The organism is Bradyrhizobium liaoningense (assembly GCF_018130825.1).
GTDB classification, from domain to species: Bacteria; Pseudomonadota; Alphaproteobacteria; order Rhizobiales; family Xanthobacteraceae; genus Bradyrhizobium; species Bradyrhizobium liaoningense_B.
On sequence record NZ_JAFCJS010000005.1, the window covers coordinates 561,999 to 618,691 of the forward strand.

Consider the following 56,693-nt stretch of genomic DNA (forward strand, 5'->3'; position numbering starts at 1 on the left):
GCGCAACCTCGTGGATGGTCCGGGCGTCCAGCGTGCCGCCGCGGCCGTCCGGCAGGTCGCGCGTGGCGCAGGAATCGGCGTCGATCGTCGTGCGAAAGCCGAGGTCGAGCGCGGCTCGGGCGGTGGAGCTGACGCACATATGCGTCATGAAGCCGGCCAGCACGATGTTCTTCCTGTCGGTTGCGGCAAGGCGCGCCCGCAGATCAGTGCCGGCAAACGCATTCGGCAGCTCCTTCTCGATCACCAGCTCGCCGGCACGGGGGCTCAGCTCGGCGACGATGGCGCCGCGGTCTGCGCCGCGATCGAACAGGCTGCCGGCCTTGCCGCGATGGGCAATATGGATGATCGCAGCTCCGCTCTCGCGTGCCCGTGCCAGCAGCGCGGTCGCGCGCGCGATCGCGGGTCTTGCGTCGGGCAAGGCGAGAGGGCCTGCGAGATATTCGTTCTGGATGTCGATCAGCAACAGCGCGGCGTCGGCAAGACGCGGCGGGTTGAGATCGGCGCCGGCGAGCTGCAGCAGGGTCTTTGCGGTCGTCATGGTCTTGGAAATCTCCGGGGCAAGAGGCAGGACAAACATAGTCCCGGGAAGGCCTGCCGATATGCAGGGATATTGCAGCCAGTGGCTGCGATATTGCAGGTGGCTCCCGGCCGGTATAGCCTCGCGCCATGAACTGGGACGATCTGCGGATCATCGCTGCCGTCAGGGACGAGGGCACCTACGCGGGCGCCAGCGCGCGGCTGCGCATCGACGAGACCACGGTCGGGCGCAGGCTGTCGCGCATCGAGCGCGCGCTCGGTTTGCGTCTGTTCGAGGCCGCCGACGGTGTCCGCAGGCCGACGCGGAGTTGCGAGGCGGTGCTGGCGCATGTCGAGGCGATGGCCGCGCACGCCGCCGAGATCGGTCGCCTCAGTGAGAGCCTGGAAGGTCCGGTGGGACGCCTGCGCATCGCCTCCACCAACACGGCCGCCGAGGAGGTGCTGTCGCCGCGCGCGAGCGACTTCCTGCGCACCAATCCCGGCCTGACGCTGCAATTCCTCACCTCGAGCGAGAACGTCAAGTTCTCGCGCTGGGAGGCCGATCTCGCCATCCGCCTGCGCAAACCCGACAAGGGCGACTTCGCGATCTCAAAGCTCGGTGACATCAAGCTCTATTATTTCGAGCCTGTTACGACCGAGGGCGAGCCGATGCTGTGCGCCTATCCGGACGAGCTCGGGGCCATTCCCGAGATGCAATTCCTGCGCACGAAGAAGGCCCGCGCGCGCTGCGTCACCGACAACGTTCGCGTCATCCGCAATCTGATCCGCGCGCATCAGGCCACCGGCGTGTTGCCGGAGTATGTCTGCGCGGACTTGCTCGGCGATCGCCGTCTGCGCGCCACCCTGCTGCCGAAGCGGCGCGACGTCTGGCTGCTGGTGCAAAACCATCTCAAGCGCGACGCTGCAGCGCGCGTGACCATCGACTGGGTGAGGGGGTGTTTCCAGGAGATGTCGCGTAGTTGAGGCGACGTCTCGGTGTGACGATCGCGTCACAGCGCGCACGCTGCGACGAAAAATCTTGCATCGCCCCCTTGCAACCCGAGCGTGCCTGGTCTACTAGCGCCGTCCTTCGCTAGGCCATGGGTTCGGGCTCTCTGAGATCCCGACTGGCGCGTGCCGGTCTCCGGCTTCGTGTTCCGCCGAATGAAGGAAAAAGCAGGATGTAGCTCATGGAGAGCGTCGGGCTGAACACCCGAAGGCATCGGTTCGATTCCGGTCTCTTGTCCCACAAAGGATAGCTCAGTTGGGTAGAGCAGGTGACGTTAATCATCGGGTCGCGGGTTCGAATCCCGCTCCAGCGCTCCGTTTCAGCCTGAAAAGCTGATTCCTCTGACGAGGACCGGACGCGCGCTTCAGTCGCAGTCCGGCCGTTTTGCCGCAAGGCTTTCCGTCCGAACCTAGACACTGTGAGACCGGCTTTGCGCCGCGGGTAGATACCGCTTGCGCTGATGCCGGGTGGCTCCGCATGACCGCGCGACACACGTCGCGCGATCGCGCGCGTGCGCCCGCCATCACGCAAGCTCAAGCCCCGGTCCGCCGATTTTTCAGGAAGCGTCGTCCGCGTCCTCACGTCCTTTGCAGATGCAACCCGCTATCCGGCCGCGTTCGGCCGGAGGCAACATGATGGAGGCGTGCCATGAGCTGGCATTTGCTGACGCTGAACGTGACGGTGAAGGATGGCGAGCGTGCGTTGCTGACGCGCAACGGGCAGCTCGTGCGCGTGCTCGCGCCCGGCAAGCACCGGCTGTTCGATCCCCTGCACGAGCTGAAGGCCGAGGTGCTCGACGTGGTCCGCAGCGAGTTCTCCGCGGAGCGCTACGCGGTGCTGAAGGCCGCGCGGCCCGATCTTGCCGCCGAGCTGTTCGAGGCGGTCGAGACCCGGGCGGATGAGATCGCCATCGTCAGCCTCGATGGCCGGCCCGTGCATCTGATGACGCCCTGGCAGGCGCGCGTCTACTGGAAGGTCGCAACGCGCATCGATGTCGAGCGCATCGATGTGTCCGCTGACCCCAAGGTCAGCGCGCGGCATCTGGCCATGATCGAGCGCAACCGTTCGGCCGTCACGAGCGAGACGGTGGTCGAGAACCACGAGGCGGGTCTTCTCTACGTCGAGGGCCGGCTCGTCGAGCGGCTCGCGTCCGGCCGGCACGCCTTCTGGACCGTCGGCCGCAAGATCGAGGTGAAGCGCCTCGACCTGCGGCCCCAGGCGGTCGAGATCACCGCGCAGGAGATGCTGACCAAGGATCGCATCGCGCTGCGGGTGACGCTGACGGCGTTCCGTAAGGTGGTCGATCCCGAGCGGACGGTTGCGACCGTGCCCGACGTGGATGCGTGGCTGTACCGGCTGGTGCAGTTCGCGATCCGCGAGGCGGTCGCGGGCCGGACGCTGGACGAGGTGCTGTCTGCGAAGGCGGCGCTGGATGCGGAGTTGCGCGACTATGTGCGCGCACGCGTCGCGGAGTCCGGTGTCGAGGTGACCGAGCTCGGCGTCAAGGACGTGATCCTGCCCGGCGAGATCCGGGAGCTGGTGAACAAGGTGGTGGAGGCGGAGCGGGTCGCGAAGGCGAACCTGATCCGCCGGCAGGAGGAGACCGCGGCGACGCGTTCGCTCCTGAACACCGCCCGCCTGATGGAGGAGAACCCCCTGCTGCTGCGGCTCAAGGAGCTGGAGTCGCTGGAGCGGCTGGTCGAGAAGGTCGGCCGCATCGACCTCCATGCCGGCGACGGCCAGGGCCTCGATGCCCTCTTGACCCGGCTCGTGCGCCTGAAGGCGCCCGAGAGCGCGTGAAGTCGAAGGGCCGCCCACGGGCGGCCCTTCATTGAATGAGCTGATAGATCAGGAGGCCATCATGACAGAAATCTATTGGAGAGCGAACAACATTGCCACGATCGCCGGCTTTCTTTCGGCAGCCGAATGCGAGGACTACATCCGCCTGGGTGAAGCGACCGGCTTCGAGGAAGCTCCCATCACCACGTCTAGGGGCATGATCATGATGAAGGACGTGCGCAACAACGATCGAGTCATGATCGACGATCCGGAGCGAGCCCTTGAGCTCTATCATAGGCTCTCCAGCGGACTTGCACCGGAGTTTCAGCGGGTGTGGACCCCGATCGGGCTCAACGAGCGGCTCCGTCTCTACCGTTACGATGTCGGGCAGCAGTTCGACTGGCATCGCGATGGCTATTTTCAGCGGCCGAACGGAGAACGCAGCTTCTTCACGTTCATGGTCTATCTGAACGACGACTACGAGGGCGGTGCGACGTCGTTCAGCGGCGATGCAGGCCGGCCCGCAATTCGCATTACGCCGGCGAAAGGGATGGGACTTCTGTTCCATCATCCGATCGTGCATCGCGGCGATCCGGTCGTGACGGGACGCAAATACGTGCTGCGGACGGATGTGATGTACCGCCGTGTCGCGACTCCATGACGAGGTGAAGGGCCGCTCTCGGGCGGCCCTTCACATCTCAATTGTGCGCGCTTGGCGTGAACGCGATCTACGCGCGGCGCGACCAAGTTTAAGGGATTGCGCGCGCGCAAACGCTGCGTATTCTCGCGGCGACACAGTCTTGATCGGGCAGGCGCATGACCACTCTTGAGCAAACGATCCGCCCCGCGGCGCGATCCAGCGAATGGAAGGCGATCGTCGTCCTGATCCTGCTGATCCCGGTGCTGTGGTCGCCGCCGTTCCTGGTTCGCTTCTTCCTGTATCAGCCGTTCAACATCCCGTCCGGTTCGATGACGCCGACGCTGGTCGTCGGCGACTACGTCTTCGCCGCCAAATATGCCTACGGCTATGGCCGCTATTCCTTCCCCTTCGCGCCGTCCTGGATCTCGGGCCGCATCCTCGCCGCCGCCCCCGAATACGGCGACATCGTCGTGTTTCGCACGCCGAAGGACACCTCGGTCGACTACGTCAAGCGCGTGGTCGGCCTGCCCGGCGACCGCGTCCAGATGCGGGGAGGGCAGCTCATCCTCAACGACCGCGCGGTGACGCGCGTGGCGCTGAAGGAGGTGTTCGCCGGTGCGGCCTGCGGCGGCGATGACGAGGCGAAGGCCAAACGCTGGCGTGAGACGCTGCCGAGCGGCGCGAGCTATGTGACCTACGACTGCGTCGACAATGGCTTCCTCGACAACACCAGCGTCTACACGGTGCCGCCAGGACATTTCTTCGTGCTCGGCGACAACCGCGACAACTCCACCGACAGCCGCATGATGTCGGCGTTCGGTTTCGTGCCGATGGACAATCTGGTCGGCAAGGTGACACGGATCTTCTGGTCGCTCGACGAAAACGGCGATCCGCACATGGAGCGGCTGGGGAAGGTGCAGTGAGGCGCGACGGCGCACCTCACGAGACGGGGATCTTCCGCCTCTGCGCTTCCTCGATGTGTCGGCGCTGATCGAGGAAGGCCTGGCTCGACCGCGTCTTGAACAATTCGAGGCTCTCGGTTTGATCGGTCGAAGCCGTCAGCGCCTTGTCGGTATAGGCGAGCCGATGCGGATCGCGCTTGACCTTGCGCGCAAGGCGCTCGAGACGGATTGCGAGCGTCGCCCAGCGAGCTGCCTTGGTCGCCGTTTCCGCAACGAAGCGAGGATAGAACAGCCACGCCGGCTCCGTCGGCAGATGTGGACGGCGCTCACGCCGGCTTTTCAGACGGAGCACACCGCCCTCGAGCGGGTGGACATGCTCGATCGGATGGTAGCCCCTGAAATAGAGAACGAAGGTCTTGATCCTGTTGACGCTGTTGCCGGTTGCCGCGGCCCGCCGCATGATCGTTTCGACATGCGCCCAGCTGTAGTAGGTGGCCCAGGCCGTCGCGTAGGCGTGTTCCCATTCGGCCTGCGACATCGTCGTGTGCGCGACCGTGACATGGTCCAGATCGTACTTGTTGAGGTCCGGATCCATCGTGACGCCCTTGGTGTATAGCGTCTTGTGATCCTCCGATCCGGGCAGCGGCGTCAGGAAGAAGAACTCCAGCATGTCGATCGGCAGCTCGTCCTGGATGATCTTGATGTCACGGATGATCGACGCCGGCGTGTCGTTCGGGAAACCGAGGATATAGCCGCCGACGGTGACGATTTTGGCCTGCTTCCAGGCTAGCATCATCTCGCGGTAATCCGTGATCTTGTTCTGGCGCTTCTTGGCGCCGAGCAGACTGTCCGGATTGATGTTTTCCAGGCCGATGAAGCACCTGCGTACGCCTGCTTTTGCGCATTTCTCGACGAAGTTCGGCAGCTTGTGGCAGAGGGTGTCGACCTGGATCGTGAAGCTCAGCTGCCATCCTTCGCTCTCGCGAAGCGCGATGATGCGGTCGAGCAACACCTCCCAGTCCTTGTTGCGGGCGAAATTGTCATCGGTGATGAAGAAGGCATGAATGCCCTGCGCGACATTGGCGCGGATCAGGGCCTCGATGTCGTCGGCAGTCCGGCGCCGAGACTTGCGGCCTTGCACGTTGATGATCGTGCAGAACGAGCACTGGAAGGGGCAGCCACGGCCGGCGTCGAAACTCGTGGTGCGACCCATTACCCGCTTGATCTGCTCTTGGGGAATGATTGGTAACGACTGACCTTCGAGATGCGGAAGGTCATCGAGGAAATTGTACTGTGGCTGAAGCCGCCCGGCGACGGCATCCTGCAGGACGTGCTCAAGACGTCCTTCAGCCTCCCCGGCAAACACCGACACACCCAGATCCATGATCTTGCGAACGTCAGGGTCGCAATCCGGCAACATGGCCAGCGTCCCCGAGACATGGAAGCCCCCGACCGCGACCTGGATACCCCGGCTTCGAAATTGTCGTGCGATATCAATCGCTCGTGGAAACTGGTTGGACTGTACGCCGACCAGCATCACCATACCGGCATTGGCCGTCTTGATCGAGCGCGCCAGCGCTTCAACCCGCACTCTCCGGTTGGTCTCGTCGATCGCTTCAAGGTCGATGTCGAAATCTGCGCCGAGAACCTGACGCTCGCGGCAATCGAGCGCGATGCCATGAAGGCACGCCAAGGAATTGGAAGGCAGGCCCCCCCGCCACCAACGGATTACGTAGCCATCACTGTCGTAATGCGACGGCTTGATGAGAACAAGCCGGAATGTCTTGTTCGTCGGCATGCGCGGAGGGTATCCCGCGAACGCTCGATCGCCAACCCGTTTTGATTGCATCTTGCGACGACCGAGCCGCGGTCTACGTCGTTCCGGAGGCGCTTCGCGTTGCCCCGGGACGAAAGGGGATGCGACCTAAGCGTGTAGAGTCAAAAAACCCCGGCATCGCTGCCGGGGTTTCGCATTTCGTATCGTGCCTGAGAGGCCGGACTTAGAAGTCCATGCCGCCCATGCCGCCGCCCGGGGGCATCGCGGGACCTGCGCCGCCCTTCTTGGGCAGCTCGGCGACCATGGCTTCCGTGGTGATCAGCAGGGCCGCAACCGAAGCTGCGTTCTGGATCGCGGTACGGACCACCTTGGTCGGGTCGATGATGCCCTTCTTGACGAGGTCGGCATATTCGCCGGTCTGGGAGTCGAAGCCGTAGTTGTAGGCCTTGTTCTCCAGGATCTTGCCGACGATCACCGAGCCGTCTTCACCGGCGTTGATCGCGATCTGGCGAGCGGGAGCCGACAGCGCCTTGCGCACGATCTCGACGCCGGTCTTCTGGTCGTCGTTCTTGGTGCGCAGGCCCTTGAGCTGCTCGGAGGCACGGAGCAGGGCGACGCCGCCGCCCGGGACGATGCCTTCCTCGACAGCCGCGCGGGTCGCATGCATCGCGTCATCAACGCGATCCTTGCGCTCCTTCACCTCGACCTCGGTCGCGCCGCCGACGCGGATCACCGCGACGCCGCCCGCGAGCTTGGCGAGACGCTCCTGGAGCTTCTCACGGTCGTAGTCCGAGGTGGTCTCCTCGATCTGCGCCTTGATCTGGGCCACGCGCGCCTCGATGTCGGCCTTCTTGCCGGCGCCGTTGACGATCGTGGTGTTCTCCTTGTCGATCATCACCTTCTTGGCGCGACCGAGCATGTTGAGCGTGACGTTCTCGAGCTTGATGCCGAGGTCTTCCGAGATCGCCTGGCCGCCGGTCAGGATCGCGATGTCCTGCAGCATGGCCTTGCGGCGATCGCCGAAGCCCGGAGCCTTGACGGCCGCGACCTTCAGGCCGCCGCGCAGGCGGTTCACGACCAGGGTCGCGAGGGCTTCGCCTTCGACGTCCTCGGCGACGATGACCAGCGGCTTGCCGGTCTGCACCACGGCCTCGAGCAGCGGCAGCAGCTCGTTCAGCGAGGAGAGCTTCTTCTCGTTGATGAGGATGTAGGCGTCGTCCATCTCAACGCGCATCTTGTCGGCGTTGGTGACGAAGTAGGGCGAGATGTAGCCGCGGTCGAACTGCATGCCCTCGACGACGTCGAGCTCGGTCTCGAGCGACTTGGCTTCCTCGACGGTGATGACACCCTCGTTGCCGACCTTCTTCATGGCGTCGGAGAGGAACTTGCCGATCTCCTGGTCGCCGTTGGCCGAGATGGTGCCGACCTGGGCGATCTCCTCGTTCGAGGTGACCTTCTTCGAGTTCTTCTCGAGGTCGGCCACGACGGCTTCGACCGCGAGGTCGATACCGCGCTTGAGGTCCATCGGGTTCATGCCGGCGGCAACCGACTTGGCGCCTTCCTTCACGATCGCCTGGGCGAGCACGGTGGCGGTGGTGGTGCCGTCGCCGGCCGCGTCAGCGGACTTGGAGGCGACTTCGCGCACCATCTGGGCGCCCATGTTCTCGAACTTGTCGTCGAGCTCGATCTCCTTGGCGACGGTGACGCCGTCCTTGGTGATGCGGGGAGCGCCGAACGACTTGTCGAGCACGACGTTGCGGCCCTTCGGACCGAGCGTGACCTTCACCGCGTTGGCGAGAACGTCGACGCCGCGCAGCATCTTGTCGCGCGCTTCAACCGAGAATTTGACTTCTTTGGCTGCCATCTGGAATTTTCCTTGGATGATGTTTGACTGGAGGGAGAGAGGGGGCTCTTAGGCCGCCTTCTTCTTGGAAGCGGGGACGTCGAGGACGCCCATGATGTCGCTTTCCTTCATGATCAGGAGATCGACGCCGTCGATCTTGACCTCGGTGCCGGACCACTTGCCGAACAGCACGCGGTCGCCGACCTTCAGGTCGATCGGGATCAGCTTGCCGGCTTCGTCGCGGCCACCGGGGCCGACGGCGACGACTTCACCCTGGGAGGGCTTTTCCTTGGCAGTGTCGGGAATGATGATGCCGCCAGCGGTCTTCTCTTCTGCGTCGATACGCTTGACCACGACGCGGTCGTGAAGCGGACGGAATTTCATGCAGTCCTCCTAAGTAGTTGCACGATATGGGATTTTTGGGCGTTAGCAGTCTGTGCCCGCGAGTGCTAGCACAGGCGAGGCTGAAATAGGACAGGAATTTTGCGGGGGCAAGGGCTTCTAGCAGAAAAATCGGCACCCGGAAGCGTGGACTGCCAGAATCTCTATCCCATCGTTAACCAGCCTCGGAGGCCTCTTCGAGGCCCCGTGGGGGCCGTATTAGCACGGAGTTCTCTCTGCTGCTAACGCATTGAATTTCAACAGCTTGTTAAACTTTTGGGCTTGAGATGGGTTGTCAATTTGCGTCACATTTCTCTCATGTGAGCGCATCTCCACCGGGTGGCTCGTAAGCAGCGTACCGGAAAGCCGCCCCCTGAATGCGCTCCTGCAAAGGAGGTTGGCATGGGACTGCGGGTTGGGGGCGTTTCCGAGGACTTCCGGAAACAGATGCTGGGCTACGGGCTGACGACGGCGCAAATTCTCTACCGGATGCCGGATCATCCCTCGCTGCTCCAGACCTATGTCTGGCAGAACTACGACATGTTTCCGAAATTTCCCGCGCTGACCGACTTCCTGGCCTTCTGGCAGGAGAAGCTCGACGGTCCGCTGTTCTCGGTCACCGTCGCGCATTCCAAGCTGATCAAGCCGGCCGAGCTGCGCGCCGTCGACGGCGTATTCCGGCTGCATTGATTCAAGGCGCGCTCTCGTAGGTTGGGCAAAGGCGCGCTCTTGCGCGCCGTGCCCACCATCTCCCGCGACATCTGACAATGGTGGGCACGCTTCCGCCTTCGCTCTTCGAGCTACGGCGGACAAGTCGCTTTGCCCACCCTACGAACGCGCTTGCAGCGTGACCGCTGCCTGAGGGGCAATCAGGCGTCGCTGCTGCAATAGCGCTTCCACATCGCGCGATAGGCCTGGTCGACCGCTTCCGCGTAGGCGACCGGGTTGCAGGCGGGCGCTGCCCTGACCTGTCCGGGCAGCTCGCGGCGCAACTTGTCGAGGTCGCCGATCTCAGCCGCACGGCTCACCGCGATGTCGATATAGGCCTCCTCGCTATCCGTGACCCAGTCCGGCAGGCCAATCGCGGAGAGGATGGAGCCGGCGGCGCGGCTGGGCAGACTGTTCCCGAGTTTCGCCACCACGGGCACGCCCATCTGCAAGGCTTCCAATGTGCTGACGCCGCCATTCTGCGGGAACGGGTCGAGGGCAATATCGACGCGATTGAACGCAGCCAGATGATCGACCCGCAAGGTGGTGCCGAGCAGTTCGACGCGTTCGGCCGGCACGCCGCAAGCTGCAAGCCGTGCCAGCAGATTATCGCGGACCATTTGATCGTCCAGCGCAACATCCTTGATCAGCAGTCGCGACCCCGGCACCCGCTCGAGAATCCGGGACCAAGCCTGCGCGGCCTGGTCTGAAATCTTGCTGATGCGGTTGAAGACGCCGAATGTGACGAAGCCGTTCGTGATCGCCGGCGTTGACGTCCCCGCAAGCTCCATCGGCAGCGGTTCCAGCGTCACGAAGCAGGGCAGATCGACGACGGTTTCCGCAAACAGATGCCGGACCGCGGCAGGGATCGCGACCGGGTCCGAGAACAGATAGTCGATCGTCGGCAGCCCGGTGCCGGTGCCGTGGCCCCAGCCATGGGCCTGGATCGGCGCCGGCTTGCGCGCAAACACGCTGAGGCGGTTTCCTTTGGTGTGGCCGGACAGATCGATCAGGATATCGATACCATCGGCGCGGATCTCGGCGGCGAGGCGATCGTCGCTCCATTGCGAGGCGTCGCGCCAGCGATCGGCGATCTTTCGAAATTCGTCGGTCGCCGGATCCACTTTCGACGAACAGGAGTAGCACACGACCTCAAACTGTGCCCGGTCATGGTACTGCAGGACCGGCTTGAATATGAACGCGGCCGAATGCGCGTTGAAGTCCGACGAGACATAGCCGAGCACCAGCGGGCGATCCGGATCGCGGCTGTTGTCGTACGGTCCCGCCGCTTCTGAAGCGAACGTCTTGCCGATCCGCTCCCACCAGACCTGCCGCGCCTGCTGATGCTGCTCGACGCTGGCATCCGCCGCGAAATCGAGCGTGAATATCTTGTTGGAGATCGCGCCCGGGAAGTCAGGCTCGATCTCGAGCGCTCTGTCGTAACTGGCCAGGGCCTCGTCGACCTGCCCAAGCGTGGAGAGACAAACGCCCCGGATCAGGTGAGCTTGAACGGCATCGGGATCGAGCGCGATAGCTTTCTCGCTATCGTGCAATGCTTCGGCCACTTGCTGGATCTGGAGCCAGACACAGGCGCGCCCGAGCCAGCCGTTCATGTCGTCGGGCGCCAGGGCGATTGCCCGATTGCAATCCGCCATGGCTTCGTCAAATCGCAGAAGCTCCTGCAATGCGATGGCGCGGTTCGCCAGCGCCGAGGCATAGTCGAACTTGATCGACAGCGCGCGGTTCAGGCTTGCGATGGCCTCGTCATAATTGCGCAGACGGCAGAGCACCCAACCCCGACCGTTGTGGGCTTCGGCAAGATTTCCGTCGATTGCGAGCGCCTTGTCGTAGCACTCGAGCGCTTGCTGAAGATCGAGATTCACGCTCGCATTGCCGAGATTGGACAGGGCTACGGCGAAGTTGGGGCGCAAGGCGAGGGCCTTTCGATAGCTCTCGCAGGCCTCGTCGTGACGTCGGAGCTTGTTCAGCGCGACGCCCCGGCTCATGTGAGCATCGGCAGATTGCGGATCCACGGCGACTGCCCGGCTCAGCAGAATTTCGGCTTCCTGGTAGTTCTTGGCGTCTGACTCCAAACTGCCGAGCATATGCAGCGCGATGAACTGGTTGGGCGCGAGCTGCAGGACCTGGCGATAGCCAGCCCGGGCCTCGGCGAGAAGCCCTTGCTTCTGCAACTGGAGGGCCAGCCCGAGCAATGGCAGCACTTCGGCCTTCTGCCGCTTTTGAAGCCGCGCATTGTGAAATGCACGCTGACCTACGCTGTTGCTCATGAATCAATCCCCCAGAATCTCCCGGCGAGACTAAATCGGCGAGGGAACGAATACGAGACGACGGCCGTTCGCCACGACAGCTTCGGGCAAGCTACGGGCGACGGGGCGTCGCGCTTGCTGGCCCAAGCCCGCAATTGCTGCCCAGTCCAGGACTGGCTAGTCTGCCGTCGGGTTGTCCCCGTCCGGCGGGAGCGGCTCAGATCAGGGAGGCAGACAATGGCCAAGCAAAAGGCATCAAGACCCGCATCGAAGACCGCAGTGAAGAAGCGGAGTGGCACCAAGGCAGCGGCGCGATCCTCGGCGCGCAAGGCGGTGAAGTCAAAGGCGCGCACGGCCGCACCGAAGAAGCCCGCACGTCCCAGGCAGCGCATCGCGATCAGCCATCATCGCGAGGAAGACTTCAAGGCCGACGGCCTGCGCGCCTACGCGAAGTATCGCGACCTCGGCATTGCCGATGCGACCCATGGCCTCGCGCAGGCGCATGTGATCCGCCTGCAAGGCCCCTGCGATCCGGCGGAGGTCTCGAAGCTGCACTTCCACGACGTCGAGTTCCAGATGGTCTATGTGCTCAAGGGCTGGGTGAAGACCTATATGGACGGTCAGGGCGAGACCTTGATGAAGCAAGGCAGCGCCTGGACCCAGCCGCCGAAGATCAAGCACATGATCCTGGACTATTCGGACGACGTCGAGTTGCTGGAGGTGATCCTGCCGGCGGAGTTTAGGACGGTGGAGTTGAAGGCGTAGAGGCTCGCTCGCAATGACCGGGCCTTGTAGCCCGGATGGAGCGAAGCGTAATCCGGGGCCGCTGTATCCGGCGGTGACGCTGTCCCGGATTGCGCTACGCTCCATCCGGGCTACGGCGTCACGCCAGCACCCCCACCACCGCTCCGATCAAGCACGTCGTCAGCGTGCCCGATACGATCGACTTCAGCCCGAGCGCGTTGATCTCCTCGCGCCGCTCCGGCGCCATCACCCCCAGGCCGCCGATCATGATGCCGAGGCTGGCGAAATTGGCGAAGCCGCACATCGCGTAGAGCATGATCAGGCGCGAGCGCGGATCCAGCGTATCGGGTGGCAGTTTCGAGAAGTCGACATAGGCGATCAATTCGTTGAGCACGGTCTTGGTGCCCATCAGGCTGCCGGCCGTCACGGCCTGGTCCCACGGCAATCCCATCAGCCAGCACACCGGCGCCATCACGAGGCCCAGCAGGCGCTGCAGCGAGATCGCGGCGCCCCCGACGTTTGGCAGGAGGCCGAGGATGGCGTTGACGAGATAGACCAGCGCCACCAGCACCAGCAGCATCGCGACAATGTTGAGCAGCAGCTCGAGCCCCGCGCTCGTGCCTTTCACGATCGCGTCCATCGTGCTGGCGACCTCCATCTCGGGATCCTCCAGCGCACCGCCGGTGCGCTTGTCCGAGGTCTCGGGCACCATGATCAGGCTGACGAGGATCGCGGCCGGCGCGCCCAGCACGGAGGCGATGACGAAATGCGCGGCGGCGTCGGGGATGAGCGGGGCGAGCAGCGTCGCATAGAGCACCAGCACGGTGCCGGCGATGCCGGCCATGCCCCCGGTCATGACCAGAAACAATTCGCTGCGCGTCATCTGCGCCAGATAGGGTCGCACGAACAGCGGCGCCTCCACCATGCCGAGGAAGATGTTGGCGGCGGTCGACAGCCCGACCGCGCCGCCGACACCGAGCGTGCGCTCCAGCAGCCAGGCCATGCCGCGCACGACCGGCGGCAGCACCCGCCAATAAAACAGCAGCGTCGTCAGCACGCTCATGACCAGCACGATCGGCAGCGCCTGGAACGCCAGGATGAAATCGGCGCCCGGCACCTTCAGGTCGAAGGGCAGGGTGCCGCCGCCGATATAGCCGAACACGAAGGCGGAGCCGGCGCGCGAGGCCGCCGAGATCGCGCCGACCGCGTCGTTGATGGCGCCGAAGGCATGGGCGACGACCGGCAGCTTCAGCAGCACGACTGCGGTGGCGAAGGTCGCGACAAGGCCGATCACCGCCTGGCGCAGCGACACCGCGCGGCGATTCTCCGCCAGCGCGAAGGCGATCAACAGCAATGCGAAAACGCCGAGTGCCGATTGCAGCCGAAGCATGATGTCCCCAAAACCCCCAATGATTATGGCCGCGCGTGCGTTGCAAAGGCAATGCCGACCGGCCACGGAAGTGTCCCATTGTTGACAACCGGACCCGTCTCAGCCACGCGGAGGCCCATCAGATCAAGAGCCGGACAGTCCGAGGTGACCGAAGAGGCGATGCCAGAGCAGCCAAGATCCGCAAACCCGCCGGTCAGCGCCGGCGCGCTCCTCGCCCACCGCGCCTTCCTGTACTTCCTGCTCTCGCGCAGCCTGTCGCGGTTCTCCAGCCAGATCGCGGCGGTCGCGATCGGCTGGCAGATCTACGACCTCACCGGCTCGGCCTTCGACCTCGGCATGGTCGGCCTCGTGCAGTTCCTGCCGACGGCGCTGCTGGTGTTCGTCGCCGGCCACGCCGCCGATCGCTTCGAACGCAAGCGCGTGGTCCAGCTCTGCCAGCTCGTGGAAGCCGCGACCGCGCTCTATCTCGCAACCATCACCTATCTCGGCGCGGTCAGCGAGGTGCAGATCTTCATCGCGACCTTCGTGCTCGGCATCGCCGGCGCGTTCGAGAGCCCGACCACCGCGGCGCTGCTGCCGCTGATCGCGCCGCAGGGATCGCTCCAGCGCGCCACGGCGGTCGCGAGCGGGGCGGGGCAGGTCGCGACCATCACCGGTCCCGCGCTCGGCGGTTTCGCCTACGCGGTCGCGCCGCATCTCGCCTACGCGGTGATGCTGCTGTTCTGGATTCTTGGGATGATCCTGACCGGCTTCATCCGGCCGCGTCCGCAGGCCGTCGCCAAGGACATGGACGACGCGGACAATATCTTTGCCGGGGTCCGCTTCATCCGCAGCAATCCCGCGATCCTCGGCACCATCTCGCTCGACCTGTTCGCCGTGCTGTTCGGCGGCGTCACCGCGCTGTTGCCGATCTACGCCCGCGACATCCTGCAGACCGGCCCGGTCGGGCTCGGCGTGCTGCGTGCCGCGCCCGCGGTCGGCGCGCTCCTGATGACCATGGTGCTGGCGCGCCACGCCATCTCGCGCCATGTCGGCCTGCGCATGTTCCAGGCGGTGATCGTGTTCGGCCTCGCCACGATCGTGTTCGCGCTGTCGTCCTGGATGTGGCTGTCGGTGCTGTCGCTCGCGATCCTCGGCGCGGCCGACACGATCAGCGTCGTGATCCGCTTCTCGCTGGTGCAGCTGTCGACGCCCGACGAGATGCGCGGCCGCGTCGGCGCGGTGAATTTCCTGTTCATCAACGCCTCCAACCAGCTCGGCCAGTTCGAGAGCGGCCTCACCGCCGCCCTGTTCGGCACCATGCCCGCCGCCGTGCTCGGCGGCGTCTGCACCGTCGCGGTGGCGCTGCTCTGGATGAAGCTGTTTCCGAGCCTGCGGCAGGTGGAGAGCCTGGAGTAGGGGGCACACTCGCTCCCGTCATTGCGAGGAGCTCTTGCGACGAAGCAATCCAGAATCTCACCGCGGAGGCGCCTGGATTGCTTCGCTGCGCTCGCAATGACGATTGTGGAGGCAGCTCGGGGATTTAGCCGACGTCACCCTGCTGGACGAAGGCAGGCCACAACCCCATGCCGCCTACTGTGCATGGGGTTGTTTTCGCAGTTTTTTGTTCAGCCCCGTCCGACGAACGGCATCTTGGTGGCCATCACCGTCATGGTCAGCACGTTGGCATCGAGCGGCAGGCCGGCCATGTAGGCGACGGCGTCGCCGACCGCCTTGGCGTCCATGCGCGGCTCGTGCTTGGTGGTGCCGTCGGGCTGCAGCACGCCGGGGCCGTTGACCATGCGGTCGGTCATCGGGGTCGCGGCGTTGCCGATGTCGACCTGGCCGACCGCGATGTCATACATGCGGCCGTCGAGATTGCTGGCCTTGGTGAGGCCGGTGATGGCGTGCTTGGTCGAGGTGTAGGCCGCCGAGAACGGCCGCGGCGCGTGCGCCGAGATCGAGCCGTTGTTGATGATGCGGCCGCCGCGCGGGGTCTGGTCCTTCATGATGCGGAAGGCGTGCTGGGTGCACAGGAACGGGCCGGTGAGGTTGGTGTTCACCACCGCCTGCCACTGCTCGAGGCTGAGGTCCTCGAAGTTCACCGCGGGCGCGCCCATGCCGGCATTGTTGAAGAGCACGTCGAGGCGGCCATAGGTCGCCTTCACCTTGTCGAACAGCGCTGCGATCGAGTCCGGCTTGGTCATGTCGGCGGTGACGCACAGGCTCTTGCCCGCGGGGCCGAGCTTCGCGGTCTCCTCGAGCATTTCCATGCGGCGCCCGACCAGCACCACGGTGAAGCCGGCGTTCATCAGCGCCAGCGACGCCGCGCGCCCGACACCGGTGCCGGCGCCCGTCACCACTGCGATCTTTTTCGCGTCACTCATCGTTTCCTGCCTTTTCTCTTGAGCTGTCAGGTTTTGGGTTCTTTTTCGTTCTTGTAGGGCGGCCGCGGGATGTTCTGGTGCGCCGCGCGCAACGCCGCCGACCAGCGCGAGCGCAGATCGTGGAAATAGGGCTCGCCCGCCTCGATGCGGTGATTGAGATCGGCCTCGCAGGCGTCCGTGCGCACCACCAGCACGTCGATCGGCAGGCCGACGCCGAGATTGGACCGCATGGTCGAGTCCATCGAGATCAGGCCGGTCTTCAGCGCCTCGTAGAGCTCGACGTCGTAATGCATGGCGCGGTCGAGCACCGGCTTGCCGTATTTGTGTTCGCCGATCTGCAGGTAGGGCGTGTCGGTGGTGCATTCGATGAAATTGCCGGCGGTGTAGACCATGAACAGGCGCATGCGCGCGCCCTTGATCTGGCCGCCGAACAGGAAGGAGACGTCGAAGGAGACGTCCTCGGACTTCAGCGCGGGCCCTTCGGTCGCATGCACGGCCCGGATCGCCCGGCCGATGCGCTGGGCGGCCTGGAACATGGTGGGCGCGTTCATCAGCGTCTCGATCTCGCCCGTATTGGGGTCTTCGAGGCCCTCGGTCAGCGTCGACAGCACCGACTGGCTGATGGCGAGGTTGCCGGCGCTGGCGATCGCCATGATGCGGTCGCCGGGCTTGGAGAAGATATGCAGCTTGCGGAAGGTCGAGACGTTGTCGAGACCGGCATTGGTGCGGGTATCGGCGATCATCACCAGACCGTCCCGAACCAGGATTCCGCAGCAATAGGTCATTTCCAGTCCCCGAACGCGTTTGCGCGGAATTACTAGCGAATTTCAGGGAGGCATGAAACCCCCGATTCCCGCGGGGGAAGGCTGTCATTCCGGGCTCGCGACTTGGTCGCGCCCCGGAATGACGGGGAAGCCCTACCGCTGCCCGCCTCAATCCGCGGCATCGACGAGAAACGCCTTATCGACAGGGACGCCGAGCGCGGTGACCAGCCGGTTCGTCTCCGCGGCCATGCCGACGATGGCAAGCAGCTCGCCATATTCGGCCGCGGTCATGCCCTTGGCCCGGGCGCTCGCGGTGTGCGAATGGATGCAATAGCTGCAACCATGCGCGATCGAGACCGCGACATAGAGCATTTCCTTGACCTTGGGATCGAGCGCCCCTGGCGCCATCACCTCCTTGAGGCATTCCCAGGTCCGCCGCAGCGTCTTCGGATCATGCGCCAGCGCGCGCCAGAAATTGTTGACGAAATCCGATTGCCGCACCTTGCGGATGTCGTCGAAAACGGCGCGCGCCTCGGTGGAGAGCTCATCGTCCGAAAGCAGTTTTACAGTTGCCATGAGGGCCTCGCGGGGTCGGATTTGATCCCGCGAGCGTAGCACGGCTGATGCGTTCAGGCGGCATCGTCAGCCGAGCGGCGCAAGGCCAGCCTGCCGACGTCGACATATTGCCTCTGCTGGGCGTGGGCGTGCTGGGCTGCGACGTGAAGGTCGCGCAGGCGCCGCTGCAGCGGCGAGCTGTCGTAGACCGCGCTGCTTCCGGCCAGCGCAAAGCAGGCATCCGCGATGCCGACGCAGGTCGTGGCGAGCCAGGTCGCAGATTGAGCGCCCTCGATGATGAGATCTTCGTCGTTCAGCGTGCCGGCCAGCGCACGCCGCCAGTGGCTGGCAACCTGGACCTCGTGGAGGGCCTGCGCGGCCTTAAGGTTCGCGGAGATGCGGCCGAGCTCGTACTGGAAGGTCTCGGACTCCCGCATCGGGACGGCCGCATATAATTGCTGCCGCCCGGTGTGTGCCAGCGCGAGCAGGTCATCGACCACGCCTTCGGCAAGACCCACCGAGAGTGCGCCATGCGCCACTGGCAGCCATTGCCGCAATGCCTGATAGAGCGGACCGGACATGCGAGGGGGAGTCTCGAGATCGAAGACATTGGTTTCGGGAACCAGCCTCTCCCGTAGCGCGATGTGATGGCTGCCGGTGCCCTTGAGCCCGGCCGCGTGCCAGGTGTCCTCGAGGTCCCATTCGCGCGCCGGCAAGGCGACGGCGCCAATCTGAGGCTTGCCGTGCGGACCGGGGATCGGTTTGCCATTCTCGGTGACGATGCAGAATCCGCCGATCCAGTCGGCATGCATGCAGGAGCTGGCGAACGGCCAGCGGCCCTTGACGCGATAGCCGCCCGACACGCGCTCCGCCGTGCCTGCCGGCTGGGACGAGCCGCAGATCGCGACGTCAGGACCGTCCTGATACATTTGCTGATACAATTCAGGGCGTGCCGCTGCCGCGAACAGGCTGCCGACACCGGCGACAATCGCGGTCCAGCCGATCGAGCCGTCGAGACGGGTCAGTGCCTTGATGACCTCGAGGCCATCGGGAAAATCGAGCTCCAGTCCGCCATGGCTCCGCGGGACGAACATGCGAAAGATCCCGATCGATCGCAGCCGTTCCACGAGGTCGGGCGGGATGCGGCGTGCAGCTTCGATCTCGGCGGCGCGCGCCTTGATCTCGGGAGCCAGCTCCTGGATGCCCACAAGCATGGCCTTGTGGGGATGGCGCAGTGCGAAGTGATCGCTGAGTCTTTCTTGAAGCCGCATCTGTCTCAACCTCTGTTGCGGAAACGGATCGCAACAAGAATTGGACAAACCGTGCTACGGCGCGGTTTCAACGCGGCGGTCGTCGGTTACGGCTGTAACGTCGCTAGCCCTGCCGCTGGGACTGCGACTGCGATTGTCCGCCGCGGCCGGCCTGCTCGACCTTGACCGCGACCGTCAGCGTCTCCGTGCCGCCGCCATAGCGGGTGCCGCGCACGGGGGCGGCGCCGAGATAGTCGAGCCCGATGGCGACACGCACATGGGCATCGGTGGTGCAGATGCAGTTCGCGGGATCGAAGCCGACCCAGCCGAGATCGGGGACATACGCCTCCGCCCAGGCGTGGCCGGCATCCTGGTGCACTGTGCCGTCGGAGCGCAAAAAGTGGCCTGAGACGAAGCGCGCCGGCACGCCGCCGCTGCGGGCGCAGGCGATGAAGATGTGTGCGTAGTCCTGGCAGACGCCGCGCTTGAGCGTGAACGCTTCCGCCGCCGAGGTGCCGCTGTTGGTGGGGTCCTCGTCGAAGGTCATGTGGTCGCTGATCTCGCTCATCAGCGCGTGCAGGAAGCCGAGCGTGTCGCTCTCGGCCTCGCTGCGGAGCTGCCGTGCGACGGCCGCCATCGCCGGATTGACGGTGGTGAGATCGGTGGGACGCAAGAACATGCCGGCCGGAAAGCGCTCATCGGCGCCGCGCAGCACGCCGCCGGTGTCGTGGGTCTCGATCAGCCCTTCGGCGGTGATCTTGATGTCGCCGACGGGACCGCAGGACAGCACATGGGTGACGTTGCCGAAGGCGTCCTCATGGGTGTCGAGCTTGGTGTCCGTGGAGACGTCGATCTGCCACTCCGCCACATACTGTCCGTCATGGCTGCACGGCGTCATGCGCAGAATCTGGATCACGCTGGTGGCCGGCGGCTCGTAGCGATAGGTCGTGGTGTGCTGGATTCGCAGGCGCATGGTGGACCATTGTTCTGGCGTCATTCCGGGGCGGTGCGCAGCACCGAGCCCGGAATCTCGAGATTCCGGGTTCGCCCTTTGAGCGCCCCGGAATGACGGCGTGTATCAGATCAAATACTGCTTCGTGATGATTTCGCCCAGTCTGGAATTGTCCGCGATGAATTCCTGAATGAATTCATGCACGCCATGCTGGAAAATGTCGTTCATATTGCTGTGTTCCAGCCGGTTGCGGATGCCGCGGGCGTGGCGCTGGGCTGGGCCCTGGCGGCCATAGGCGACGCCGATCTGGTCGAGATTGCGCACGAGATTGCCGTAGCAGCTGGCGAGCGAGCGCGGCAGCGTGTCGTTGAGGATCAGGAGATCCGCGATCAGCCACGGCTTCAGCGTCTCGCGATAGACCCAGTGATAGGCCGTCAGCGCCGAGACCGAGCGCAGGATCGAGCTCCACTGATAGAAGTCGAGCGGGCCGCCGACATGCTCTTCCTCGGGGAGCAGTACATGGTACTTCACGTCGAGGATGCGGGCGGTGTTGTCGGCGCGCTCGAGGTGCACGCCCATGCGCGAGAACCAGTAGGCGTCGTTGCGCAGCATGGTCCGGTAGGCCGAGCCGTCGAAGCGCAGCGAGGTCTCCTGCACGAAGCGCAGGAATTTTGCGAGGTCCTCGCGCGTCGAGGTGCCCTTGCTCCAGACCGCCTGGAGCTCGATCCATGCCGAGTTGATGGTGTCCCACATCTCGCTGGTGAGCGCGGTGCGCACCGAGCGCGAGTTCAGCCGCGCCGCCTCGATGCAGTTCCGGATCGAGGATGGGTTGTTCGGCGAGAAGGACAGATATTCGACGACGTTGTGCTCGTTGGCTTCCTCATAGGTCTGATAGAAGCTCGCGGCGACGCCGGCGGTGAGCAGCGCCGAGTCCCATTCATTGGTCTTGCCGATATAGGCGGCAGGAAGCGCGGTGACGCGCAGCGTCGCATCGATGGTGCGCGCGAGATATTCGGCCCGTTCGACGTAGCGGGCGAGCCAGTAGAGGTTTTCGGCGGTACGCGACAGCATCTCTCTACTCGTCCAGAATCCAGGTGTCTTTGGTGCCGCCGCCCTGGCTCGAATTCACCACCAGGGAGCCTTCCTTCAGCGCGACGCGGGTGAGGCCGCCCGGCACGATCGTGGTGCTCTTGCTGCCGGTGAGCACGAAAGGGCGAAGGTCGACGTGGCGCGGGGCAAGGCCGCTTGCGGTGCAGGTCGGACAGGTCGAGAGCGCCAGCGTCGGCTGGGCGATAAAACCTTCCGGCTCGCGCTTGAGCTTTTCGCGGAAGGCTTCGATGGTCGCTTTCGTCGCTGCGGGGCCGATCAGCATGCCGTAGCCGCCGGAGCCGTGCACTTCCTTGACGACGAGCTCGCTCAGATTGTCCAGCACGTAAGCGAGGTCCTTCGGCTCGCGGCAGCGCCAGGTCGGCACGTTCTTCAGGATCGGCTCCTCGCCGAGATAGAATTTCACGATATCAGGCATGTAGGAGTAGATCGCCTTGTCATCGGCGATACCGGTGCCGACGGCGTTGGCGAGCGTGATGTTGCCGGCTGCATAGGCCGACATCAGTCCGGGCACGCCGAGCACGGAGTCGGGGCGGAAGGTGAGGGGATCGAGGAAGTCGTCGTCGACGCGGCGGTAGATCACGTCGACCCGCTTTACGCCCTCGGTCGTCCGCATGAACACTTCGTTGTTCTTGACGATGAGGTCGCGGCCCTCGACCAGCTCGATGCCGAGCTTGTCGGCCAGGAACGAGTGCTCGTAATAGGCGGAGTTGTAGACACCAGGCGTGAGCAGGGCGACCGTCGGCTCGCCCGAGGCGCTCTGCGGCGCGACTGAACGCAAGGCCGCGAGCAGCTCGTCCGGATAGCGTTCGACCGGCGCCACCCTGTGGCGGGCGAACAGGTCCGGAAACAGCCGCATCATGATCTCGCGGTTTTCCAGCATGTAGGACACGCCCGAGGGCGTGCGCGCATTGTCCTCCAGCACGATGAAGTCCTCGGCGTCGACCCGGACGATGTCGATGCCCGCGATGTGCACGTAGACGTCGTGCGGCACCTGCTGGCCATTCATCTCGGGGCGGAAGACCGGGTTCTGGAAGATAAGATCGTCGGGCACGATCTCGGCGCGGAGGACCTCGCGGCCGTGATAGATGTCGCGCAGGAACATGTTGAGTGCGCGCACGCGCTGCTTCAGGCCCTTCTCCAGCAGCGCCCATTCCTTGCCGGACATGATCCTGGGGATCACGTCGAAGGGGATCAGGCGCTCGGTGGATTCGGAATCGCCATAGACCGCGAAGGTGATGCCGATCCGGCGAAACAGGAGCTCGGCTTCCTGGCGGCGATATTCGAGCGCCTCGGGAGGCGTCTCCTTGAGCCAGCGTGCCAGCTCCTGATAGGCGGGGCGAAGGTCCCCGCCGGGAATATTCATTTCATCAAACGCGACTGCCATAGATCCCGACTGTTCTCCGCAAGGCGTTGCGCCATTAGACAGGTCGCCAAGCCTTGGTGAGGCCGCAACGTCCTGGCCATGCGGCAAGAGTGCATGACTTTCATGTGGTAGCAAGGGCCGGGCCAGCGCGATAAGCATGGACTGGCAGGATTTACCGGGGACGACCGGCGGCTTGCCTGAAAAAATGGCTGAGGACTGCTTATTTCGGCAGCAAAACCGCGTGACTTCAACGCGTTACCTCGGCAAAGTCGGGCCACAGGTGAGGGACAGAGTTTATGAGCGAGATCGTCACGGCAGGCATTCTGGTCATCGGGGATGAAATCCTGTCCGGCCGGACCAAGGACAAGAATATCGGCTTCATCGCCGAATACCTGACCAATATCGGCATCGACCTGAAGGAAGTGCGGGTCGTCTCCGACGACGAGCCCGACATCATCGCCGCGTTGGATGCACTGCGGCATCGCTACACCTACGTCTTCACCACCGGCGGCATCGGGCCGACCCATGACGACATCACCGCCGACAGCGTTGCCAAGGCCTTCGGCGTCGGCATCGATCATCATCCGGAGGTGGTCGCTCGCTTCCGCGAGCGCTGGAGCGAGCAGGACCTCAACGAGGCCCGCCTGCGCATGGCCCGCATCCCCGACGGCGCCGAGCTGATTCAGAGCGCGACCATCCTCGCCCCCGGCTTCAAGATCGGCAATGTCATCGTGATGGCGGGCGTGCCCTCGATCATGCAGGCGATGATGGACATCGTCTCGCCCAAGCTGAAATCCGGCGTGCGCATGCTCTCCGAATCGGTTCGCGCCAACGCCCGTGAGGGTGACATCGGCAGCCCGCTGCGGGCGATCGCGGCCGCCCATCCCGACACCATCATCGGCAGCTATCCCTTCATGGACGAAGAGCAGAAGCCGAACACCAACCTCGTCGTGCGCTCGCGCGACCCGGAGAAGCTGGCGGCGGCGATGGGGGCGGTGAAGGAAATGCTGGCGGGATTGAACATCACCCGCTAGCAGAGTGTTTGCCGGCAGACGAAGCAGGAGACGACAATGGCTGGTGAAGCACCGGAACTGAGCGCGCAGGAGCGGGCGGGCAAGGCATTTCCGGTCTCGTGGGACCAGTTCCACCGGGATTGCCGGGCGCTGACCTGGCGGCTCAACGAGGTCGGCCCGTTCCATGCGGTGATCGCGATCACCCGCGGCGGCCTGGTGCCGGCCGCGATCGTCGCGCGCGAGCTCGGCGTGCGCGTGATCGATACGGTCTGCATCGCCAGCTACGACCACAACAAGCAGGGCGAGCTGCAGGTTCTCAAGGGCATCTCGGAAGCCGCGATGAAGCTCGGCAACGGCACCGGCAAGGGCCTCCTGATCGTCGACGACCTCGTCGACACCGGCAAGACCGGCAAGCTGGTGCGCGAGATGCTGCCGGATGCGCATTTCGCTACCGTCTATGCCAAGCCGATGGGACGCCCGCTGGTCGACACCTTCATCACCGAGGTCTCGCAGGATACCTGGATCTTCTTCCCCTGGGACACCGCGCTGTCCTACCACCCGCCGCTGCGCGACGGGGCGGCGTGATCTTTGTTCACCTCGCCCCGCTTGCGGGGAGAGGTCGGATTGCATCGGAGATGCAATCCGGGTGAGGGGGAGCTTCCGCGAGTCCGTCTCTCACCTTATTTGTGGAGGCAGCCCCTCACCCCAACCCTCTCCCCGTAAGAACGGGGAGAGGGAGTGAACTCGCACCATGTCCCTGCAAAACCGCGTCACACCAACCGGCGAGATCGTCGCGACGCCGCATCGCGGCATGTTCACCGGCAACCGCGGCATCATCCACGATCCCGCGACCAAGACGCTTCTGAACAAGCGCTGGTCGACGCCGGCCTGGATCACCTGCCTGTGCGAATTCCGCGGCTGGCGGCGGTCGGTGATGGCGCGTCGCAGCTGGACCGAGCTGTTCTTCCTCGATGAAGCCGCCGCCTTTGCGGCGGGACACCGGCCCTGCTTCTTCTGCCGGCGCGACGATGCCAGGCGTTTTCGCGCGGCGTGGGCGAAGGGCAATGGCGTGAGCGGCATCAGCGCGAAGGCGATGGATGCCGTCCTGCATCGCGAGCGGCTCGATCGCGGCAAGAAACGGCTGCATGAATTGCCGATGCCGCTCGCGCAATTGCCCGACGGCGCAATGGTGCAGCAAGGTGACGAGAGCTTTCTGGTGACGCAGGGCAGGGCGCTACTATGGTCGTTCGCGGGCTACGCCCCGCATGCGCGCGTCCTCGATCGTCCGATGCTGCTGACGCCGCCGTCCACGCTGCGTGCGATCATCGCCGGATATCAACCGGTGCTGCATCCGACGGCGCGCGGCTAGCGCAGCGGCTTGCCTTCTTCGTCGACGATCATTCGCGCATCGCGCAGCGCCCATTCCCGGATCACCTGACGGCAGCGGGTCAGCTCGGCTTCGCTGGTCGCGTTCGGCTCCTTGGCCGCACGCTCCACCGTCGCCCTGCAATTGACGAGCACCGAGCGGTCCTCGGCGCGTGCCGGCAGCGCGGCGACCGCCAGCACGGCGACGATGCAGGCGATGCGCACCGCCATCATCCCAGCCTCTCGCGCGCCAGCGCGGCGCCCGCGCCGAGCGCCATCAGCTTGGCTTCGGCGATCTCGCGCCGCATCGGCGCCATGCCGCAATTGGTGGTGGCGATGATGTTGCTCTTGGGCACGAATTTCGACACGGCGTCGATCACCTTCACGACGTCCTCTGCGGTCTCGACCGTATCGCTGGCGACGTCGATGACGCCGGCCTGCACGATCTTGGTCTTCAGCAGCGCCAGCAGGTCCAGCGGCACCTTCGAATTGCGGCACTCGATCGCGACCTGCTGGATCGGGCTCGCATCGATCGCCGGAAAAATCTGCTCGTATTGCCGCCACTGGCTGCCGAGCGTCTCCTTCCAGTCGGTGTTGGCCTTGATGCCGTAGCCGTAGCAGATGTGCACGGCGGTGGTGCAGGTGAGGCCCTCTGCCGCGCGCTCCAGCGCCTTGATACCCCAGTCGTTGACCTCGTCCATGTAGACGTTGAAGGCGGGCTCGTCGAACTGCACGAGATCGACGCCGTCGGCCTGCAACGCCCTGGCTTCTTCGTTCAGCAGCTCGGCGAAGGCAAAGGCCATCTTGACGCGATCGCCATAGTAGCGATCGGCGATGGTGTCGATGATGGTCATCGGGCCGGGCAGGGTGAATTTCAGCTTCTTCTTCGTATGCGTGCGCGCGACGCGCGCCTCGAAGTCATGGACGCGGCCTTTCAGCCGGAGAGGCGCGACCACCTGCGGCACCATCGCCTTGTAGCGGTCCTTGCGGATGCCCATCTCGACCTTGTGGGCGAAATCGATGCCCTCGATCTTCTCCAGGAAGCCGTGCACGAAATGCTGGCGGGCCTGCTCGCCCTCGGTAACGATGTCGATGCCGGCGTCCTCCTGGATCTTCAGCCAGATCAGCGTCGCGTCGCGCTTGGCGCGGAGCAGCTCGTCGCCTCCGGACTTCCAGGGCGCCCAGAGCATGTTGGGCTCGGCAAGCCATTCCGGCTTCGGCAGGGAGCCGGCGATCGTGGTTGGAAACAGCATGGCGGCCCTCCCGGCAGGTTGTTGCGCCCCTTCCTGCCATGTCCTAACGTCGAGGTACAGAACAACGAAAGTCGCTCTCTATTCCAGCGGCGGCGACAGGGAAGGCCTGAAGGAAAGGCCCAGAGGGAAGGCCAAGGAAAAGGTCATGATCGACCTCTATTACGCACCGACGCCGAACGGCTGGAAAATCTCGATCATGCTGGAGGAACTCGGGCTTCCCTATAAGGTGATCCCTGTGAATATCCGCGCCGGCGAGCAGTTCAATCCTGAGTTCCTGGCGATCAGTCCAAACAACCGCATTCCCGCGATTGTCGATCACGAACCCGCCGACGGCGGCGCACCGTTCTCGGCGTTCGAGACCGGCGCGATCCTGATCTATCTCGCGGAGAAGACCGGCCGCTTGCTGCCGGCCGATCTGCGCGGGCGCTCCACCACCATCCAGTGGGTGATGTGGCAGATGGCGGGCCTCGGGCCCATGCTCGGCCAGCACGGTCATTTCGCGCTCTATGCGGCCGAGAAGATTCCCTACGCGATCGAGCGCTACCGCGACGAGGCGGCGCGGCTCTACGGCGTGCTCGACCGGCAGCTCGCCAACACCGGCGCTTATGTCGCCGGCGACTATTCCATCGCCGACATCGCCTGTTTCCCCTGGACCATGACCCACAAGGCGCAAGGCTTTACGCTCGACGACTATCCGAGCGTGAAACGCTGGTACGCCGAGGTGCGCGCGCGGCCGCAGGTGCAGGCGGGCCTTGCGATCGGAAAATTCGTGAAAGAGCCGTTCGACGAGGAATCACGCAAGATCATGTTCGGCCAGCGTGCGAAGGAAGTGTTGGGAAGGAAGTAGTGCCCGTTCCTCATGGTGAGGAGCGCCGCAGGCGCGTCTCGAACCATGAAGGCCCGACTGTCACCCGTGGCCATCCTTCGAGACGGCCGCTACGCGGCCTCCTCAGGATGAGGTCCGTCAGTAAAGGAAACGCCATGATCGAATTCTTCTTCGACTGTTCCAGCCCCTGGACCTATCTCGCCTTCCACAACATCCAGCCGCTGGCAAAGGAGCTCGGGGCGGAGATCACCTGGCGGCCGATCCTGGTCGGCGGCATCTTCAACACGGTCAATCCGAGCGTCTACGCCCAGCGCGAGACGCCGGTGCCGCTGAAGGCACGCTACATGAAGAAGGATCTCGCGGACTGGGCCCGCTCGGCCGGCCTGTCGATCAAGATGCCGCCGACGGTGTTTCCGGTGAACAGCGTCAAGGCGATGCGCGGCTGTATCTGGCTTGGAAAGGACATGGTGCCGTTCGCGACCGCCGTGTTCGAGACCTATTGGGGCGAGGACAAGGACATCTCGCAGGACGCGGTGCTCGCCGGGATCTGCAGGAAGGTCGGAATCGACGAGCAGAAGTTCTTTGCCGGTATCTCCGAGCAGGGCATCAAGGACCAGCTCAAGGCCAACACCGAGGAAGTCGTGGCGCGCGGCGGCTTCGGCTCGCCGACGATCTTCGTGGGCAAGACCGACATGTATTTCGGCAACGACCGCCTGCCGTTGATCCGCGAGGCACTTGCGCGCAGCAAGGCGAGCGCGGCCTGATGGTGCGCGCTGTCGTCTGCCGTGCGCTTGGTGCGCCCGAGACCTTGCGGCTGGAGGAGTTTCCGTCGCGCGCCCTCAAGCCGGGCGAGGTTCGTGTTGCCATTCGCGCCGCTGGCTTGAATTTCCCTGATGTGCTGATGGCGGCCGGCGAATATCAGCTCAAGCCCGAGCTGCCGTTCACGCCCGGCATGGAGGCTGCCGGCGACGTCACCGAATTGGGCGCGGAGGCGAGGGGCGTTGCTGTCGGCGACAAGGTCATCGTCAAGATGCGCCATGGCGCATTCACAGATGAAGCGGTGGTGACGCCGTCGCAGCTCACGCCGATGCCGTCGACGTTCGACTACGCGGAGGCCGCGACCTATCTCGCCGGCCACGGCACCGCCTATCACGCGCTGATCGATCGCGGCCGGGTCGAGCCGGGCGAGGTGCTGCTGGTACACGGCGCCGGCGGCGGCGTCGGCCTTGCCGCCGTCGAGATCGGCAAGATGCTGGGCGCGACCGTGATCGCGACGGCGTCCAGCGACGAGAAGCTCACGATTGCGAAATCGCGCGGTGCCGATCATCTCGTCCGCTACGACCGCGAGCCGTTCCGCGATGCCGTCAAGCGCATCACCGATGGGCGCGGCGCGGATGTCGTGTTCGATCCCGTCGGTGGCCAAGTGTTCGAGGACTCGATGCGCTGCATCGCCTGGGGCGCGCGGCTGCTGGTGATCGGTTTTACCGGCGGCATCGGTTCGGCCAAGACCAATCTCTTGCTGATCAAGGGCGCCAGCGTGCTCGGCGTGCGCGCCGGCGAAGCGGTGCGCAAGAACCCCGCGCTCGGCGAGGTGCGCCTGAAGGCGCTCTTGCAATGGGCGGAGGAGGGCAAGCTGCGCCCCAACGTCTCGCACCGCCTGCCGCTGGAGGATTACGCCAAGGCGATGCGGCTATTGATCGACCGCAAGGCGATCGGGCGCGTGGCGCTGGTGATGGAGTGACGGTGCCGTAGTCGCGGTGCCGTAGGGTGGGCAAAGGCGCTCTTGCGCCGTGCCCACCATCCATCGGGAAGCAAAGCAAGAATGGTGGGCACGCTTCGCTTTGCCCACCCTACGAGAGCGTCACTTGTATTCCCGCTCCGTCCACCATGGGAAATAGTCCGGCATGTCTGTCGATACCTTGTTCTTGAACTGCGCAGGCCGCTTCTCCAGGAACGACACCACGCCTTCCTTGACGTCGTCGGAGCGGCCGCGGGCGTAGATGCCGCGGCTGTCGACCTTGTGGGCTTCCATGGGATCGTCGGCGCCCATCATGCGCCACATCATCTGGCGGATCAGCGCCACCGACACCGGCGCGGTCTTGGCGGCGAATTCCTTCGCGAGGGCACGTGCGGTCGGCAAGAGATCATCGGGCGCGACGACCTTGCTGACGAGACGCCCCGCCAGCGCTTCCTGCGCCGGGAAAACGCGGCCCGAATAGCACCATTCCAGCGCCTGCGAGATACCGACGATGCGCGGCAGGAACCAGCTCGAGGCGGCCTCGGGCACGATGCCGCGCTGGGAGAACACGAAGCCGAAGCGCGCGGCATCCGAGGCGATGCGGATGTCCATCGCGAGCTGCATGGTGACGCCGATGCCGACCGCAGGGCCGTTCACCGCGGCGATGACGGGCTTGAGGCATTTGAAGATGCGCAACGTCACCTGGCCGCCGCCGTCGCGCACCTGCGGATCGCTGTAATCGACCTTGCCGTCGGCGAAGCGGTTGACCGGCCCGCGCCGCGCATCGCGATCGAACGTGTCGGGACCGGAAGAAAGATCTGCGCCCGCGCAAAAGCCGCGGCCCGCGCCGGTGACGATGATGGCGCGGACATTGTCGTCCTTGTCGGCGGCGTCGAACGCGGCGATCAGCTCGGCTTGCATCTGCGCATTGAAGGCGTTGAGCTTGTCGGGCCGGTTCAGCGTGATGGTGAGGATCTGTTCGGCGACCTCGTATTTGATCGTCTCATACGCCATGGTGGTTTCCTTCCCTGTCTCTTTGTCGGTCTCTCTAGCACGTCATTCCGGGGCGCGCGAAGCGCGAGCCCGGAATCCATCTTTCCGTACCAGTAGTGCCGATGAATGGATTCCGGGCTTGCGCCAAGAGGGCGCAACCCGGAATGACTGAATTCAAGCTACTTCGCCGGCGGCTTGGGCCAGGGCCGCTGCGCGCCGCGCAGGCCCTCAAACGCCTTGGCCATGCCGAGCACGCCGATATCGTCGAAGCGGCGGCCGACGATCTGCACGCCGATGGGAAAACCCTTGGCGTCGAAGCCGCCATTGATCGAGACGGCCGGATTCTCCGACATATTCCACGGCACGGTATAGGCGATGTGCTCGAACGGCTTCATGGGATCGTTGGTGGGCGAGGCCCAGTCTGCGGGATAGTTGACGTTGGGTGCGGTCGGCGAGATCACATAGTCGAGCTCGCAGAACAGCTTTGACGCGGCCGCGCGGATCGCCATGGTCTGGTTGAAGCCCCGGATGACGTCGACACCCGAGAGCTTCGCGCCGGACTCGCCCCATTTGAAGATATAGGGCAGCACCTTTGCCTGTTCGGCCGGCGTCAGCTTGGACAGATCGTCCCACATCCGCGCGCGCCAGAAATTGTCGAGGCCGTCGAGCATCTCGCGGGTGAGGATGCCGTCGACTTCCGTCACGACGCTACCTGCGGATTCAAACGCTTTCGCGGCCTTCACCGCGACGTCGCGCACCGGCTTCTCCAGCGCCAGGCCGCAGCCGGGATCGAGCATCAGGCCGATGCGCAGTTTTCGCGGGGACTTTTCCAGTCCCTTCCAGTTGAGTGGCTCGGCGGGCAGGCTCATGCCGTCGCGCCGGTCGGGCTTTGCGATCGCGCTCATCATCAGCGCGCAATCGTCGACGGTGCGGGTCATGGGACCCGCTACGCGACCGACATAGACGGGATCGATCGGCACGCGGCCAAAACTCGGCTTCAGGCCGACGAGGCCGCACCAGCCCGCAGGCAGACGGACCGAGCCACCGATATCGGTGCCGAGGTGCAGCGGGCCATAACCAGCCGCCGCAGCGGCGCCGGCGCCCGCGCTGGAGCCGCCGGGGTTCTTGGCGAGATCCCAGGGATTGCGTGCGAGCGCGTGGAAAGAGGAGAGCCCGGAGGACAGCATGCCGTAATCGGGCATGGTGGTCTTGGCGAAGATGACCGCGCCGGCTTCGCGCAGCCGCGCGGCGGGCGGAGCGTCCTTCTCGGCCGGCACGAGCTTGACGCTGGCCGCGCCCAGCGGCACCGGCACGCCCTTGGTCGCGATGTTGTCCTTCACCGTGACAGGCACGCCGTCGAGCGCGCCTGACGGCTCGCCCCCGCTCCAGCGCGCGGTCGAGGCCTTGGCGGCCTCGCGCGCGCTGTCGGGATCGAATGCATAGAGCGCCTTGAGGTGCGGTTCCCACGCCGCGACATGCGCGAGCACGTCCTCCAGCACCTCGCTCGGCGAGAATTGCTTGGCGCGATAGCCCGCGATCAGGTCGACCGCGGACAGATCGTGCAGCGAGGTGACCGTCTCCTCGGCGCTCTTTTTCTGCATTGCTAGCCCACCGGCATGCGCGTTTCGATGATCCGAGCGAACATGCTGGCGCCGATCGGCAGGATCTTGTCGTCGAGCACGAAGCCGGGATTGTGCACCGGCACCGAGCCGTCATGGCCGACCCAGAAATAGGCGCCGGGAATGGTCTCCAGCATGTCGGCGAAATCCTCGCTGCCCATCTTCGGCTGGGCGCGGGTGATCACGTTGGCGGGGTCGACGATCGTGCGCGCGACGTCCTCGACCACCTTGGACTGTTCGACCTGGTTGATCAGCACGTTGAAGGTGTCACGGATGTCGACGTCGATCACGCACTGGTAGGCGCTTGCGATGCCGGCGCAGATGGTGCGGATGCGTTCGCTGACCAGGGTGCGAACTTCCTTCGAGAAGGTGCGGATGGTGCCGCACAGATGCGCGTCGCCGGGAATGACGTTGTAGGCGGAGCCGGCGTGGATCTGGGTGATCGACACCACCGCGGCCTGCAGCGGCTCGACGTTGCGGCTGACGATGGTCTGGATCGCCTGCGCCAGCGTGGTTGCGATGATCACCGCATCCTTGGAGCGCTCGGGCATCGCGCCATGCGCGCCGTAGCCCGTGATGCGGAGATCGAAGAAATCGGCGCTGGCCATGGCCGGACCGGGCAGGATCGCGATCTCACCGTGATTGAGGTCGGGCGCGTTGTGCAGGCCGTAGAGCTCGTCGCAGGGAAACTTCTCGAACAGGCCGTCCTTGATCATGGCGCGGGCGCCGCCGAGGCCTTCCTCGGCCGGCTGGAAGATCAGATGCACGGTGCCGTCGAAGTTCCGGGTCTCGGCGAGATAGCGCGCGGTGCCGAGCAGCATGGTGGTGTGGCCGTCATGGCCGCAGCCGTGGAAGCGGCCGGGGATCTTCGAGCTCCACTTCAGATTGGTGTTCTCTTCCATCGGCAACGCATCCATGTCGGCGCGGAGGCCAATGCGCTTGCCGCTCGAACCCTTGCCCTTGATGACGCCGATCACGCCGGTGCCGCCGAGACCGCGATGCACCTCGATGCCCCAGCTCTTCAGCTTGTCGGCGACGATGCCGGAAGTGCGTACTTCCTCGAAGCCGATCTCGGGATGGGCGTGGAGGTCGCGCCTGATAGCGGTGAGTTCGTCGGCATAGCCGTCGATGCGGTCGATGGTGGGCATGGTTCCTGTCCGGTTAGCGTGAAGGAGGGTTGAAAACGGGGCCGTTCGGCTTGATGCGGATGCCCGGACGCAGGCGCGTCCAGGGGAGAGACGCGGTATCGGCCGGCATCGCGCCGGGGGCGGCGCAGATCATCAGCTTTTCCGCGATCGGCTCGAAATCGGCGCGGAAGTGCACCGAGCTCTTGTTGACCAGAATCTTCTCCTGCGTCGGCTCGATGCCGACATAGCGGTACATCGCCTGGTCGGCGAGCTGCGCCTTGTGCGAGGAGACGACGACGCGGACGTCGCCGATACGCAAGGCTGCGGAGGGCCCCATCTCCATCTCGCGGCCGCCGTAGTAAGGACCGGACGCGATGAAGCGGCCGTCGGAGAGTGTTTCGACCACAAACGTCTCGCGATAGGGCTCGTCGCCGGGAATGCCGGACTTGCCGCCGAGCGACAGCGTCACGGTGGCGCCGACGCCGGCTTCGTGCGCGGCCTTCGCCGACTCCGGATCGTAGATGGCGCCGGTCGCGGCGCTGGCCTTGTTGCGCACCAGCGCGCGCAGCATGCCGGTGGTATCGGAATCGCCGCCGGCGCCGGGATTGTCCTGGGTGTCGGCGATGATGATCGGCTTGCTCGCGCTCTTCGAGAGTTCCATCGCATGGCGCACGCCATCGTCGGGCAGCCAGATCTTGCCGTCGAAATCGTTCTCGTGGCTTTCGATCAGCCTGACGATGGCATCGGCCGCACGGTCGGCCTCTTCTTGCGTCTTGCCATAGGCGAACACGCTCGGCCCGCAGTCGCGGAAATCGGCGGCGGGGAAGCCGGGCGCGAAGGAGAGGGTGGGAACAGCATCGTTCTCGAGAGCAGCGAGCTTCTCGTAGATGCCCTTGGTGGGAAAGTCGTTGGTGCATTGCCAGCTGATCGCGATCAGGAACGGCAATTGGCGGAACGACTTTGCAAGGCGCTGCCTGGTCTTCAGCAGCAGCGCGAGATGCTTCGCGCAGGCGCGGCCGGTGTCGGCCATGTCGACATGCGGATAGGTGCGGTAGGCGATCAGCGCGTCCGCATGCTCCATCATTGCAGGCGTGACGTTGGCGTGGAGGTCGAGGCTTGCGACCAGCGGAACATCCTTGCCGATGACGCGGCGCACACGTGCCAAAATCTCGCCTTCGCCGTCGTCGAGATGCTCGGTCACCATCGCACCGTGCAAGTCGAGATAGACCGCATCGATCGGGCCCGCGGCGGCGATGCCATCGATCATGACCTTCACGATGCGCTCGAAGGCATCCTTGGTGACATGCGCCGACGGGCTCGCACCGCAGGCAATGGTCGGAATGAGTTCCCAGCCATTCGCCTCGGCACTGTCGACGAAACCGGCGAGGCCGACATTGATGCGGCGCATCACCTTCAAGACGTCGGCACCTTCAGTCATCGCCGGCCAGCCGCCGCCATGCTGGAAGTCGGCAAAGGTCGCCTTTGTCGGCGCGAAAGTGTTGGTCTCGTGCAGGAAGCCGCCGACGGCGATACGTGTCATTCAACCCAGTCCGGTCAATCAAGAGTGCGCGACGTTAGCCCCGGCTTTGCGCGGAGAGCAAGGCGGGAAGCAATCGCGCCGTGCATAGGGTCAAGACGTTTTGGGAATGCTGCGGGGCGGTGGGCGTTGTGAGCTGCTCCGCCAACCACACCCTCGATGTCGTCCCGGCGAAGGCCGGGACCCATAACCCCAGGGAGAAGTTTGGCGAAGATTGGTCGTTCGGGACTAGCGCCACCCGCGATCGATAAATCACGCGGTATGGGTCCCGGCCTTCGCCGGGACGACGGTGCGGAGGCAATAGCGCTCCACACCACTCCATCACGCGCGGATAGACATCACGCGGTGGCCGCCACGCCCTCCGCCACCGGCCGGAAGTTCGCAAAGTCCCAGTTGCGTCCCGGCGCGGCATCCAGCAGCGCCTTGGTGTAGGCCTCCTTCGGATGCGTCAGCACTTCGGCGGCGGGGCCCTGCTCGACGACGCGGCCGTGCTGCATCACCACGACCTCATCGCAGATTTGGGCTGCGACGCGCAAATCGTGGGTGATGAACAGGATGGCGATGCCGAGCCGCTTCTGGATCTCGTCGAGCAGTTCCAGCACCTGCGCCTGCACCGAGACGTCGAGCGCGGAGACCGCTTCGTCCGCGACCAGCACGTCCGGATCGAGCGCGAGGGCGCGAGCGATGGCAATGCGCTGGCGCTGGCCGCCGGAGAACTGGTGCGGATAGCGCGACACTGCATCGGCCGGCAGGCCGACCAGCTCGAGCAGCTCGCGGGCGCGCTTCATCGCGTCGGCATGCGAGACGCCGTAATTGATCGGGCCTTCCGCGATGCTCTCGCCGACGCTGACGCGCGGATTGAGCGAGCGGTAGGGATCCTGGAACACGATCTGGATCTTCTGCCGGTGCGGCTGCAGCAGGCGGCGCGAGATGTCGGAAATCTCGCGGCCGGCAAGGCGCACGCCGCCCGAGGTCGGATCGATCAGGCGGACGATGCAGCGCGCCACCGTCGACTTGCCCGAGCCGCTCTCGCCGACGATGCCGAGCGTGCGGCCCTTGCGCAGGGTGAGCGTGACCTTGTCGGCGGCGACGACCTCGCGGCCTTTGCCGAAGAACGCGCGCTCCTTGTAGACCTTGCTGAGGTCGTTGGCCTCGAGCACCACGGGCTCGCGGCTCTCCTCGCGCGGCGGCCGCGGCACCAGGCTCGGCACTGACGCCAGCAGGTTGCGGGTGTACTCCATGGTCGGATTGCGCAGCACGGTCTCGAGCGGACCGGTCTCGACCAGGCGGCCCTGCCGCATCACCGCGACGCGGTCGGCGATCTCGGCCACCACGCCCATGTCGTGGGTGATGAACAGCACGGCCGTGCCGTGATCGCGCTGGAGGTCGCGGATCAGGGTCAGGATCTGCTTCTGCGTGGTGACGTCGAGCGCGGTGGTCGGCTCGTCCGCGATCAGCAGCTTCGGCTCCAGCACCAGCGCCATCGCGATCATGATGCGCTGGCGCTGGCCGCCGGAGAGGCGGTGCGGGTAGGAGGCGAAGATGCGCTCGACCTGGGGCAGGCGGACCTGCTCCATCATGTCGAGGATGCGCTTCTTGCGCGCCCTCGCGTCGAGCTTGGTGTGGGCGCGCAGCACCTCGTCGATCTGGCGGCCGACCGGCACCACCGGATTGAGCGCGGTCATCGGCTCCTGGAAGATCATCGCCATCTGCGTCGCGCGGAGCTGGCGCAGGCGGCGGTCGGTCGCGGTGAGCAGCTCTTCGCCGACCAGCTTGACGCTGCCGGAGGTCGGCACCAGCGTGCCCTTCGGCAACAGGCCCATCGTGGCGAGCGAGGTCACCGACTTGCCCGAGCCGCTTTCGCCGACGAGGCACAGCGTCTCGCGCTCGCGCACCTGGATCGAGATGCCGTCGATGATGTTGGCGCCCTTCGGCTTCTTGCCGACGGAGACGACGAGGTTGTTGATGTCGAGAACAGGGTTGGTCATGCGAACTCTCTCGTCATTCCGGGGCGCGCGCAGCGCGAGCCCGGAATCCATCGGGCGTCAGTCCAGGCGTTGAAATGGATTCCGGGCTCGCGCCAAGGGGCGCGCCCCGGAATGACAGTGCCACTCGCATCACTTCCCCTCCCGCTGCTTCATGCGGGGATCGAGGGCGTCACGGGCGGCGTCGCCGATCAGGTTGATGCTGAGGATGGCGATCGAGAGCAGCAGGCCCGGCCAGAAGATCAGCGAGGGCTTGATCTGGAAGTACTGGCGGCCCTCGGCCATGATGTTGCCCCAGGTCGGCGTCTCCGGCGAGATGCCGGCGCCGAGGAAGGAGAGGATCGCCTCGGTGAGGATCGCGGAGGCGCAGACATAGGTGCCCTGGACGATCAGCGGCGCGATCGTGTTCGGCATCAGATGGCGCCACATGATCTTCGGCAGGCTCGATCCAACCGAGATCGCGGCCTCGACGTAAGGCTCCTCGCGCGCCGACAGCACGACCGAACGGACCAGGCGCGCCACGCGCGGAATCTCAGGGATCGTGATCGCGATCAGCACGGTCCAGATGCTGGCGCCGGAGAGCGACACCACGGCGATGGCGAGCAGGATGCTCGGCATCGCCATCAGGCCGTCCATGATGCGCATCATCACGGAATCGACCAGCTTGAAGAAGCCGGAGACGAGGCCGATCGAAAGTCCGATGACGATCGACAGGATCGCCGAGCCGATGCCGATCAGCAGCGAGATGCGGCCGCCATAGACCACGCGCGACAGGAGGTCGCGTCCGTAGGCGTCGGTGCCGAGCAGGAATTGCGCCGAGGCCGGTTTCAATCGCTGCGACGGCGCAAGCTGGATCGGATCATGCGGCGCGATCAACGGCGCGAGGATCGAGATCACCACGATTAGCGCGAGCAAGACTGTTGCCGTGGCGATGATCGGCGTCGAGGTGAGGAAGCCGAAGCGCGGCCGCAGCGGCGACGTGATCGGAATGGACGACTGGGGAAGGGTATCGACTGACATATTGTTCTTGTCCTTGCCTCAGTACCGGATCCGGGGATCGAGCAGGGTGTAGGCGACGTCGATGAGGAGATTGACGACGACGTAGATCAGCGACGTCAGCAGGATCATGGCCTGGATCACCGGATAGTCGCGCGCCAGCACCGCATCCACGGTGAGGCGCCCGATGCCGGGGATGTTGAACACGCTCTCGGTGACGACGACGCCGGAGATCAGCAGCGCAAAGCCGGTGCCGATCACGGTGATCACGGGCACGGCGGCGTTGCGCAGCGCGTGCCGCATCATCACGGCAACCTCGTTGATGCCTTTCGCACGCGCCGTTCGCACGTAATCTTCGCCGAGCACGTCGAGCATCGCCGCGCGCGTCATGCGCGCGATCAGTGCGATGTAGATGAAGGACAGCGCGCAGGTCGGCAGGATCATGCGCTCGAAGAACGGACCGAAGCCGTTGAAGATGCTCCGGAAGCCCTGTACCGGCACCCAGCGCAGATCGATCGCGAAGACCTCGATCAGGACATAACCGACCACGAACACCGGCACCGAGAAGCCGAGGACCGACAGGCCCATCACGAAACGGTCGATCCAGGTGCCGTGCTTCCACGCGGCGATCACCCCCAGGGGAACTGCGACGATGACGGCGAGGATGATGGTGCACAGCGCGATCGAGATCGACGGCTCGACGCGCTGGCCGATCATCTTCATCACCGGCAGGTTGGAGATCAGCGAGGTTCCGAGGTCGCCGTGCAGCAGCTTGTTCACCCAGGTGATGAACTGCACGATCAGCGGCTCGTTGAGGCCGAGCGATTCGCGGATGCGCTCGAGCCGTTCCGGTGTCGCGTTGTCGCCGGCGAGGATCGCGGCGGGATCGCCCGGCGTCAGCCGCAACAGCAGGAACACGAACAGCGCGACGACGCCCATCACGGGCACCGCGGCCAGAACGCGGCGAATGAGATAACCTAGCATGCACCTATCTCCGGCTGCGGAACTTGTGGGGCCCTGGGGCGTCCGTGGATTCGATCGTGTCTATCATGCGCGCCTGTCACTCGGGCTGGAAAGCCGGCCGGAGATGCCGACTTTTCGGGGCAAATTGTGTGCCAAGGGCAGGGCGGTCGCAAGAGGCCGCCCCGCGTCCGGTCCAAACCACTCAGGATGCATGACGCAGCTCACGCGCAACCCCCAGTGAAGGCACGGTCGGCGGCGCATTGAGCCCGCGCCAGCTGTCGATGGTCCCGGCGATCATCTGCGCGGTTGCGGCCGACAGGGTCCAGCCGAGATGGCCGTGACCGGTGTTGAAGAACACGCCCGGCATCCGTCCTGCGCGCACCACCGGCATCATGTTCGGCATCATCGGGCGCAGCCCGGCCCAGGGCACGACGCGCGATGTTTCGATGGCGGGGAAGTTGCTGCGCACCCAGTCGACCAGCGGCTGCACGCGGTCGGCGCGGATGTCGCGATTGAAGTCGTTGAACTCGGCCGTGCCGGCCACGCGAAAACGATCGGCGCCGAGCCGGCTGGTGACGATCTTGGCGGCTTCGTCCAGCAGGCTGACGGTCGGCGTCGCGTTGCGGCTCTCCGCGGTGTCGAGCTGCACGGTGATCGAGTAGCCCTTCACGGGGTAGACGTTGATGCGATCGTCGAGGAGGGCGGCGAAGTGGCGGCTGGCGACGCCGGCGCAGACCACGACCCCGTCCGCCTTCAGCATGCCGCGTGCGGAGGCGAGGGCATCGCTTGCAGCAAGATCGGCCCAGCCGAGCACGAAGCCGCTGCCGGCGCGCGCGATTGAATCGATATCGGCTTCATGGATGAAGGTCGCGCCACGCCGCTTGCAGGCGTCCGCCAGCCCGCGGGTGAACTTGTGGATATCGCCGGTCGCATCCGACGGCGTGTAGAAGCCGCCATAATACGCCTTGCGCAGCGTCGGCTCGATGCTGCGGATTTCCTCCGGCGTCACTGGACGGCGATCGAGGCCGCCTTCCTGCAGCAGCGCGTTGACGCGCAGGCCGGATTCGAAACCCGCCTTGTCGTGATAGATGTGAAGGATGCCGCGGCGCTCGAGATCGAAGTCGATGCCTTCGCGCGTTGCGATCTCGAACAGATGCTTGCGGGCTTCGATCGCAAGCCGCGTGGTCTCGATGGTGTTGGCGCGGTAGTTGCCGATGTTGGCGACGAACTCGCTCATCCACGAATATTTGTGCCAGTTCGGCCGCGGGTTCATCAGCAGCGGCGCGTCGCGCCGGAACATCCAGCGCAGGCCTTTGAGGATCGTCGCGGTGCTGTTCCACACTTCGGCATTGCTGGCGGACAGCTGTCCGCCGTTGGCGAACGATGTCTCCATCGCGGCATAACGGTGCTTGTCGAGCACCGTTACCTTGTAGCCGCGTTCGAGCAGGGCATAGGCAGTCGTCACGCCGGTGATGCCGGCGCCGATGATGGCGATATGGGTCATGGCAGGTTCGGGGCTCCCGTGAGTTAGGATAGGTCGGCCGCCGGCCAAAGGCCGTTGGCGGCGCCCCATCTGTCACGGTTACCTGAGAGCTTGATCCGCTGCGGATCACGCAACGGACTATCCCCTTCGGTGGACGCCACGATTGCCTGAAATCGCGCCGCCTCTCTCCAGATCGTCCTGACGATACAGTCCTTTTGCCTGAGAGTTTCCGGGGCGGTTGCTCCGTCGGCGTCGCAACGAAAGCTGAAAACCTTCGTTGCGATCTCTCCCGCATCGTCGCGTGGACAATCGAGCAGTACGATACGCCTCATTTTTAGACAAGGCTAAATTTAGACCGCGACTGCCAACGCATTGTGCAGTGCAAGGTTGATTCAATTTATTCCAGCGTCGCCAGCAATCCCGCCATCAGACGCCCGCGCTCGACGAGGCTATCGACCTCGATGAACTCCTCCAGCGTGTGGCCATTGCCGCCGCGCACACCGAGGCCGTCGAGAGTCGGGATTCCCATCGCACCGGTGAAGTTGCCGTCGGAGCCGCCGCCGGAGCTCGCATGCGGTAATTCCGCGCCAAGGGATTTAGCGATGCCGCGCGCCTTCTCATACAGCGCCATGGTGCCTGCATCTGGCTCCCAGACCGGCCGCGTCACGCCGCGTGTCACCTTGAAGGTCACGTCGTTGTTGGTGCCCGAGAGTGCCAGCATCTTTTCGACACCGCGGTCGAGATCGGCCTGGCGCTTGGCCATCGACAGCGCCTCGCCGGTGGCGGTCGTAGCAACGCAGTTCACCCACTGGCCGCCATGCACGACGCCGACCGAGAAGGTGCAGTCCTCCGTCGTCATCACGTCGATCGCGAGAATCTGCCGCGCCATTTCGCGGATCGCCGAACGTCCCGCCGACAGCGTCGCGCCGGCGTGGCTCGGCCGTCCCGTCGCCTCGAGATTGAAGCGTGCGATGGCGTAACGTCCGGTGGTGACGCCGTTGTCGGCGCGGCCGGGCTCGGGCACCAGCACGTATTTATTGCGCGCGGCTTCCGCCTCGATGATGTCCCGGGTCGAAGGCGTGCCGACCTCTTCGTCGGGCGTGAACAGCACGGTGATCGGCAGCGGTGTCGTGAACGAGGCGCGCGCCAGCTGGCGGATCGCTTCCAGCGAGAGATAATTGCCGCCCTTCATGTCGTAGATGCCGGGGCCGTAACACTTGCTGCCCTCGCGCCGCCATTTCAGCTTCTCGATGGTGCCGACCGGGTGGACGGTATCCATGTGGCCGGCGATCAGGATGCCCGGCTCGCCCTGTTTCGGATGCGGAAAGCGCGCGCGGATCACGCCGCCGAAACCCTGGCGGCCGGCGATGCGTTCGATCGTCGCACCCATGATCGCCATGTCCCGCGCCGCGATATCGAGCATGCGGTTCACCGCGTTCGCGTCCCAGGTCGGGCTTTCGCATTCCACCCAGGTGCGCAGGCCCTCGAGCATGGCCTCGGAATCGAAGGGAAGATTGGCTGGATTCATCTCAATGTCTCTCAGGCTGCGAAAGATGGAACGCGCATTGCATCGGCGCGCGGCAGGACAAGCGGAGAGCGTTGTAGAGCTAAACCGATCTTTGTGGAGCCCGTGCGCGCGCCGCGAGGGCTTGCGACGAAACCGGATTGACGCGCTCAACACTGTCTGCAAGTCTCGAAAAGATAAAGGCATTGCATGAGGTTAGTTCGCCCAAGGAACGAACCGGATGCTCAACCAATAACCTGCCTTTGAACAGTTTCACGTCAGGAGAAACTTTTTATGTCCAACTTCATGCGCCGGGGGCCTCGCGCGCTCGCCTCCAAACTTGCGCTGTCGGTCGTCGCGCTTTCAACGGTGCTGGCCTCGCCAGTGCTTGCGGCCGGCAAGACCCTCACCGCCGTGATGCATTCCGACCTTCGCATCATCGACCCGATCTTCACCACGGCCTACATCACGCGTGACCATGGCTACATGGTCTACGACACGCTGGTGGCCCCCGATTCGAATTTCAAGATCCAGCCGCAGATGGCGGACTGGAAGATCTCCGATGACAAGCTCACCTACACCTTCACGCTGCGCGACGGCCTGAAATGGCATGACGGCGCGCCCGTGACGGCGGAAGACTGCGTCGCCTCGCTCAAGCGCTGGGCCGCGGTCGACGGCATGGGCCAGAAGCTCATGGACTTCACGGCGAGCATCGAGGCGACCGACGCCAAGACCATCACGCTGAAGCTGAAGGAGCCCTACGGCCTCGTCCTCGACTCCATCGGCAAGCCGTCCTCGCGCGTCGCCTTCATGATGCCGAAGCGTCTCGCCGAGGTGCCGCCGGACAAGCAGATTCCCGAGCAGATCGGATCGGGCCCGTTCAAGTTCGTGCAGGGCGAATTCCAGCCCGGCGTGAAGGCGGTCTACGTCAAGAATACCGATTACCTGCCGCGCAAGGAGCCGGCGAGCTGGACCTCCGGCGGCAAGGTGGTGAAGGTCGACCGCGTCGAGTGGATCACGATGCCGGACTCGCAGACCGCGGTGAACGCGCTGCAGTCGGGCGACATCGACTTCATGGAAAACCTGCCCTACGACATGCTGCCGGTGTTGGAAGCGAACAAGGAGCTCACGATCGAGGTCTCCAACAAGTTCGGTTTCCAGACCCTCGGCCGCATGAACTTCCTCTATCCGCCGTTCGACAACGTGAAGGTGCGCCGCGCGGCCCTGCTGGCGATGAACCAGAAGGACGTTCTCGACGCGCTCGTCGGCAACGCCAAGTATCAGAAGATCTGCGGCGCGTTCTTCATCTGCGACACGCCGCTGGCGACCGATGTCGGCGCCGAAACCCTGGTGAAGGGCAACGGCATGGCGGAAGCCAAGAAGGCGCTTGCCGAGTCCGGCTATGACGGCACCCCGGTCGTGGTGATGGCGCCTGGCGACGTCACGACGCTGAAGGCGCAGCCGATCGTGGCGGCCCAGCTGCTGCGCGAGGCCGGCTTCAAGGTCGACCTGCAGGCGACCGACTGGCAGACGGTGGTGAGCCGCCGCGCCAGCCAGAAGCCGCCGAAGGAAGGCGGTTGGAACATGTTCTTCACCAACTGGGTCGCGGCCGACGTCGCCAACCCGATCGCCAATCTCTCGATCGGCGGCCAGGGCAAGAAGGGCTGGTTCGGCTGGGCGGAAGACGCCAAGATCGAGCAGCTCAAGGACGCCTTCGTCCGCGCGCCCTCGATCGACGAGCAGAAGAAGATCGCAGCCGACATCCAGAAGGAAGCCTACGAGCAGGTGATCTACATCCCGCTCGGGCAGTACCTGCTGCCGAGCGGCTGGCGCAAATCACTCACCGGCGTGCTCGACGGCCCGGCGACGCCGCTGTTCTGGAACGTCGACAAGTCCGAGTAAGGGGAAGGCGCGCCATCGCGCCTTTCGGCTCGACCATCGCGCGGCGCCGCTGTCATCAGCGGCGCCGCTTGCCGGGAGAACTGCCAAGAGCACTACCAAGAAGACTGCCAACAGAACTGCCAGGAGAACTTCGATGTTCGAAATGATGCGCCGGGGACGTCTTGCCTTCGCCTCCAAACTTGCACTTTCGGTCGTGGCACTTTCGGCACTGGCATCGCCAGCTCTTGCCGCGGGCAAGACCATCACCGCCGTGATGCATTCGGATCTGCGCATCCTCGATCCGATCTTCACCAGCGCCTATATCTCGCGCGACCATGGCTACATGGTCTACGACACGCTGATCGCGACGGATTCGAACTTCAAGATCCAGCCGCAGATGGCGGATTGGAAGATCTCCGACGACAAGCTGACCTACACCTTCACGCTCCGCGACGGCCTGAAGTGGCATGACGGCACGCCCGTCACCGCGGAAGATTGCGTTGCCTCCCTGAAGCGCTGGGCCGCCGTCGACGGGATGGGGCAGCAGATGATGCTGTTCACCGCGAGCATCGAGGCGACCGACCCCAAGACCATCACGCTGAAGCTGAAGGAGCCGTACGCGCTGGTGCTGGAATCGATCGGCAAGCCGTCCTCGCGGGTCGCTTTCATGATGCCGAAGCGTCTCGCCGAGACGCCCGTCGACAAGCAGATCCCCGAGCAGATCGGCTCCGGCCCGTTCAAGTTCGTGCAGGGTGAATTCCAGCCCGGGGTGAAGTCGGTCTACGTCAAGAACACCGACTATGTGCCGCGCAAGGAGCCGGCGAACTGGACCACCGGCGGCAAGGTGGTGAAGGTCGACCGCGTCGAATGGCTTACGATGCCGGACTCGCAGACGGCGTTGAACGCGCTGCAGTCGGGTGACGTCGATTTCATGGAATATCCCGCCATCGAAATGTTGCCCGCCATCGAAGCCGACAAGGAGCTCAAGATCGAGATCCTGAACAAGTTCGGATTCCAGACGGGCGCGCGGATGAACTTCCTTCATCCGCCGTTCGACAACGTCAAGGTCCGCCGCGCCGCATTCCTGGCGATCAAGCAGAAGGACGTGCTCGATGCGCTGATCGGCAACCCCAAGTACTACAAGACTTGTGCTGCGGCCTTCATTTGCGACACGCCGTTCGCGACGGACATTGGCGGCGAGACCCTCGCGAAGGGCGGCGACATGGCTGCGGCCAGGAAGGCGCTCGCCGAGTCCGGTTACGACGGGACCCCGGTCGTGCTCATGGCGCCGGGCGACGTGCTGCTGCTGAAGGCTCAACCGATCGTGGTGGCTCAGCAGCTGCGCGAAGCAGGATTCAAGGTCGACCTGCAGGCGACCGACTGGCAGACGGTGGTGAGCCGGCGCGCCAGCCAGAAGCCGCCGAAGGAGGGCGGCTGGAACATGTTCATCACCAACTGGGTCAGCGCCGACGTGGACAACCCGATCTCCAACGTCGCCGTCGGCGGGCAGGGCAAGAAGGGCGGCTGGTTCGGCTGGGCGGAGGACGCCAAGATCGAGCAGCTCAAGGACGCCTTCGTTCGCGCGAGCTCGGCGGAGGATCGCAAGAAGATCGCGACCGAGATTCAGAAGGAAGCCTATGACCAGGTGCTTTACATGCCGCTGGGTCAATATCAGGCGCCGAGCGCGTGGCGGAAGTCGCTCTCCGGTGTGATCGACGGCCCGGCAACCCCGGTGTTCTGGAACATCGACAAGTCGGAATAGGCTGTCGCCTGCATCCGAAAAAAAAGAACGGCGCCGCGGGCCTCCGCGGCGCCGTTTTCCATGGCGCAATACTTCTTTGATCCGCCTCTAGCAGTGGCTGTCGCGCACCTGCTCGAGCCCTTCACTCGCGAATGGCAGACTTGTGTCCGGCCGTTCCTCGGAATGCCCTGGCTGTGGAGCGGGTTGCTCCACTTTCCACGCGGGCTGATCCGGCTTCTTCTTTGGTTCCATCTCGCCATCCTCTCGATTGCTGCAGGACAACATGGAGGCGGCGGGGAAGTTCCTCACGTCACGGGACGATGATGCGGCTTGAACAGCCGTCCCTTCTCCACCACCAGAACGATTCCGAGCGCAGCCAGCGTCGACAGGAAGAAGCCGACCGAGAACGGCAGCAGCGTGCCGTCAAAGCTCTGGCCGATCGCCATGCCGACCACGATGCCGATCAGGGTCGTGATCGAGCCGTAGAGCGACGACGCGGTGCCGGCGATGTGGCCCTGCGGCTCCATGGCGAGCGCGGTGAAGTTGGCGACCATCATGCCGAACGAGAACATCATCAGCGCCGAGAGCACCATGAACAACGCGAGCGGCAGCACGCCAAAAATCTCCGTCAGCAGCATCACGCCTGCCACCACGGTGTAGAGCGTCAGCGCGCCGTGCGAGATCACGCGCATGCCGAGCCGTCCGACCAGCTGCGAATTGAGGAATCCGGCCACAGCCGTGCCGGCCGCGATCGCGGCGAAGGCGAGCGGAAAGTAGTGACCGAGATGGTAGACGCCGGTGAAGACCTGCTGGGCGCAGAACACGTAGGCAAACAGCGCGCCGATGACGCTGCCGGCAGCCGTCGCGTAGCCGATGGTCTGGCGGTTGGTCACGGTCTGGCGGAAGGCCGAGAGCACGTCGGCGGGCGCGAGCGACCGGCGCTCCGATTCGGGAAGCGTTTCAGGCAGCCGCAGCACGCACCAGGCAAGCGCGAGCAGGCCGTAGAGCATCAGCACGACGAAGATGCCGCGCCAGGCCGTCACCAGCAGCACGGCCTGTCCGAATGACGGCGCGATCACGGGCACCGCGATGAACACCATCATGGCGAGTGACATCACGCTCGCCATGCGGCGGCCGACATAGCAATCGCGCACGATCGAGGTCGCGATCACGCGCGTTGCCGAGGTGCCGAGCCCTTGCAGCGCGCGCGCCAGCAGCAGCGTCTCGAACGAGGGCGCGGCGACCGCCAGCACGCTCGCGATCGCATAGACCGCCATGCCGCCGAGCAGCACCGGACGGCGGCCGAATCGGTCCGACAACGGGCCCATCACGAACTGGCCGACGCCGAAGCCGATCAGGAAGGTCGACAGCACCAGCTGGAGGTGATTGGCGACGGGAATCTTGAATGCCGCCCCGATATTGGGCAGCGCCGGCAGCATCATGTCCATCGCGAGCGGATTAAGCGCCATGATGGACGCGATCACGATGACAAATTCGGGAAAACCCATGGGCCGGTGTCCCGAGGACACCCAATCGTCGGCATTGACGTCGGACAAGAAGCTCACCTCTGAAATTCAAGGCTTTTTCTAGCGTCCATGCTGCGACGCACAACCCATGTTTCGGGATGGCTGTCAGGCAGGGGCGGGGCGGACACGAGTTGGTGAGGTAGCCCGTCACTCCCGCCGTCCCAGCCGCGCGCCGGCAACCAGCCATTCACCATAAGATCGCGGACGGCGCACCGGGGAGATGAATCCGCAACTCATCCTGTCCATTGTGGCCTGACGGCGCGCCGCGGCAGGCGCCCCCGAGGAACCCGGCAAGACAAGGTATTTCGCAGTGTCCGACGTAGCACGATGGTTGGGCCCCTCGGTCGACATGACCACAAGGCGAAACACCTGGCTTGCCTGGCTGATCGGGCCGACGGCGCTGCTGGTGCTCGGCAATCTCGTCAGCGACGGCACGCTTCCCCTGAATTACGGCTGGGACGTTCGCGTCAATTGCGCCGCGGTCGATGCCTATGCCAATGGGCTCGATCCCTACTTCGTCAAGAACCTGAAGGGCACCAGGTTCTCCTACCCCTATCTGCCTGTGACGCTCGACGTGTTTCGCCCCGTGTGCGCCGGCGGCGTCCTCGTCGCTCATCACATGGGCGTCTATCTCGTGCTCGGCGTGCTCTGCGGCCTGCTCCTGCCGGGGCTTGGCCGGACGCGAGCTACCCCGCGCGACGTTGCGCTCAGGCTGCTCTGCGTGTTCGGCGCGTTCATCGGCTTCGAATGGGTCTGGGCGTCCGGGAATTTCGCCATCCTGGGCGGCCTGCTGACCGCGGTCGCGCTGAGGCTCCTGCTTCGCCCGACGGCATCCGCCGCTGAGGACCGCGGCTTCGCCTTGCGCGCCGGCGGCGCCGCGCTGCTAGGTCTCGTGACCTCGTTCAAGCTGGTGTTCTGTCCCGTGATCGCCGCGCTCTATTTCCTGCCGCTGCCGCGCGCGCGCAAGCTGGCGCTGATCGCGGTGGCCGCGTTCGGCTTCGCATTGCCGATCCTGATCTCGAAGCTGTTCTACGGCGACCTGTTCGCGAGCTGGGTGGGTGTGCTGACGAAGCAGATCCCCGATCAGCATGCCGTCGAGCTCATGGAAACCAATCCGTCGCTGCTGCTGCTGGCGCGCAGCCTCCTGGAACAGGTCGGCCTCGGCGACAGCAAGCCGGTGATGTTCGCGACCTATGCGCTCGCAGCACTCGGGCTCGTGCTCGTGCCCTTCGCCCTGTCCGTCCTGCGCGCGGTCGGCAGCGGACCGGTTCGGGCAGGGGGATCGCTTCTGACGCGGCTCGACCGCTGGCTGATCGACCATCCCCGCGTGGCCGCGCGCATCACCGTGCTCGCGATGTTTGCGCTCTATGTCAGCTCGCCGCGCCTCAAGGAATATGCCTTCTTCGAGCTCGCGGTCTATGCCGCGGTTCTCATCGCCGACCTTCCGGCCCTGGCGCTCGCCGCCATGCTCACCGTCGGCTTCCTCGCTCCCGGCCTGGTCTCGATCACGGGGCACACTGTGGAGGGCGGCTTCATCCTCCTCATCGTCGCGCTGGCATGCTTCTGGATCCTGCTGCTCGATTTTCGCGCGGAGCCGATGCGTCTTGAGACGCAGGACGCGCGTTCATGACGAGCCTCGCCTCGTCCGCCGATGCCGGATCCCTGGCCGCGAACGCGTCAGGAAGCCGCTGGCTGACCTGGTTGATCCTGCTTGCGGCGGCGCTTGTCGCCATGTCCGTCACCGTCGACCTCGCCGCGGAAAATACCTTTGGCTGGGACGTGCGGATCAATTGCGCCGCGGTGGACGCTCACCTCCAGGGGCTCGATCCCTATTTCGTCAAGAACCTGAAGGATACCAAGCTTTCTTACCCGTACCTTCCGGTGACCCTCGACGCCTTTCGGCCGCTCTGCACCGGCGGTTTTCTCGTCGCCCATTACAAGCCGATCTATCTTGTCCTCGCGGTGATCTGCGCGCTGCTGCTGCCCGGTCCCGGCACGACCAAAGGGCGCTGGCAAGACGCCGTGCTGCGGGGCGTCATCGTTCTCGGTGGTTTCCTCGGCTTCGACTGGGTCGTTGCGACCGGTAATTTCGAGATCCTGAGCGGGTTGCTGACGGCGGCCTCGCTCGCATTGTTGCTGCGTCCCGTGCAGTCCGGGGAGCAGCGGGATGCGAGCCTCCTGCCGCAGCTCGCCGGTGCGGCCGTGCTCGGCCTCGTCACCGCCTTCAAGCTGGTGTTCCTGCCGATCCTCGCAGCGCTCTATTTCCTGCCCCAGCCGAGACGTCGCAAGCTGCTTCTGATCGCGGTGGCGGCGGGCATGTTCGGCCTGCCGATCCTGGTTTCGCTGACCTTCTATCCGGATCTGTCGCGGAGCTGGCTCAGCGCGATCACCGGCCAGATTCCCGGACAGCATTCGCCCGCAAGCGAGGTCAATCCGTCGCTGCTGCTGATTGCCTCGACACTTGCAGGCCAAATTGGACTTGCCGGCAGCAAGCTGTTCGTCGTCGGCCTCTATGGGCTCATCGCGATCACGCTCGTGCTCGCGCCGTTCGCCGTCTCGGTGTGGCGCATGGTCAGGCCACAGGGGCGCACCGGCAAGGCCTCGCTGCTTCAGGTGCTCGACGACTGGCTGATGGATCATCCGGGCGCGGCGATGCGCATCACCGTGCTTGCGATGTACGCGCTCTATCTCTGCACGCCCAGACCGAAGGAGTACACCTTCTTCCAGGTGGCGCTCTACGCGGCCGTCCTCGTCGTCGACCTGCCTGCGGTGATGATGGTCGCCGCGCTCGCGGTTGCGGTCGCCATTCCGATCCTGGCGTCAGCCTCGGTCACCGCGTTCATGGGCGGGTACGGCCAGCTCACGCTGGCGCTGATCTGCTTCTGGATCCTGCTAGGGCATCAACCGCAGCGGACGTGATCCTATCTCGACGCGGCCGCGTTCGCGCCCTCGGGCGAGGAGGCCGGCGGCGCGGTGTAGAGGCTCATATAGGCGCCGGTGTAGTCTTCTCTCCAGCCCCTCTGGCCGACGAGGAACTGCCGCAGCTCGTCATGTGCTCTGACCCAGAGCACCGCATCGATCTTGTATGTCTTGATCACCGTGTCCCAGGCGGCCTCGTCGATATCCCAGCGCACCAGCTTGAGATAGTCGCGGAGCAGCTCGTCCGGATAGGCGGTCGCGGCACGGCCGTCCACGAACAGGGGCACGGAGCCGTGGGTGCGGAAGATCAGCAGCCCGCCGGAATTCCAGTGGTTCAGCACGCGCGAATGCGTGGAATGCGCGAGCAGATAGTTGGCATCCTCATCCGAGAGCATCTCCGGCAGCGCCAGCGCCGGTCGCACCTGCAGGAAGCTGAGCGGCAGCACGAAGACACCGATGATCCCCGCCGCCAGCATCGCGCCGCGGATGTCGAGCCTCGCCAGGCGCTCGGGCAGCAGGCGGTCGACATGCAGCGCCATCGGGACCGCCGAGAAGATGAAGAAGAAGGCGATGTACCTGAACTGGTAGAGGCCCAGGAACAGGAACAGCCATGCCAAGAGGCGCGGCTCCACCGGAATGGGTCTCGAGTTTCGGTAGCGCAGCTCGAGCGCAATGAAGGTCAGCGCATAGGCGATGGCGGGAATGCTTCCGGGCAGCTCCATGTTGTGGAAGTAGGGACGCCACTCGCCGATATTGGCCTGGATGAAATGGCCGAGCGTCGCCATCACGCCGTCGTAGATGTGCCATCCCAGCGGATTGACGAAGATCGCGGCGAAGCATCCGATGCCCGCGAGGCAATAATTCCTGAAGTTGGTCCAGTCGCGTCGAAGCAAGGCGACGCCGGCGAAGACGCCGATAATCGGAAAGGCGAGCATGAAGCCGCCGTGCAGATTGACCCACAGCACCATCATCGCCGGCAGCAGGAACCATCTGCGTCGCTGCAGGCATTCCCCGTAGAAGATCACCGCGAACAGCATGGTCGCGATATTCGGCGATGCCGCCAGATACGTGTTGGGCGCCGCCTCGTAGCAGGGGTAGAGCAGGCACGCGGCGAAGACGGTGATGCAAACCGCCGGGACCGACGCACCGCTGCGCAAGCCGCATGAGGTGAGATATCCGACGATGACCGCGCCGCAGGCGACGACCATCAGGACGATTCCGGCAAGGCCGGTGTGCTGATAAAGCACGCTGGCAATCACGTCCCAGAGCCACGACAGATTGTACCAGCGCTTGTCTGCGAGCGTGAACGCCCATGGATCCTGAAACGGGATCTCGCCGCGCTCCCTGATGAGGTCTCCGGCGGCGATGTGCCAGCCGAGGTCATAATGGCTGAGCTGGACCGGCCCGTTCGAAATGTAGAACACCGACAGGAATGCGATCAGGACGAGGTAGATCTCACGCCCGTGCAGGTAGCGTCCGAGCGCCGTGGGCGCCCCGACAATCCCTGACCGGGACCAATTCTCGCGCGCGTCCATGAAAACTCTCACCATCGAAGCCGGCGCTGCAGGCCTTGGCGTTTGCCCTGACGTCCGCGGCGACGGCCGACAGACGTGGTTCGATTTAGGGGAGGACGGTCTAAGGTCGAGTAAAGGCCGGTTGTATCCGGTGGGTTCCGCAAGGAGAGGGGCGGGTTGGTAAACGAATGGTTGCCCGCGCCGGCTTGTTGGGCTCAGTCCCCCCTAGAAATTGCACTACCAGACGTTGATAAGAGGTTTGAGCATGGTGTATTTCCCGATATTCGCAGCGGGGGGCGAATAGACATGAATATATTTGCTGGCATAGTCTTGATTGCATTAGGGGCAACCATGCTCTTGATGCCCCATGGGACCGCGACTTCGCAGGACCCTCCGCCGCCGCTTATGCTGGTCGGTTTGGCAGTCGTTGCGGTCGGAGTGTTAACGATACTTCGCGCGAGACGGGGGCAAGCGGTGCCGGCTGCAACACAGTCGACGGCTTTCGTTGCGGTGCCCCTGTATCACGCTTCACTCGCCGGAGGACCGCCTATCGCCATCTCGAATGAGAGCCAGCTGGCAGCACCGCAGAATCCGGAGAGACAACAGGCGATCGCTGACAAATCCTCTCCCACAACTCAAACGTGGACTGGAGCGGCATGGGAGGCATTTAAGGCCGCCATCCAGTATGACTTCTTCCTGCCGCTCGGCGTTGTGGGTAAGCCCGCTAGCGCCGCGAAGAGAGCACTCGCGGGAATTCTTGGCGCTACCTCATTCTTCGCCGCTGTTGGTCTATATAAGTTTACGTTCAATGGACCAGCGATCGTTACCGCACTAGCCCTGGGCCTGCAAAACGTGATTTCTGCTTTTGCTGTGCCGCTCTTCTGGATCGTGCTTTCGGCGGTGCTGCTGCTTTTCAATGATCGAAAGGCAGACTTTGCGAACGCATTCCGTACAGCTTTCCTTTTGAACATATTTCTTTACACCGTCGGCAAGCTCTACAGCCTCTTTTCTTGAACGTATAATCGCAATTTGGGTAGGAGCCGTCGTTCGCCTGGGCCGTGACTGTCAAGCGCGGTACCTCAGGCAATGAATGTAGGAACCTCAAGCAGGGGCAACATTGCGCTAGGCGTTGCCGTCAGCTCTGATGGTGCGGGCAGCCGGGGTCGAACCGGCACAGCGCTTGCGCACCGAGGGATTTTAAGTCCCTTGCGTCTACCAATTCCGCCATGCCCGCTTGATCCAACGAGATCAAACACTTAAGTCCACCTGCGGCCGTCTGGAATTGGCGTTTTGCGGCCCGGCGGGTGTTCTTCCTTAAGCGAGCCGGGCGCACAAGGCAAAGCCTCAATCCGGACATCTGTTGCTGCTTTAGGCATTCTCAATCCACGGGGACTATTCATCCGGCATGGCTGCTTCGCTTTCCGCTTCCCTGCGCTTCTGCGGCGCGCTTCTCGTGCTGCTCGCGGGCGGCGCGGCCCTGGCCGGCTGCGCCGGCATCAGCGAGACGGTCGCGCCGGCCTTTGCCGATCCCGCCAGGTACGATCTGTACGATTGCAAGCAGCTCGAGAACGAGCGCAAGGCGCTCGCCGGTCGCACGACCGATTTGCAGAGACTGATGGATAAGGCGCAGACCGGGGCCGGCGGGGCCGTCGTGTCCGAGCTCGCCTATCGCAACGACTACGTCGCGGTGCGCGGGCAGGCGCAGCTCGTCGAAGACGCCTGGCGCCGCAACAGGTGCCGGGAGACGCCGCCCGATGCAAAACCGCAGGCCTCGACCCCACAGCGGCCCGAGATCAAGCCGGCTCCGACGAGACCCGGCAGCGCCGCGCGCTGAGCCGGCTCGACTGCACGCACCTTCAGGGCCGCCAGCCGTAGATCCAGTCCTGCCGCGCCAGCATGCGGTCCGGGCCGAGCGCGCGGATCGCAACATCGCGCGCGATCGCGAGCGGGCCACCGAGATGATAGATGCGGCCCTGCTGTCGCGCGGTCCGTTGCACCCGCCGCACGCGGCCCTCCCGCATACGGGCATATTGCTTCAGCGCGGCGGTGATGCCCGCGGTGCTCTCGGCTGCCTCTGGGCTCACGAGCCGCGCGAGCACGGCGGCATCCTCGATCGCCATGCCGGCGCCTTGCGCGGCGAAGGGCAGCATCGCATGGACGGCGTCGCCGAGCAGCGCGACCGCGCCTTTGCTCCAGGGGCAGCCGTCGGGCACGCCGAACAGCGCCCATTTGCGCCAGCTGTCGACCGCGGCGAGCATCATCCGCGCCGCCGGCGGCCAGCGCGGTGCGGCAAACGCATCCATCACCTCGCGCGGATCGCCGGGCGTGCTCCAGCCCGGCCTGTTCCAGGTGCCCGGCAGCACCGCGACCACGTTGATCTGGCGTCCGCCTGCGATCGGATAGGCGACGAGATGGGCGTTCGCCCCCATCCAGAGCTGCACCCGACGGGCGGCGTAGTCCTTCGGCAGCTGCGTGGCATCGATCGTGCCGCGCCAGGCGATCAGCCCGGAGAAGCGCGGCTGCACCTCGGGAAACAGATGCTGGCGTACCGTCGACCAGATACCGTCGGCGCCGATCAGGGCACTGGCGAGATCGCTGCGGCGGATCGTGCCGCTGCGGTGGACGACGGTCAGTCCCTTGGCATGAGGCGCGACGTCCTCGAAGGTTGCACCAAGCTTCAGGTCGATATCGGGATGGTCGGAGACCGCGCCGGCGAGCGCGGATTGCAAATCGGCACGGTGCACCACCCAATAGGGGGCGCCGGCGCGCAGCGAAGCGGCTTCGCCGAGCGGCATGCGCAGCAGCTCGCCACCGGCCCGCGCGCTCATGATCGAGACCGCCTCGGGGACGACGGCGCGCAGCTTGAGGCGCTCAGTGAGGCCGAGCTCGACCAGCACGCGGCTGGCATTGGGGGACAGCTGCAGGCCGGCGCCGACTTCCTCGAGACGCTCGGCCTTTTCCAGCACGACGATGCGGAAGCCGCGGGCGGCCAGCGCAAGCGCGGCCGTCAGTCCACCGATGCCGGCACCGGCGATGACAATCGTTCGTGTGAGCGCCACCCCTGACCGATGGACGCGGTCAGGCCACCTTGTCCTTGAGGACGCATTCCGGCGGCCGCGCTTCGCCGGCCTTCAAGTCGGCCGCGAACCGGTACAGCGTCGAGCAGTAAGGACAGATGATCTCGTTATCGTTGCCGAGGTCGAGAAAGACGTGCGGATGATCGAACGGAGGGTTGGCGCCAACGCACATGAACTCTTGCGAGCCAATCTCGATGACGGGGACACCGGCATCGTTATGGAAGTGCGGGACGACATGGTCGGACATCGTAGTTCATCCTGGAGTGGCAATGGCGGCAGATACAATCAAAAACTGACGCGGCATCTTTGAGGCGCCGCGGACCATAAAGGCGGGTGCAGATGATTGCTAGTCCAGCGGAACCGAAAGCGCCGCAATTGCCCCATGCTCATTTGCTCATGCAAATTCGACACAATCTTGCCGCCTGAGAGAAGCCCTTCTTTCGTCGGGGACGTTGTGTCGCAATTTTGGCATACTATGTCTGTGGACGCGCGCAATTTGAGACGAAAGACGAATCAAAGGGCGCAGGCGATCCAGGACCCTCCGGGCTTTTCCGCATGAAATGGCTGCGAATCAGCACAGCGTTGACCGGTATTGCGGCTTGCAGCCTTCTGCTCGCGCAGGTAGCGCCGCACGCCCGTGACGCCGGCGCGATCCTCGCAGCCCAGGACGATCCGCACCTGCTCTCCGAGCTCAGGCTCGACGCGCTGCTGCGGCAGAACGACCAGCTGGTCCAGGACAACATCGAGGCCGCGCTCGCATCCGGCGATGCCGATCTCGCCGACAGTTTCGTGGCGCTGGCGCGTGATCGCAACATCGCGCTTGCGGACGACCTGCTCAGTCGCGTCAGCGATGCGGTCAAGGTGGAGAACTCCACCTCGCATTTCGCAAAACGTTTCGCCACCGGCCTCGTCACCGGCAATGCCGACGACGTCGCGAGCCTGTCCGGAACCGTTGCCGGCGACCTCTTCGTGATCGGCGACGTCAGGGACGTCGTGCGCGAGGGCAAGCATCTGGCGATGGGCGAGGAGACCGACCGCCTGGTGCTGGGCCTTGCGACCGCGGGCCTTGCGGTGACGGCGGCAACCTACATCTCCGTCGGCGGCGCAGCCCCGGTGCGGGCCGGGCTGACGCTGGTGAAGGATGCGCGGAAGGTCGGACGGCTCGGCGAGGGGTTAGCTGCATGGGCCGGCCGTTCCGCACGCGAGATCGTGGACACCCCGATGCTTCAGAATGCGGTCGCCAAGGGTTCCGTGTTCCGCCCGGGCGAAACCGTGAGCGCGATCAAGGCCGCGTTCCGGGCCGAGAAGGCCGGTGCGCTGGTGCGGCTCGGCAAGGACGTGACGCGCGTGGCCGAGAGGACCGGCACGCGCGGTGCCATGGATACGCTGCGGATCGCCGAAGGCCCGAAGGACGTCGCGCGCGCGGCGCGGCTGGCCGAAGCGCAAGGCAGCAAGACCCGCGCGATCATGAAGCTGCTCGGGCGCGGCGCGCTGCTGCTCGTCGGCGGCGTGTTCGATCTGGCGATGTGGCTGTTCGGCGCCTTCTTGACGCTGTTCGGCCTGTTGTCCTCGATCAAGGCCACCACCGAGCGCCTGACCCAGGCTTGGTGCGATCGGAAACGTGCGCGGCGGCTGCACCGTGCCCGGATCGCCGCCGAAGCCGCTCTGGCGGATGCGGCCCTTAAGGCCTAAAGCGCGACGAGATTGAGGTCATTCGTCGACGCGCCTGGGCTATTGTTTGGGCATGATCTCCGCGCAAGCGCGTTCCGCGTTTGCCGCGAGGAAAAACCGCTGCACACTTTTCCGGATCATGCTCTAAGATCGCTCGTCCCCCCTCAAGACCGCGGAACTGATGATGCCGAGCTTTCACAACGGCGCCGTTGAAATTGCCTATCTCGACGAAGGCGAGGGCGATCCGATCATCCTGGTGCACGGCTTTGCCTCCAGCAAGAACGTGAACTGGGTCTATCCGACCTGGGTCTCGGAGCTGCGCAAGAACGGCCGCCGGGTCATTGCGCTGGACAATCGCGGCCATGGCGACAGCGCAAAGCTCTACGAGCCGGCGCAGTACTCGATTCCGACCATGGCCGGCGACGTGCTCGCGCTGATGGATCATCTCGCCATCCCGCAGGCTGACATCATGGGATATTCCATGGGCGGACGGATGACGGCCTGGCTCGGCCTCAACGAGCCGCAGCGGCTGCGCTCGGCGATCTTGGGCGGCATCGGCATCGGCGGCCTGATCGAGGGCACCGGCCCCGGCGAGAACGTGGCGAAGGCGCTCGAAGCACCCTCGCTCGACGACGTCTCAGACCCCGTCGGGCGCACGTTTCGCGCGTTCGCCGACCAGACCCGGTCCGACCGCAAGGCGCTCGCCGCGTGCCTGCGCGGCACGCGCGATCTCATGACGAAGCACGAGGCCGCGCGGATCGACGTGCCCGTGCTGATCGCGGTCGGCTCGACCGACGATGTCGCGGGCTCCGCCAGCGCGCTCGGCGCCATCATTCCGGGTTCGGAAGTGCTCGATATTCCGGGTCGCGACCACATGCGCGCGGTCGGCGACAAGGTCTACAAGACCGGCGTGCTCGACTTCCTGTCACGCCGCGGCTGAAATCTTGTCGGCCGGCTCGCCGTCACCGAACGCGCGGGATAGCGCCATCAACACCACGAAAGTCGCCACCCACGCCATCCGCGCGCCGTAGCGGTCGTGCGGGCCGGAGATGACGGCGCAGATGAAGGCGTTGCCGAGCAGCGCCAACGTCACCGTCGCCGCCAGCAGCGTCAGATCGTCGAGCCGGCGGTTCGCGAGCGCATGCCCGAGCAGCGCGACCAGCGCCAGCATCGAGGCCAGCGCGACGGGGACATGCAGCCAGTTGACGTAGTCGAAATCGACGCCCCAGTGCTGCTGGCGCGCGGCGCGCATCGGCGCGACCTGCGCGGGAATGTAGCGCTCGATGATGCCATAGGTGTGCGGAATCCAGCCATTGGTGCCTTCGCCAGTCGCCACATGCAGCAATTGCTGGCCTATCGCACGCAACGCCGCGCCGGCCTGCCAGGCCGGATAGTCGGCGAGCGAATGCACGACGATGTAGCTCATCTCGTCGTTCATGCCTTCGAAACGGCCGAGCGTATTGAACATGCTCTTGCCCCACAGGAACTCGTCGGCGGTCGCCGGCAATTGGTTGCGGTAGGGGCAGAGCTTGAAGTTTTCGCGCGGGCAATGGTCGTTGAGAAACCGCGCGACGATGCCGTCCTGCATCATGCGGCCGAAGGCGACGCCATAGCCGCCGGGCGTCCACGCCCATTTCCCCGACAGC

The 56,693-nt window shown here is 64.8% G+C and carries 50 protein-coding genes, 3 tRNA genes and 2 riboswitches (2 of these 55 cut by a window edge); of the genes, 23 read left to right on the forward strand and 30 right to left on the reverse strand.

The window, feature by feature from the left end; all coding sequences use genetic code 11:
- On the reverse strand, positions 1–538 hold the 5' portion of the coding sequence (locus JQ603_RS24510) for a cysteine hydrolase family protein (protein WP_212343237.1). 56 nt of this gene lie to the left of the window's left edge; 538 of the gene's 594 nt are visible here — the first part of the coding sequence; its start codon is at positions 536–538; its stop codon lies off the left edge, out of view.
- A gap of 128 nt (positions 539–666) precedes the next feature.
- On the opposite strand from JQ603_RS24510, the gene JQ603_RS24515 reads away from it, so the two are divergent.
- The 6 genes from JQ603_RS24515 (at position 667) to lepB (ending at position 4,867) form a co-directional block, all read left to right on the forward strand.
- Positions 667–1,500, forward strand: a complete 834-nt coding sequence (locus JQ603_RS24515) for a LysR family transcriptional regulator (protein WP_212343238.1) — start codon at positions 667–669, stop codon at positions 1,498–1,500.
- 192 nt (positions 1,501–1,692) lie between these two features.
- A tRNA-Phe gene (locus JQ603_RS24520) sits at positions 1,693–1,765 on the forward strand.
- Positions 1,766–1,769: 4 nt separating this feature from the next.
- Positions 1,770–1,834, forward strand: a tRNA-OTHER gene (locus JQ603_RS24525).
- Positions 1,835–2,173: 339 nt separating this feature from the next.
- On the forward strand, positions 2,174–3,325 hold the full coding sequence (locus tag JQ603_RS24530) for a slipin family protein (RefSeq protein ID WP_212343239.1): 1,152 nt from the start codon (positions 2,174–2,176) through the stop codon (positions 3,323–3,325).
- Between the two features lie 61 nt (positions 3,326–3,386).
- Positions 3,387–3,965, forward strand: coding sequence for a 2OG-Fe(II) oxygenase (locus JQ603_RS24535; protein ID WP_212343240.1), 579 nt, complete (start codon positions 3,387–3,389; stop codon positions 3,963–3,965).
- A 155-nt stretch (positions 3,966–4,120) separates the two neighbouring features.
- Positions 4,121–4,867 carry a signal peptidase I gene (gene lepB / locus JQ603_RS24540; RefSeq protein WP_212343241.1) on the forward strand — a complete coding sequence of 249 codons (747 nt, stop codon included), beginning with the start codon at positions 4,121–4,123 and terminating at the stop codon, positions 4,865–4,867.
- Between the two features lie 16 nt (positions 4,868–4,883).
- Here the strand turns inward: lepB and JQ603_RS24545 are convergent, their stop codons facing one another.
- The 3 genes from JQ603_RS24545 to JQ603_RS24555 all read right to left on the reverse strand — a co-directional run bounded on the left by JQ603_RS24545 (position 4,884) and on the right by JQ603_RS24555 (position 8,850).
- On the reverse strand, positions 4,884–6,644 hold the full coding sequence (locus JQ603_RS24545) for a radical SAM protein (protein WP_212343242.1): 1,761 nt from the start codon (positions 6,642–6,644) through the stop codon (positions 4,884–4,886).
- Positions 6,645–6,846: 202 nt separating this feature from the next.
- Positions 6,847–8,487 (reverse strand): chaperonin GroEL, encoded by a 1,641-nt coding sequence (gene groL, locus JQ603_RS24550; protein ID WP_212343243.1) that lies wholly within the window; start codon positions 8,485–8,487, stop codon positions 6,847–6,849.
- Positions 8,488–8,535: 48 nt separating this feature from the next.
- Positions 8,536–8,850: a co-chaperone GroES gene (locus tag JQ603_RS24555; protein ID WP_014494241.1), complete on the reverse strand. Its 315-nt coding sequence runs from the start codon at positions 8,848–8,850 to the stop codon at positions 8,536–8,538.
- 399 nt (positions 8,851–9,249) lie between these two features.
- Here JQ603_RS24555 and JQ603_RS24560 point away from each other — a divergent pair, with 399 nt between their 5' ends.
- Complete coding sequence (locus JQ603_RS24560; RefSeq protein WP_018648592.1) at positions 9,250–9,537, forward strand: usg protein; 288 nt, start codon at positions 9,250–9,252, stop codon at positions 9,535–9,537.
- A 179-nt stretch (positions 9,538–9,716) separates the two neighbouring features.
- Here JQ603_RS24560 and JQ603_RS24565 read toward each other — a convergent pair whose 3' ends face one another.
- Entirely contained in the window at positions 9,717–11,843 is a 2,127-nt protein-coding gene (locus JQ603_RS24565) for a tetratricopeptide repeat protein (protein WP_212343244.1), read from the reverse strand.
- 216 nt (positions 11,844–12,059) lie between these two features.
- On the opposite strand from JQ603_RS24565, the gene JQ603_RS24570 reads away from it, so the two are divergent.
- A complete protein-coding gene (locus JQ603_RS24570) occupies positions 12,060–12,587 on the forward strand; it encodes a cupin domain-containing protein (RefSeq protein ID WP_212343245.1) in 528 nt (175 codons plus the stop codon).
- A gap of 118 nt (positions 12,588–12,705) precedes the next feature.
- Here the strand turns inward: JQ603_RS24570 and JQ603_RS24575 are convergent, their stop codons facing one another.
- Entirely contained in the window at positions 12,706–13,956 is a 1,251-nt protein-coding gene (locus tag JQ603_RS24575) for a NupC/NupG family nucleoside CNT transporter (RefSeq protein WP_212343246.1), read from the reverse strand.
- A gap of 159 nt (positions 13,957–14,115) precedes the next feature.
- Between JQ603_RS24575 and JQ603_RS24580 the strand changes: the two genes are divergently transcribed.
- Complete coding sequence (locus JQ603_RS24580) at positions 14,116–15,354, forward strand: MFS transporter (RefSeq protein ID WP_212343247.1); 1,239 nt, start codon at positions 14,116–14,118, stop codon at positions 15,352–15,354.
- Positions 15,355–15,563: 209 nt separating this feature from the next.
- Here the strand turns inward: JQ603_RS24580 and JQ603_RS24585 are convergent, their stop codons facing one another.
- The 7 genes from JQ603_RS24585 to JQ603_RS24615 form a co-directional block, all read right to left on the reverse strand.
- A complete protein-coding gene (locus tag JQ603_RS24585; protein WP_212343248.1) occupies positions 15,564–16,322 on the reverse strand; it encodes an SDR family oxidoreductase in 759 nt (252 codons plus the stop codon).
- Between the two features lie 26 nt (positions 16,323–16,348).
- Complete coding sequence (locus tag JQ603_RS24590) at positions 16,349–17,107, reverse strand: proteasome-type protease (protein WP_057740901.1); 759 nt, start codon at positions 17,105–17,107, stop codon at positions 16,349–16,351.
- Between the two features lie 147 nt (positions 17,108–17,254).
- Entirely contained in the window at positions 17,255–17,662 is a 408-nt protein-coding gene (locus tag JQ603_RS24595) for a carboxymuconolactone decarboxylase family protein (RefSeq protein ID WP_212343249.1), read from the reverse strand.
- 53 nt (positions 17,663–17,715) lie between these two features.
- Positions 17,716–18,912, reverse strand: a complete 1,197-nt coding sequence (locus tag JQ603_RS24600) for an acyl-CoA dehydrogenase family protein (RefSeq protein ID WP_212343250.1) — start codon at positions 18,910–18,912, stop codon at positions 17,716–17,718.
- Positions 18,913–19,015: 103 nt separating this feature from the next.
- On the reverse strand, positions 19,016–19,864 hold the full coding sequence (locus JQ603_RS24605; protein WP_212343251.1) for a transglutaminase family protein: 849 nt from the start codon (positions 19,862–19,864) through the stop codon (positions 19,016–19,018).
- A 105-nt stretch (positions 19,865–19,969) separates the two neighbouring features.
- Positions 19,970–20,914 (reverse strand): alpha-E domain-containing protein, encoded by a 945-nt coding sequence (locus tag JQ603_RS24610; RefSeq protein ID WP_080134268.1) that lies wholly within the window; start codon positions 20,912–20,914, stop codon positions 19,970–19,972.
- 4 nt (positions 20,915–20,918) lie between these two features.
- Positions 20,919–22,337: a circularly permuted type 2 ATP-grasp protein gene (locus JQ603_RS24615; RefSeq protein WP_212343252.1), complete on the reverse strand. Its 1,419-nt coding sequence runs from the start codon at positions 22,335–22,337 to the stop codon at positions 20,919–20,921.
- 275 nt (positions 22,338–22,612) lie between these two features.
- On the opposite strand from JQ603_RS24615, the gene JQ603_RS24620 reads away from it, so the two are divergent.
- From JQ603_RS24620 to JQ603_RS24630, 3 genes are all read left to right on the forward strand, one after another.
- Positions 22,613–23,350 carry a competence/damage-inducible protein A gene (locus JQ603_RS24620; RefSeq protein ID WP_212343253.1) on the forward strand — a complete coding sequence of 246 codons (738 nt, stop codon included), beginning with the start codon at positions 22,613–22,615 and terminating at the stop codon, positions 23,348–23,350.
- Positions 23,351–23,386: 36 nt separating this feature from the next.
- Entirely contained in the window at positions 23,387–23,914 is a 528-nt protein-coding gene (gene gpt / locus JQ603_RS24625; protein ID WP_212343254.1) for a xanthine phosphoribosyltransferase, read from the forward strand.
- 166 nt (positions 23,915–24,080) lie between these two features.
- Positions 24,081–24,698, forward strand: coding sequence for a hypothetical protein (locus tag JQ603_RS24630; protein WP_212343255.1), 618 nt, complete (start codon positions 24,081–24,083; stop codon positions 24,696–24,698).
- Here the strand turns inward: JQ603_RS24630 and JQ603_RS24635 are convergent.
- Together JQ603_RS24635 and JQ603_RS24640 are read right to left on the reverse strand one after the other, a co-directional pair.
- Entirely contained in the window at positions 24,695–24,928 is a 234-nt protein-coding gene (locus JQ603_RS24635) for a hypothetical protein (RefSeq protein WP_245003807.1), read from the reverse strand. The two genes, JQ603_RS24630 and JQ603_RS24635, sit on opposite strands and share 4 nt — an antisense overlap.
- A complete protein-coding gene (locus JQ603_RS24640) occupies positions 24,925–25,947 on the reverse strand; it encodes a methionine synthase (protein ID WP_212343256.1) in 1,023 nt (340 codons plus the stop codon). The genes JQ603_RS24635 and JQ603_RS24640 overlap by 4 nt, the downstream gene beginning before the upstream one ends.
- A 145-nt stretch (positions 25,948–26,092) precedes the next feature.
- On the opposite strand from JQ603_RS24640, the gene JQ603_RS24645 reads away from it, so the two are divergent.
- The 3 genes from JQ603_RS24645 (at position 26,093) to JQ603_RS24655 (ending at position 28,514) form a co-directional block, all read left to right on the forward strand.
- Entirely contained in the window at positions 26,093–26,794 is a 702-nt protein-coding gene (locus JQ603_RS24645; protein ID WP_212343257.1) for a glutathione S-transferase N-terminal domain-containing protein, read from the forward strand.
- Positions 26,795–26,928: 134 nt separating this feature from the next.
- Positions 26,929–27,537 carry a 2-hydroxychromene-2-carboxylate isomerase gene (locus JQ603_RS24650; protein WP_212343258.1) on the forward strand — a complete coding sequence of 203 codons (609 nt, stop codon included), beginning with the start codon at positions 26,929–26,931 and terminating at the stop codon, positions 27,535–27,537.
- Positions 27,537–28,514 (forward strand): NADPH:quinone oxidoreductase family protein, encoded by a 978-nt coding sequence (locus tag JQ603_RS24655; RefSeq protein ID WP_212343259.1) that lies wholly within the window; start codon positions 27,537–27,539, stop codon positions 28,512–28,514. Before JQ603_RS24650 ends, JQ603_RS24655 begins: the two co-directional genes overlap by 1 nt.
- A gap of 120 nt (positions 28,515–28,634) precedes the next feature.
- Here the strand turns inward: JQ603_RS24655 and JQ603_RS24660 are convergent, their stop codons facing one another.
- The 9 genes from JQ603_RS24660 to JQ603_RS24700 all read right to left on the reverse strand — a co-directional run bounded on the left by JQ603_RS24660 (position 28,635) and on the right by JQ603_RS24700 (position 40,742).
- A complete protein-coding gene (locus tag JQ603_RS24660; RefSeq protein WP_212343260.1) occupies positions 28,635–29,525 on the reverse strand; it encodes a crotonase/enoyl-CoA hydratase family protein in 891 nt (296 codons plus the stop codon).
- Between the two features lie 158 nt (positions 29,526–29,683).
- Complete coding sequence (locus JQ603_RS24665) at positions 29,684–31,105, reverse strand: amidase (protein ID WP_212343261.1); 1,422 nt, start codon at positions 31,103–31,105, stop codon at positions 29,684–29,686.
- Positions 31,106–31,107: 2 nt separating this feature from the next.
- A complete protein-coding gene (locus tag JQ603_RS24670) occupies positions 31,108–32,271 on the reverse strand; it encodes a M20 aminoacylase family protein (protein ID WP_212343262.1) in 1,164 nt (387 codons plus the stop codon).
- 13 nt (positions 32,272–32,284) lie between these two features.
- Entirely contained in the window at positions 32,285–33,790 is a 1,506-nt protein-coding gene (locus JQ603_RS24675; RefSeq protein ID WP_212343263.1) for a M81 family metallopeptidase, read from the reverse strand.
- Positions 33,791–34,125: 335 nt separating this feature from the next.
- The gene (locus JQ603_RS24680; RefSeq protein WP_212343264.1) at positions 34,126–35,775 is read right to left on the reverse strand and encodes an ABC transporter ATP-binding protein; all 1,650 of its coding nucleotides are present in this window, start codon (positions 35,773–35,775) and stop codon (positions 34,126–34,128) included.
- A gap of 129 nt (positions 35,776–35,904) precedes the next feature.
- Positions 35,905–36,792 (reverse strand): ABC transporter permease, encoded by an 888-nt coding sequence (locus JQ603_RS24685; protein WP_130369367.1) that lies wholly within the window; start codon positions 36,790–36,792, stop codon positions 35,905–35,907.
- Positions 36,793–36,810: 18 nt separating this feature from the next.
- Positions 36,811–37,752, reverse strand: coding sequence for an ABC transporter permease (locus tag JQ603_RS24690; RefSeq protein ID WP_211403861.1), 942 nt, complete (start codon positions 37,750–37,752; stop codon positions 36,811–36,813).
- 181 nt (positions 37,753–37,933) lie between these two features.
- The gene (locus tag JQ603_RS24695; RefSeq protein ID WP_212343265.1) at positions 37,934–39,235 is read right to left on the reverse strand and encodes a D-amino acid dehydrogenase; all 1,302 of its coding nucleotides are present in this window, start codon (positions 39,233–39,235) and stop codon (positions 37,934–37,936) included.
- 67 nt (positions 39,236–39,302) lie between these two features.
- Positions 39,303–39,408: riboswitch (glycine riboswitch) on the reverse strand.
- Between the two features lie 3 nt (positions 39,409–39,411).
- Positions 39,412–39,516: riboswitch (glycine riboswitch) on the reverse strand.
- A 95-nt stretch (positions 39,517–39,611) separates the two neighbouring features.
- Entirely contained in the window at positions 39,612–40,742 is a 1,131-nt protein-coding gene (locus JQ603_RS24700) for a M20/M25/M40 family metallo-hydrolase (protein WP_212343266.1), read from the reverse strand.
- Between the two features lie 270 nt (positions 40,743–41,012).
- On the opposite strand from JQ603_RS24700, the gene JQ603_RS24705 reads away from it, so the two are divergent.
- Positions 41,013–42,620: an ABC transporter substrate-binding protein gene (locus JQ603_RS24705; protein ID WP_212343267.1), complete on the forward strand. Its 1,608-nt coding sequence runs from the start codon at positions 41,013–41,015 to the stop codon at positions 42,618–42,620.
- 133 nt (positions 42,621–42,753) lie between these two features.
- A complete protein-coding gene (locus JQ603_RS24710) occupies positions 42,754–44,361 on the forward strand; it encodes an ABC transporter substrate-binding protein (protein WP_212343268.1) in 1,608 nt (535 codons plus the stop codon).
- Between the two features lie 284 nt (positions 44,362–44,645).
- On the opposite strand, the gene JQ603_RS24715 is transcribed toward JQ603_RS24710, so the two are convergent.
- On the reverse strand, positions 44,646–45,848 hold the full coding sequence (locus JQ603_RS24715; RefSeq protein WP_433996654.1) for a multidrug effflux MFS transporter: 1,203 nt from the start codon (positions 45,846–45,848) through the stop codon (positions 44,646–44,648).
- Between the two features lie 367 nt (positions 45,849–46,215).
- Between JQ603_RS24715 and JQ603_RS24720 the strand changes: the two genes are divergently transcribed.
- Both JQ603_RS24720 and JQ603_RS24725 read left to right on the forward strand, forming a co-directional pair.
- Positions 46,216–47,496 carry a hypothetical protein gene (locus tag JQ603_RS24720; RefSeq protein ID WP_245003808.1) on the forward strand — a complete coding sequence of 427 codons (1,281 nt, stop codon included), beginning with the start codon at positions 46,216–46,218 and terminating at the stop codon, positions 47,494–47,496.
- Positions 47,493–48,785: a hypothetical protein gene (locus tag JQ603_RS24725; RefSeq protein ID WP_212343271.1), complete on the forward strand. Its 1,293-nt coding sequence runs from the start codon at positions 47,493–47,495 to the stop codon at positions 48,783–48,785. The genes JQ603_RS24720 and JQ603_RS24725 overlap by 4 nt, the downstream gene beginning before the upstream one ends.
- 2 nt (positions 48,786–48,787) lie before the next feature.
- Here the strand turns inward: JQ603_RS24725 and JQ603_RS24730 are convergent, their stop codons facing one another.
- Positions 48,788–50,320 carry a hypothetical protein gene (locus JQ603_RS24730; protein ID WP_212343272.1) on the reverse strand — a complete coding sequence of 511 codons (1,533 nt, stop codon included), beginning with the start codon at positions 50,318–50,320 and terminating at the stop codon, positions 48,788–48,790.
- Positions 50,321–50,605: 285 nt separating this feature from the next.
- Here JQ603_RS24730 and JQ603_RS24735 point away from each other — a divergent pair, with 285 nt between their 5' ends.
- Positions 50,606–51,313 (forward strand): hypothetical protein, encoded by a 708-nt coding sequence (locus tag JQ603_RS24735; protein ID WP_212343273.1) that lies wholly within the window; start codon positions 50,606–50,608, stop codon positions 51,311–51,313.
- Between the two features lie 131 nt (positions 51,314–51,444).
- Here the strand turns inward: JQ603_RS24735 and JQ603_RS24740 are convergent.
- Positions 51,445–51,533 (reverse strand) — tRNA-Leu (locus JQ603_RS24740).
- A gap of 171 nt (positions 51,534–51,704) precedes the next feature.
- Between JQ603_RS24740 and JQ603_RS24745 the strand changes: the two genes are divergently transcribed.
- Positions 51,705–52,133 carry a twin-arginine translocation pathway signal gene (locus tag JQ603_RS24745; RefSeq protein ID WP_212343274.1) on the forward strand — a complete coding sequence of 143 codons (429 nt, stop codon included), beginning with the start codon at positions 51,705–51,707 and terminating at the stop codon, positions 52,131–52,133.
- A 22-nt stretch (positions 52,134–52,155) separates the two neighbouring features.
- On the opposite strand, the gene JQ603_RS24750 is transcribed toward JQ603_RS24745, so the two are convergent.
- Together JQ603_RS24750 and JQ603_RS24755 are read right to left on the reverse strand one after the other, a co-directional pair.
- Positions 52,156–53,358 carry an FAD-dependent monooxygenase gene (locus tag JQ603_RS24750; protein WP_212343275.1) on the reverse strand — a complete coding sequence of 401 codons (1,203 nt, stop codon included), beginning with the start codon at positions 53,356–53,358 and terminating at the stop codon, positions 52,156–52,158.
- Between the two features lie 19 nt (positions 53,359–53,377).
- On the reverse strand, positions 53,378–53,623 hold the full coding sequence (locus tag JQ603_RS24755) for a zinc-finger domain-containing protein (protein ID WP_007602543.1): 246 nt from the start codon (positions 53,621–53,623) through the stop codon (positions 53,378–53,380).
- Between the two features lie 308 nt (positions 53,624–53,931).
- On the opposite strand from JQ603_RS24755, the gene JQ603_RS24760 reads away from it, so the two are divergent.
- Together JQ603_RS24760 and JQ603_RS24765 are read left to right on the forward strand one after the other, a co-directional pair.
- Complete coding sequence (locus tag JQ603_RS24760; RefSeq protein ID WP_212343276.1) at positions 53,932–55,068, forward strand: hypothetical protein; 1,137 nt, start codon at positions 53,932–53,934, stop codon at positions 55,066–55,068.
- A gap of 163 nt (positions 55,069–55,231) precedes the next feature.
- The gene (locus JQ603_RS24765) at positions 55,232–55,987 is read left to right on the forward strand and encodes an alpha/beta fold hydrolase (protein WP_212343277.1); all 756 of its coding nucleotides are present in this window, start codon (positions 55,232–55,234) and stop codon (positions 55,985–55,987) included.
- On the opposite strand, the gene JQ603_RS24770 is transcribed toward JQ603_RS24765, so the two are convergent.
- Positions 55,973–56,693 carry the 3' portion of a hypothetical protein gene (locus tag JQ603_RS24770; RefSeq protein ID WP_212343278.1) on the reverse strand. The gene runs 656 nt beyond the window's last position, so 721 of the gene's 1,377 nt are visible here — the last part of the coding sequence; the start codon falls outside the window, past its right edge — the gene reads right to left on this strand; its stop codon occupies positions 55,973–55,975. The two genes, JQ603_RS24765 and JQ603_RS24770, sit on opposite strands and share 15 nt — an antisense overlap.

Coding starts and splice junctions, on each gene's coding strand:
- JQ603_RS24700 (WP_212343266.1), bottom strand. CDS start 40,742: ATGAATCCAGCCAATCTTCCCTTCGATTCCGAGGCCATGCTCGAGGGC.
- JQ603_RS24600 (WP_212343250.1), bottom strand. CDS start 18,912: ATGCGGCTTCAAGAAAGACTCAGCGATCACTTCGCACTGCGCCATCCC.
- JQ603_RS24555 (WP_014494241.1), bottom strand. CDS start 8,850: ATGAAATTCCGTCCGCTTCACGACCGCGTCGTGGTCAAGCGTATCGAC.
- lepB (WP_212343241.1), top strand. CDS start 4,121: ATGACCACTCTTGAGCAAACGATCCGCCCCGCGGCGCGATCCAGCGAA.
- JQ603_RS24745 (WP_212343274.1), top strand. CDS start 51,705: ATGGCTGCTTCGCTTTCCGCTTCCCTGCGCTTCTGCGGCGCGCTTCTC.
- JQ603_RS24620 (WP_212343253.1), top strand. CDS start 22,613: ATGAGCGAGATCGTCACGGCAGGCATTCTGGTCATCGGGGATGAAATC.
- JQ603_RS24645 (WP_212343257.1), top strand. CDS start 26,093: ATGATCGACCTCTATTACGCACCGACGCCGAACGGCTGGAAAATCTCG.
- JQ603_RS24705 (WP_212343267.1), top strand. CDS start 41,013: ATGTCCAACTTCATGCGCCGGGGGCCTCGCGCGCTCGCCTCCAAACTT.
- JQ603_RS24730 (WP_212343272.1), bottom strand. CDS start 50,320: ATGGACGCGCGCGAGAATTGGTCCCGGTCAGGGATTGTCGGGGCGCCC.
- JQ603_RS24660 (WP_212343260.1), bottom strand. CDS start 29,525: ATGGCGTATGAGACGATCAAATACGAGGTCGCCGAACAGATCCTCACC.
- JQ603_RS24675 (WP_212343263.1), bottom strand. CDS start 33,790: ATGACACGTATCGCCGTCGGCGGCTTCCTGCACGAGACCAACACTTTC.
- JQ603_RS24635 (WP_245003807.1), bottom strand. CDS start 24,928: ATGATGGCGGTGCGCATCGCCTGCATCGTCGCCGTGCTGGCGGTCGCC.
- JQ603_RS24590 (WP_057740901.1), bottom strand. CDS start 17,107: ATGACCTATTGCTGCGGAATCCTGGTTCGGGACGGTCTGGTGATGATC.
- JQ603_RS24570 (WP_212343245.1), top strand. CDS start 12,060: ATGGCCAAGCAAAAGGCATCAAGACCCGCATCGAAGACCGCAGTGAAG.
- JQ603_RS24565 (WP_212343244.1), bottom strand. CDS start 11,843: ATGAGCAACAGCGTAGGTCAGCGTGCATTTCACAATGCGCGGCTTCAA.
- JQ603_RS24655 (WP_212343259.1), top strand. CDS start 27,537: ATGGTGCGCGCTGTCGTCTGCCGTGCGCTTGGTGCGCCCGAGACCTTG.
- JQ603_RS24735 (WP_212343273.1), top strand. CDS start 50,606: ATGAATATATTTGCTGGCATAGTCTTGATTGCATTAGGGGCAACCATG.
- JQ603_RS24515 (WP_212343238.1), top strand. CDS start 667: ATGAACTGGGACGATCTGCGGATCATCGCTGCCGTCAGGGACGAGGGC.
- groL (WP_212343243.1), bottom strand. CDS start 8,487: ATGGCAGCCAAAGAAGTCAAATTCTCGGTTGAAGCGCGCGACAAGATG.
- JQ603_RS24685 (WP_130369367.1), bottom strand. CDS start 36,792: ATGTCAGTCGATACCCTTCCCCAGTCGTCCATTCCGATCACGTCGCCG.
- JQ603_RS24610 (WP_080134268.1), bottom strand. CDS start 20,914: ATGCTGTCGCGTACCGCCGAAAACCTCTACTGGCTCGCCCGCTACGTC.
- JQ603_RS24560 (WP_018648592.1), top strand. CDS start 9,250: ATGGGACTGCGGGTTGGGGGCGTTTCCGAGGACTTCCGGAAACAGATG.
- JQ603_RS24650 (WP_212343258.1), top strand. CDS start 26,929: ATGATCGAATTCTTCTTCGACTGTTCCAGCCCCTGGACCTATCTCGCC.
- JQ603_RS24670 (WP_212343262.1), bottom strand. CDS start 32,271: ATGCCCACCATCGACCGCATCGACGGCTATGCCGACGAACTCACCGCT.
- JQ603_RS24615 (WP_212343252.1), bottom strand. CDS start 22,337: ATGGCAGTCGCGTTTGATGAAATGAATATTCCCGGCGGGGACCTTCGC.
- JQ603_RS24575 (WP_212343246.1), bottom strand. CDS start 13,956: ATGCTTCGGCTGCAATCGGCACTCGGCGTTTTCGCATTGCTGTTGATC.
- JQ603_RS24695 (WP_212343265.1), bottom strand. CDS start 39,235: ATGACCCATATCGCCATCATCGGCGCCGGCATCACCGGCGTGACGACT.
- JQ603_RS24605 (WP_212343251.1), bottom strand. CDS start 19,864: ATGCGCCTGCGAATCCAGCACACCACGACCTATCGCTACGAGCCGCCG.
- JQ603_RS24665 (WP_212343261.1), bottom strand. CDS start 31,105: ATGCAGAAAAAGAGCGCCGAGGAGACGGTCACCTCGCTGCACGATCTG.
- JQ603_RS24720 (WP_245003808.1), top strand. CDS start 46,216: ATGACCACAAGGCGAAACACCTGGCTTGCCTGGCTGATCGGGCCGACG.
- JQ603_RS24680 (WP_212343264.1), bottom strand. CDS start 35,775: ATGACCAACCCTGTTCTCGACATCAACAACCTCGTCGTCTCCGTCGGC.
- JQ603_RS24760 (WP_212343276.1), top strand. CDS start 53,932: ATGAAATGGCTGCGAATCAGCACAGCGTTGACCGGTATTGCGGCTTGC.
- JQ603_RS24630 (WP_212343255.1), top strand. CDS start 24,081: ATGTCCCTGCAAAACCGCGTCACACCAACCGGCGAGATCGTCGCGACG.
- JQ603_RS24595 (WP_212343249.1), bottom strand. CDS start 17,662: ATGGCAACTGTAAAACTGCTTTCGGACGATGAGCTCTCCACCGAGGCG.
- JQ603_RS24710 (WP_212343268.1), top strand. CDS start 42,754: ATGTTCGAAATGATGCGCCGGGGACGTCTTGCCTTCGCCTCCAAACTT.
- JQ603_RS24640 (WP_212343256.1), bottom strand. CDS start 25,947: ATGCTGTTTCCAACCACGATCGCCGGCTCCCTGCCGAAGCCGGAATGG.
- JQ603_RS24765 (WP_212343277.1), top strand. CDS start 55,232: ATGCCGAGCTTTCACAACGGCGCCGTTGAAATTGCCTATCTCGACGAA.
- JQ603_RS24715 (WP_433996654.1), bottom strand. CDS start 45,848: ATGGGTTTTCCCGAATTTGTCATCGTGATCGCGTCCATCATGGCGCTT.
- JQ603_RS24530 (WP_212343239.1), top strand. CDS start 2,174: ATGAGCTGGCATTTGCTGACGCTGAACGTGACGGTGAAGGATGGCGAG.
- JQ603_RS24690 (WP_211403861.1), bottom strand. CDS start 37,752: ATGCTAGGTTATCTCATTCGCCGCGTTCTGGCCGCGGTGCCCGTGATG.
- JQ603_RS24535 (WP_212343240.1), top strand. CDS start 3,387: ATGACAGAAATCTATTGGAGAGCGAACAACATTGCCACGATCGCCGGC.
- JQ603_RS24545 (WP_212343242.1), bottom strand. CDS start 6,644: ATGCCGACGAACAAGACATTCCGGCTTGTTCTCATCAAGCCGTCGCAT.
- JQ603_RS24585 (WP_212343248.1), bottom strand. CDS start 16,322: ATGAGTGACGCGAAAAAGATCGCAGTGGTGACGGGCGCCGGCACCGGT.
- JQ603_RS24580 (WP_212343247.1), top strand. CDS start 14,116: ATGCCAGAGCAGCCAAGATCCGCAAACCCGCCGGTCAGCGCCGGCGCG.
- gpt (WP_212343254.1), top strand. CDS start 23,387: ATGGCTGGTGAAGCACCGGAACTGAGCGCGCAGGAGCGGGCGGGCAAG.
- JQ603_RS24725 (WP_212343271.1), top strand. CDS start 47,493: ATGACGAGCCTCGCCTCGTCCGCCGATGCCGGATCCCTGGCCGCGAAC.
- JQ603_RS24755 (WP_007602543.1), bottom strand. CDS start 53,623: ATGTCCGACCATGTCGTCCCGCACTTCCATAACGATGCCGGTGTCCCC.